Genomic DNA, 49,264 nt, shown 5'->3' on the forward strand with positions numbered 1-49,264 from the left:
GGACTTTCATCATGAACAAGACTGCACGTTTCCTCTCCATCGCCGCTGTGTCCGCTTTCGCTGCCTTCGGTGCCCACGCTGACGAAGCCGATGCTTCGCAATTCGCCGCCAAGTACGACACCAGCCGCACCCGCGCCGAAGTGATGGCCGAAGCCTCCACCGTGGCTGCCACCAGCAGCACCATTCCTTCCGGTTCGCGCGTCCTGTCCTTCACCTCCACGGCCGACCGCGCTGCCGTGCAGGCCCAGGCAGCAGAAGCCCTGCGCACCGGCCGCATCTCTTCGGGCGAAATCGGTTCGCTGTAATTTGCTGATATTGCGGCAGCATTAGCTGCTGTAGCCAAACTAAAAGTCAAAAGGCTGGGGCTCCTTTCGGAGCCCCAGCCTTTTTTGCGTTGGCGGCAGCAAAGCTTGCCAGCGCTATGACGCAGTGGTCGAAATAGGCAAAGCTGCCGCAAAAATCCTCAAATCAGCATAAACGAACATCCAAAACGCTCATGGAAATTCATTCAATCAAATACGTTTTCTGACCATTGTTTGAGGTGTTGCGAGCCCAGTCCAACAATAAGATGCGCGCCGAAGAATTGATACCTTTAATCTCCGCCAGCAAGCCATTCCCATGATCAAGGCCGCCGCGCTCTATGCAGCCCACTCAATCATCACCGACTTCGAAAATTCATCCCAATTCGCAGCACACGTAGCCTGGGGAGTGAACAGAAATCAGTTGATTCAACAACTTTTACATCGAATCAGTCACGGCCAATATTCCTGGCCTGACCAGGGCGATACCAGCCTTTGCGGGCCTGCAGCCTTCATGTTTTGTCTTATCCATGATAGACCCGACCTGTATGTAGGGCACATCATTGACTTGTGGACTGGCCGCCCTGCGACGCTGGGCCAACGCAGCATAAAGCCCAGCGCACAAGTTCGAACCACCGCAGAGACCCGGACGGAGACCGTCAACCCCAGGACTGGCGCCAAAGAAATGCAGACCGTCCCTCAAGCCGCTCGCATCAATGCCGTCGACTGGATCAGCATGGCAAGCCTGCGCAACGATAGCCCCAGTCTGATTCCGTTTTCCAGTTACGATCATCCGTCGGCCATGGCTTCAGCAATAACGAGGCCCGCATATTTGAAAGCCTGGTTCAATGAGGTGGACTCTACAACGCTGCTTGACAACACCAACGAAATTTTCCCAATGGCGGATTGGAAGGAACTGCTGGAATTGGCCCCTTACCAGCCTAGCGCCTGGGTAGTAATGCTGGTTTCCGCTGCCATGTTTGGCGGTTCTGGCAGCACCTACAAGAATCATTGGGTAGTATTGAACGGCCCTATCACGGTGAATGGAAGACCCATTAGCGGCTACTCGGCCAATCAGAAACCGGACCTTGCCACTGCCTCCGTCCAGGCTCGGATATTTACGTGGGGAGACGAAGCCAAGGGGTTGGCAAGCACTACTGCCTTGCCACACCTGTCACACTTTCTCAAGTGCTTTCACGGCGGCATCGCTTTCTCGTCCATCCCTTAGTACATCCAGCGATCTTCCAATGTTCTCGCCCCACTTGATATCGAACCGTTTTCCTTGGCGCGCGGCCTGGATTCGCACTGGCACCTCCATCGTGGCGACGCTGCTGGCCACCACAAGTCTGGTGCTGCACGCTGCTGGCGCACCGTCAATTCCCACCCCAACTTCCGATCCCGCTCCATCTTCGGGCAGCCGCATGCTGAACACACGCTCTCAGCCTGTGCCACTTCAGTCATTGGGCATGCTCGGCACTACCAGCGAAAGCGTACAGGCCGATTTTTCGCCCACCGGCGAAAGGTTTGCGCGCAGAAATGACAAAGAAATTGAGCTGTGGCAAACCTCGCCGCTCAAACGGCTCGTCCGCGTCGGAGCGAGCAACTGGACCGCCATCCATCAGATGCTGTTCAGCGCCAACGGTCAGCTGCACTACATTGACTACGACAGGCATCACTGGATCACGCCGGATCTGCAGCAAGGAACGGGTATCAAGATGAGCCTCTTGAGTGCAGATGGTCGGCACGCGCTGCGCATAGCACCGCAGGATGGTGAAGATGGTTTCGAGCCTATCTACTACGGTGCGACCAGCGATGTGTACGACCTGCAGGAAAAACGCAGCGTGTGCCAATTCCCGCACATTGATTTGTTGTCGGGCCCTGTTTTTGCCAATGGCTGGTTCGCGGTCCAACTGGCCTCTGTCGGGCCAAGGTCACCGCAACCACTGGCTGTGTGTGAGTTGGCCACGGGACGTGCAGTGCTCATGCCTTTTGGCGGGGCCAGCCGCTTGTACCCAACCTTGGATCCACAAGGTCGCTGGCTGATGGTCCACGCCAGCGGTACGCGCTTCCTGGGCTTGTCCAACTGGTCGGAACGCAAAGTCTTCGCCCTGCCTCTGGCACAGCACGCGTTCTCGCACAACCCTGACAACCAGCCCTACGCTTGTGTCCATTTGCCGTGTGGAAATCCCGACCCCTCGCCGATGGCAAACCAGCTACCCCAGTTCGCCCCATTCATGTCGCCCGATGGCTCCTGGCTCGTATTTCGCGGCAGCGAATCGCTGCAGATCTTCAGGAACCCCCATATGGCGCAAGTGGCCAAGCTGCCACATGCGGCCTTCAAAGACCCGTCCGCTGACGCAAAGACCGGGCACTACCGCATTGTGTTTTCAGCCAACAGCCGGTTCATGGGACTACAGGTGAACAACCACCTGTACCGCCTCGATCTGCAGGGTCAACCGTTGCAACTGCAAGAAATGGCGCCCCCGGTGGCCGACTTCAATCTGCAGGCCATCTCCAGCGACGGCCTGCATTGGCTGGTTCAGCACAAGACAGGGCCCCAGCAAACTTTTCAAGGCGCTCTGTGGCGTGGCAATCCTTGACCGGATTGCGAACACGAAACGCCTCAGACATGAAGTTGAAACAGGCCAACACGCGGCATTGACGCGGTCGGCCAACCCTCAGACTGCCGTCACTTCCCACCGCGCGCCGCAGCCACCGCGCCCTGCACTTCCTTCCACAGGTCTTCGCCGACATTGGCTGCAATGCTGGCGTTCACCGCGCCCAGCTTCTCGCGCATGCGGCTGGCTTCGGCGGATGACAGTTCGTTGACCTGCATGCCCTTGGCCTTGAGGTCGGCCAACGCCTTGGCGGCTTCGTCACGCGTGTCCTGGCGCTCGAAGTCGCGGCTCTTCCTGGCAGCGTCCAGCAGCACCTTTTGCTCGGCCTTGGAGAGGCCATCCCAGTACTTCTTGCTGACCAGCACGATCCAGGGGCTGTAGACGTGGTTGGTCACCGTAAGGTACTTCTGCACCTCGTAGAACTTGCTCGACAGGATGGTGTTGTACGGGTTCTCCTGGCCGTCGACCGTGTTGGTTTCCAGGGCGGTGAAGAGCTCCGAGAACGGCAGAGGCACGGCGTTGGCGCCGAGGGTCTTGAAGCTGTCGAGGAACACGTTGTTCTGCATCACGCGCAGCTTGATGCCGTTCATGTCCTCCAGCTTGGCCACGGGGCGCTTGCTGTTGGTCAGGTTGCGAAAGCCGTTCTCCCAGTACACCAGGCCCACCAGGCCTTTTTCCTGCAGCTTGTCCATCACCTTCTGGCCCACGGGGCCGTCGAGCACCACGTCGGCTTCCTTGGCGTTGTTGAACAGGAAGGGCGTGTCCCAGATGGCCATTTCCTTGGTGATACCCACCAAGGTGGCGGTGGAGCCCACCATCATCTCCTGCGCGCCGCCGACCAGCGCCTGCTGCATCTGCAGGTCCGAGCCCAGTGCGGCAGCACCGATGGCGCGCACCTTCATCTTGCCGCCCGACGCCTTTTCGACCTCCTGCGCAAACAGCTTGGTGGCGCGGCCCTGGTTGGACACTTCGTTGAGGCCATAGCCGAAGCGGATGATGCGCGGCTTGAAGTCCTGGGCGGCGGCCTGGAACGAGGCGGCAAAGGCAGCCACCGATAGGGCGGTCAGCAAGGTACGGCGGAAAGTCTTCATGGTTGTCTCCATTGGCAAAGAATTGAAAGGCACGAAAAAGAAAGCACCGCGGACATCACCGCATCCACGTGACGGGCAAGGTCACGATCTGGGGGAAAGCCACCAGTAGCGCCAGGATGAACACGTAGGTGATGAGGAACGGGTTGACGCCCTTGATGACGCTGTGCATCGAGATGCGGCCCACGCCGGCCACCACGTTGAGCACGGTGCCCACGGGCGGGGTGATGAGGCCGATGGCACCGTTGAGCACGAACATCAGGCCGAAGTAGACCGGGTCGATACCCGCCTTCACGGCAATCGGCAGCATCACGGGCGCGAAGATCAGGATGGTGGGCGTGAGGTCGAGCGCCGTACCGATGAGCACCAGCACGATCATCATCACCGCCATCAGGACGCGGGGGTTCTCCACCAGCGGGCCGAGCCAGCCGGTCAGCACGGTGGGCAGGTCGGCCAGCGTGATCATGTAGCTGGCCACCTGGGCGCCAGCGCACAGGAACATCACGATGGCGGTGGTCTTGGCGGCGCGCACCAGCACGCTGTAGATCTCGGACACCTTCATCTCGCGGTGCACGAACAGCGCGACCACCAGGGCATAGAAGGCTGCGACGACCGCCGCCTCGGTGGGCGTGAACACGCCGGACTTCATGCCGCCGATGATGATCAACGGCATCAGCATGGCCCAGAAGGCCTTGAGCGTGGCGCGCAGGCGCTCGCGCAGGGGCAAGGCAGGCCGGCTGTCGGGCAGGTCGATGCCGCGCAGCACCCAGCGCCACGCGAAGATCAGGCCCACGCCCATCATCAACCCGGGCACGATGCCCGAGACGAACAGCGCCGAGATCGATGTGTTGGTCGTCACGCCGTAGATCACGAAGGGCATGGACGGCGGAATGATGGGGGCGATGATCCCGCCCGAGGCGATCAGCCCGGCCGATGTGTTCATCGGGTAGCCCTGCTGGCGCATCATGGGCAGCAGGATGGTGGCCAGCGCCGCCGTGTCGGCCAGGGCCGATCCGCTCATGCTGGCCATGAGGACCGCCGCGCCGATGGCCACGTAGCCCAGCCCGCCGCGGATGTGGCCCACCCAGGCCTGCGCCATGTCGATGATGCGCCGGCTGATGCCGCCGGAATTCATGAGCTCGCCGGCCAGGATGAAGAAGGGCACGGCGAGCAGCGGGAAGCTGTCGACCCCGGCCACGAGGTTCTGGGCCAGCAGCTGGGTGTCGAAGAAGTCGAGCACCCAGGCCATGCCGGCGCCGGTGAGCACCAGGGCCAGGCCCATGTTCATGCCGGTGCCCATGAACACCAGCATGCCCAGCGAAAAGACGATGAAAGCCTGAGCTTCGGGACCCATGTGCATCACTCCACTTCTGCGCCGTGACCCAGGTCCAGCGGCTTGCGTTGAATCAGTTCGATGAAGGCCATCACACCGATGGCCATCGCGCACAGGAAGGCAGGCAGCGGCAGCAGCGCGGCCGAGTAGCCCAGCACCACCGAGTGGCTGCCCAGACCCACCACCACCTGCTGCCATGCTCCCCAGGCCAGCATGGCGCAGGCGGCGATCACCAGCAGCCGGATCAGCGCGCTGAGCGCTGCAAAAGCCAGCGGCCGCCGGGCCAGCAAGCCGGCCAGGCTGGTAAAGGCCATGTGTTCACCCGCGGGGTAGGCGGCCGCCGCGCCGATGAACACCATCCACACGAACAGCAGGCGCGACAGCTCTTCGCTGGCCACCACGCCGCTGCCAAAGCCATAGCGCAGCACCACGTTGACGAAGACCGCCACGGCCATCACGCCCAGGCAGGCGGCCATCAGGGCCTCGGCCGTCCGGGTGAAGCGGCCCGCCGGCCGGGGTGTGGGGGAATCGGGCGGGAGGGGTGTGTTGCTCATGCTGCCTCCGTGGCGGCAATCCAGGCGGACGCCTGTTGTTGAAGGGTTGCCAGGTCCACCGTGGCATCGAGCCGCAGCACGCCGGCCTCACCGACGGGCGACTCCAGCGTGGCGAACTGGCTGTCGACCAGGGCGGTGGAAAAGAAGTGGGTCCCCGCCCGCGCCGCCACGCGCTGGCCGGCACTGGCGCGGTCGATCTCCAGGAACACGAAGCGCAGCCCGGGGCAGGCATTGCGCAGGCGGTCGCGGTACGCCTTCTTGAGCGCCGAGCAGGTCAGCACCACGCCCTGCGGGTGCGCCTGCAGCAGTTGGCCCAGCGTGGCGAGCCAGCCCTCGCGGTCGGCGTCGGTGAGCGCGATGCCCTGGCGCATCTTTTCCCGGCTGGCGGGGCTGTGGTGGTCGTCCCCTTCGATCAGGGGCAGGCGCTCGGCCTGGGCCAGGGCGGAACCCAGGCTGGACTTGCCGCAACCTGCCACACCCATGACCACCAGAAACACCGATGACGGTACAAAATTCATATTGGTAGCGCTATCCAACGAACTTTTGAAAAAGCATCCTTGCCGGATGCTCAAAATACAGAGGAAATTTCCGCCTCTTCGGATAAAAATCAGGCATTCGCCTTGTCCAAGCCAATGGACAGCGCTATCCTAACCAGATCCCAGCCCATACCCATCCGGGTTAACCCTTTGAACAAACCAGAGTCCCGCCGCCGCTCCAGCGGCCGCATCACGCTCAGCGACGTGGCCAAAACCGCCGGGGTGAGCCCCATCACCGCGTCGCGCGCACTGCGCGGCGAGCGGGGTGTGGCCCAGGAGCTGGTGCAGCGTGTGAAGGATGCCGCGCAGCAAATGGGCTACGTGCCCGACCCCGCAGCCCGCGCACTCGCCTCGCAACGCAGCGTGCAGGTGCCGGTGCTGGTGCCGCTGCTGTCCAACGCACTGTTCGTCGACGTGCTGGACGCCGTGCACCGCACCCTCTTCCCGCACGGCTACCAGGCGCTGATCGGCGTGACGCACTACGACCCGCAGGAAGAAGAGCAGTTGCTGCGCACCTACCTGGCCCACCGCCCGGCGGGCCTGCTGGTGACGGGCTTTGACCGCACCGAGGCATCGCGCCAGATGATCGCCACCAGCGGCGTGCCCTGCGTGCACCTGATGGAGATGACGTCGGCGCACGGCGTGTACTGCGTGGGCTTTTCGCAGCAGGATGCAGGCCACGCCATGACGGCGCATTTGCTCGCGCAGGGCCGCAAGCACGTCGCGTTCGTCGCGGCGCAGCTGGACCCGCGCACCCTGCAGCGCGCCGAAGGCTACCGCCGCTGCCTGCGCGAGGCGGGCCTCTACGACCCGCGGCTGGAGCTGCTCAGCGCCCAGCCGTCCTCCATCCGCCTGGGCGCCGAGCTCCTGGAAGAAGTGCTGCGCACCCGCCCCGGCGTGGATGCCGTCTTCTTCTGCAACGACGATCTGGCGCAGGGCGGCGTGCTGGCGGCGCACCGGCTGGGGCTGTCCGTTCCGGGCCAGGTGGCGATTGCAGGGTTCAACGACCTGGCGGGCAGCGACCAGATGCTGCCGCCGCTGACCACCGTGCGCACACCGCGTTCGGCGATTGGCGAGGCCAGTGCGCAGATGCTGCTGGCGCTGATGCGGGGCGAACTGCCGGATCAGAACTCGGTGGACCTGGGCTTCGAGCTGACGGTGCGCGGGAGCACGTAGCCCCAGGCACGGCCGCTTCGCGGCGTCCTCCGGAGGAGGCTACCGGTGGCACGCGCAGCCGCATTCCGGGCATTGCTGGTCGTGGCAGCGCCCATTGCGAACGCGCTGCAGCCTGGCCAAGCTGGGGCAGGCTGTGCCGGCGAGGTTGGGGCCTTACACCGGGGCCAGCTCGCGGCTCGAAGACGACGCCCCCTTGCCCTTCATCTCCTTGCGCAACGCCACCGCATCCCGCGCCTGGTTTGGCGCCGACGCGTCGATGCGGAACACCTGCACCGTCTCGGTCATGGTCTGCGCCTGGCCGTTGAGCTGCATGGCCGAGGCGGCGTTTTCCTCCACCAGCGCGGCGTTCTGCTGCGTGATGGTGTCCAGCTGCGCGACGGCCGAATTGACCTGCGAGATGCCGCTGAGCTGCTCGTTGGAAGCGCTGTGGATCTCGCCGATCAGCGTGTTCACGCGGCGCACCAGCTCCAGCGACTCGGTCATGGTCTTCTGGGCGGCGTCGGTCTTCGCGTGGCCTTCGCTCACCTTGTTGGCCGAGTCGTCGATGAGCTGGCGGATCTCCTTGGCGGCCGATTGCGTGCGGTGCGACAGGCTGCGCACCTCCGATGCCACCACCGCAAAGCCCCGGCCCTGCTCGCCCGCGCGTGCGGCCTCGACCGCCGCATTCAGCGCCAGGATGTTGGTCTGGAACGCGATGGAGTCGATGAGCTGCGTGATCTCGCTGATGCGGCCGGATGCGGCCTGGATCTGCTTCATGGTGCTGGCCACGCCATCGACCGCCTCGCTGCTGCGCTCGGCCACCTGGGTGGCCTGCGTGGCCAGCACGGTGGCCTGGCGCGCGGACTCGGCGGTCTGCTTGACGGTGCCGGTGATCTCTTCCATGGATGCGGCCGTCTGCTGCAGGTTGCTGGCCTGGGCCTCGGTGCGCGACGACAGGTCCTGGTTGCCCTGCGCGATCTCGCGCGTGGAGACCTGCATGTGCTCGCTTTCCTGCCGGGCGTCGCGCACGATGGACAGCAGGTTCACGTTGAGCTGCGCCAGCGCCTTTTGCAGGTCGCCCACGGTGTCGCTGCGCGACGCGGTGATCTTTTGCGTGAGGTCGCCGGCGGCCATGCGGTTGGCCCAGCGCAGCATCTGCGCCAGCGGAGCGACGGTGGCCTTGTGCAGGTACGACGCCATGCCCAGCGCCAGCAGCACCACCGCCACCCAGGCCACGCCGGATGCGACCGTCATCTGGTGCCCGCCCAGCCAGGCGGCGCCGAAGGAGACGATCACCAGCAGCAAGGTGCACAGCATCATCTTGCCCATGGGCCCCAGGCGCACCGCGTTGGCCAGACGCCCCCACGAGGTGTTCTTCACCACCTGGCCGGCGCGCAGCACGTGCACCTGCGCGCCCGCCTGTTTCTCGGCCTGCATCTGTCGGTATAGCTGGTCGGACGCGTTGATCTGCTCGCGCGTGGCCTCGGTGCGCACCGACATGTAGCCGGTGGGCTGGTCGCCCTGCATCAGCGGGGTGACGTTGGCCATGACCCAGTAGAAGGAGCCGTCCTTGCGGCGGTTCTTGACCGCTGCCGACCAGGGCGCCCCGCTGGCGATGGTCTCCCACATATCGCGGAAGGCCTCCTCGGGCATGTCCGGGTGCCGGATCATGTTGTGGGGCTGGCCCAGAAGCTCTTCCTTTTCGTACCCGCTGACCTCGATGAACATCGGGTTGCAGTAGAGGATGCGGCCCTTGAGGTCGGTGGTCGAGACCAGGGTCTCACCCTTGGGGAAGGCATATTCTTGCGTGCTGACCGGGAGATTGACGCGCATGGAAAACCCTTTCGTGGAGATGCCTCGCACCCCAGCGGGAGAACTCGGCTGTTCTGAAAGCCGATCACATGCTAAGACCCGAATCGGTTTTTTTGAAACAACTAAATGTCCACCGGGCAGATTCTCCATCGTGGTGCAGTGCACCAACTCCAGGCCCAGCTGCCGCGCGGCGCCGCACCATAACGGAGGACGCTGCAGACACGATATTCAAATTAATAGCAGTAACCCCTTATGGAGCAAGCGTCAGGCGGCCAAAAGGCTTGAGATGGTGCAGCACCAACCGCTGGCATAGCCATTGCTTCGTGGAGGCTGCAGCCAAAGCTGGCTGCATGGCAGCCCGGTGCAACGGCGGATTGGGCGAACAGGACGTCGGCGTCTTCACGGAATGCGTACAGGCTCTGCAGTAGCAGCAGCCTGCGCGGTCCGTGCAGGCGCCTTTTTGTTTTTCTGGCCCGGTTGCAGATGGAGCTCCCTCCCGCCATCGCAGCCTTTCAGCGCTTCGCACACGACAGCCATGCTTCAATTTCGAGAGTTCCTCAAATCCGGCCACGCCCCCACGCTGTGGTCGTCGTTCCTGTACTTCGGGTTTTCGTGCGCCATCTGGGTGATCAACGGCGCGATGGCGCCCTTCATCCGCGAAAGCTTCAACCTCACGCCCACGCAGATGGGCATGATGCTGTCGATCCCCATCTTCGCGGGCGCGCTGATGCGCTTTCCGCTGGGCATCCTCGCGCAGTACATCGGCCGCAAGCGCGCCACGCTGGTCGAGATGGCGGGCATCTTCTTCGCCATGGGCTATGGCTTCCTGTTCGTGCACACCTACAACGACCTGCTGGCCATGGGCGTGCTGCTGGGCGTGGCGGGCGCGAGCTTCGGCGTGGCGCTGTCGCTGGGTTCGGGCTCCTTCCCCCCGCGCTACAAGGGCCTGGCCATGGGCATCGTGGGCGCGGGCAACGTGGGCACGGCGGTGGCAGCCCTGCTCGCACCCGCACTGGCGCAGAAGTTCGGCTGGCAGGCGGTGTACGGCTTTGCGGCGGTGAGCGTGGCCATCCCTGCGCTGGTGATGGCGGTGTACGCCAAGGAGCCGCCAGACTTGGCGCCCCATTCGAGCTTTCGCGACCACATCGCCTGCCTGTTCGAGAAGGACGGCTGGGCCTTCAGCCTGATCTACGCCGTGACGTTTGGCGGCTTCATCGGCCTGACCACGTTTTTGCCCAGCTACTTCAACGACCAGTTCGGCGTGAGCAAGGTGCAGGCGGGGCAACTGACGATGATGGCGGCCTTTCTGGGCGCGGCGCTGCGCATCTTCGGCGGCTGGCTGTCGGACCACTGGGGCGGCGTGAACACGCTGACTGGCGTGCTGGCCATCACCGCAGTGAGCATGGTGCTGTGCGGCCTGGCGGAGAACTCCCTGCCCGTCACCATGCTGCTGTTCCTGCTGTGCTTTGCCGCACTGGGCGCAGGCAACGGTGCACTGTTCCAGCTGGTGCCCCTGCGCTGGCCGCTGACCACGGCGGTGGCCGGATCGATGATCGGCGAGATCGGCGCACTGGGCGGCGGCCTGATCCCCAATGGCATGGGCATCTCGCGCCAGTACACGGGCACGTACCTGTGGGGCTTCGTCGGGATCGCCGTGTGTGCGCTGGCCATGCTGGTGCTGCTGCGGGTGATGCAGCAGCGCTGGACGCGGACCTGGGCAGAAAAGGGCGGCCGTGCGCGCAGCGCATGACGTGCGTGAGCACGTGAGCGCGAAGCGCTTGCCGACCTTTCGCTAAAAGGGCGGCCGTGCGCGCAGCGTATGACGGGTGCCAGCACTTGCGACCTTTAGTTAAAAGGCGGACACACATAAGGCTTGGGGGTGCCCGACCCTCTACGTCCACACGCTCCATGCTGAGCGCTTAAAACCCCCTCTCCCCTCGCGGGAGAGGGTTGGGGAGAGGGGGCAGAACAGGCAGTGCGCCCAGTTGTACAAACCCCCTCCCCCGCCCTCTCCCACAAGGGGAGAGGGAGTCAATACCGCGCCGCGCTGGGTGGTGAAGCTCTGGCGCCAAATCAAGGCGCAGAAAAGCGCTGCACTTCAAATAAAAACCGCCCCTACCGCTTTCTGGAAAAGCGCTAACAGCTACACTTTTGATAGCAAAACAATCCCCACCCTACCTCGGCAAAAACACCAGCCAATACACCAGCAGCACATTCACCAGCACGCTCACCACCAGCGCGATCTTCCACAGCGCCATAGCGTCGCGCTGCATCAAAGGCTGGGGCCTGGCAGGCGCCAGCGGGCGCGAGGCACCGCGCTCCAGCGCCAGCAGAAGTTCCTCGGCCGTCTCGAATCGCTGCGCACGCTGCCGTGCCACGGCCTTCAACGCAATGTGATCGAGCCAGATCGGCACGCCCGGGTGGTGGCGGCTGGGAGCCACGGGGTCACGGTGGTAGCGGCCCAGCTGGTAGGGCACGACGTCGCCATACGGCAGACGGCCCTGGCTGAGCAGTTGGTACAGCGTCACCCCGAGGGCAAACAGGTCGCTGCCGGCATCGGGCAGTTGCCCCTCGGTGTCTGCGCTGCGCTCGTAACCCGGCCACTGCTCGGGGTTCATGTAGGTAGGGGTGCCCGCGTGCAGGCGGCGCGTGGCGGTGGGTTCGCGGCCGGACAAGGCCACGCCCAGGTCCAGCACGCGCAGCACGCCGTCGTCGCCCAGGTGCAGGTTGTCGGGCTTGATGTCCCGGTGCACCACGCCCTGGCGGTGCAGCCAGCCCAGCACCCGCGCGGCCTGCACGGTGACCGCCAGGGTCTGGGCCACGCTCAGGTGCTCGCGGCGGCGCAGGCGCTGGCCCAGCGTGGCGCCTGCATGCCAGTCGTACAGCAGGTAGAAGGCGCTGGGGCCGGGGAGCGCGGCCTCGTCCGCGGTGGCGCTGGCACTGGTTCCCGCACCGTGGGGCGGCCAGTCGTTCAGCCGCGCCAGGTGCGTGGCCGCCTGGCCGGACTGCATGCGCCGCGCCACCCAGGCTTCGTGGGCCAGCGTGGCGCGTTCTTCGGTGTCATGGGCGCGCGACGGCAGCAGGGTCTTGAGGGCGTACAGCCGCTGCGTGGCGCCCTCGCGCCCGGCATCGCGGACCTGGTAGATGCGGTGGATGCCGCTGTCGGCCACCAGCGCCGTCACCGTGAGGCCGTCGACCTGGTCGCCCACCTTGAGCAGCGGCAGCACGGGCAGGTCCTGGGCGCGGCGGGACTCGTCCTGCAGCGTGGCCTCCTGCACGCCCTGCACGCGCACCACCAGCGCGGTCACGTTGTCGTTGCTGCCGCGGCGCAGTGCGGCTTCGGTCAGCGCATCGCTCAAGGCCTGCGCGGTGCCGCCCTCGCGCAGCAGGTGGCGCAGCTCGCGCTCGGGCACGCGGCCATGCACGCCGTCGGACAGCAGCACGAACAGGTCGCCGCTGTGCAGCTCGCCCTGGCTGTAGTCGACCACCACGTGGTCGTCCAGCCCCATGGCGCGGGTGATCTGGTGCGCGAAGTCGCGCTGCGCCATCACGTGGTCGGTGGTCAGCAACTGCAGGCGGCCGCCGCGCAGCAGATAAGCCCGCGTGTCGCCCACGTGGGCCAGCGTGTACGACTGCCCCCGCAGCACCAGGGCTGTGAGGGTGGTCAGCCCCACCGCGGGCTGGCGGCGCCGGTTCATGGACGCCAGCCAGCCGTTGTGCGCACTCAAGATGCGGTCCAGCGCCACCGTGGTGTCCCAGGTGTCGGGCGTGGCGAAGTAGTCGTTCACCAGCGTGTTCACGGTGGTCTGCGCGGCCTCGCGGCCATTGCCGCCGGTGCTCACGCCATCAGCAATGGCGGCAATGGCGCCCCGCTCGCGGTCGCGCCCTTGCCCTTCCACCAGCGCGGCAAAGTCCTCGTTCAGCGGCTTGCGCCCCGCCTCGGAGGTGAACCCAAAGTCCAGTTCAAAACTCATGCACCAGCTCCATGCAGGTTTCATGCCCAAGGTGGTGCATGCCGCGCCAGGCCAGGGCGCCCGCACCCAGCGCCTGCGCAGCCCTGGGGCCGATGCGCACCACCACCCAGCCGTCCCGCCGCGTGCCGCCCCACATCAGTGCGCAGCGACTGGCACAGGCATTGCTTTACACCACCAACGACCCTTCGGGGTCTCGCGGCTCCCCCTTGCAATGGCGCACGGAAGAGCTGCCCGGACAAAGGCGTCCCCACATGCCGTTTCGAGATGGATCGAGGCAGCATCGTGAGGGACGCCTTTTTTGTTTTTCGCACTGGCCCCGCAGTGGCGCAGAAGGAGTCATGAATGAAAAAGCTCAAACTGGTGATGGTAGGCAACGGCATGGCCGGCGTGCGCACCCTGGAAGAGCTGCTCAAGATTGCCCCCGACCTGTACGACATCACGGTCTTCGGCGCCGAGCCCCACCCCAACTACAACCGCATCATGCTGTCGCCCGTGCTGGCGGGCGAGCAGACCCTCGACGAGATCATCCTGAACGACTGGTCCTGGTACACCGATCACCACATCGCGCTGCACACCGGCTTCACGGTGAACGAGGTGGACCGCGTGCGCCGCGTGGTCAGCGCCACCAACAGCGCAGGCGATGTGGTCACGGCCGAGTACGACCGGCTGATCCTCGCCACCGGCTCCAACCCCTTCATCCTGCCCGTGCCCGGCAAGGACCTGGCGGGTGTGCTCGCCTACCGCGACATTGCCGACACGCAGGCCATGATCGACGCTGCCGCCACCTACCAGCACGCCGTGGTCATCGGCGGCGGCCTGCTGGGCCTGGAGGCCGCCAACGGCCTCATGAAGCGCGGCATGACGGTGAGCGTGGTGCACGTGGGCAACACGCTCATGGAACGCCAGCTCGACGACGTGGCCGGCCGCATGCTGCAGCAGACGCTGCAGGAGCGCGGCATGAATTTCCTCCTCAACGCCCAGACGCAAGAGCTGGTGGGCGGCGCCGACGGCCGCGTCACGGCCGTGAAGTTCAAGGACGGCCGCACGGTGCCCGCCGACCTCGTGGTGATGACCGTGGGCGTGCGCCCCAACACCGCGCTGGCCGAAAAGATGCGCCTGCACGTGAACCGCGGCATCGTGGTCAGCGACACGCTGCAGACCATCACCGACGCCCGCATCTACGCGGTGGGCGAATGCGCCGCGCACCGGGGCGTCGCGTACGGCCTGGTGGCCCCGCTGTTCGAGCAGGGCAAGGTGCTGGCCAACCACCTGGCAGAGATGGGCATCGACCGCTACCAGGGCTCGCAGACGTCCACCAAGCTCAAGGTCACGGGCATCGACCTGTTCTCGGCGGGGGACTTCCAGGGTGACGAACACACCGAGGAGATCGTGATGAGCGACCCCATGACCGGCATGTACAAAAAGCTCGTCATCAAGGACAACAAACTGGTGGGCGCCTGCCTGTACGGCGACACGGTGGACGGCAGCTGGTACTTCGAGCTGCTGCGCGAGGGCCGCGCGGTCGAAGAGATCCGCGACCAGCTGATGTTCGGCCCGTCGAGCGCGGACTGACCGCCTCCATCCACAACCCACTTGCGCAACGCTACCCCAAGGCCACCACGATGAAGACTGCCGCCGCCCGCCTGCCCGCCGACCTGCACCGCAGAACCCTGCTGACCACCGCAGGCGCTGCAGCGGTGGCCTGCGCCCTGGCCGGGATGGCCCGGCCAGCACACGCACAGGTCGCCAACCTCAACGACGCCATCAACAAGGCCGGCCGCCAGCGCATGCTCAGCCAGCGCATGGGCAAGGCCTGGCTGGCCCTGGCGCACAAGGTGCAGGAGAACGCCGCACGCCAGGTGCTGGAGCAGTCCGTGGCGCTGTTCGAGCGCCAGCTGGCCGAACTCAAGGCCTACGCGCCCACCCCGGTGATCCGCGAGACCTACGGCCAGCTCGACACCGCCTGGGCCGCCCACAAGGCCACGCTGATGGCCGGCACGCCCGCACTGGCCGGCGCCGCCCCCATGCTGCAGGCCGACGCCAAGGTGCTGGCCCTGGCCCACCTGGGCACCGTGCAGTACGAGGCCGCTTCGGGCAAACCTGTGGGCCACCTGGTCAACGTGGCGGGGCGCCAGCGCATGCTGAGCCAGCGCATGGCCAAGTTCTACCTGGCGGCGCTGCTGCCAGTGGACGCCGCAGCGGCTGCGTCCGAAATCGCCAAGGCGCGCACCGAGTTCGTGGCGGCCAACGAGGTGCTGCGCAAGGCACCAGAAGCCAATGACCGCATCCGCCAGGAGCTGCAGCTGGCCGACGGGCAATGGGTGTTCTTCGACGCGGCCCTGCAGCGCATGCAGGCCGGCAATGCCACGGGCAACACGGCGAGGCTGGTGTCCGATGTGTTCGTCGCCAGCGAGAACCTGCTGTCCAGCATGGACAAGGTGACAGGCCTCTATGCGGCCCTGGCCAACTGACAGGCCGCCATCGCCCACCGCCCCACACCATCACCACAAGACCACGGCATGACAGAGACCCGATCCACCTGCCCCTACTGCGGCGTAGGCTGCGGCGTGATCATCGAGAGCGACGGCCCGCAGATCATCGGTGTGCGCGGCGACCCGCACCATCCCGCCAACTTCGGCCGCCTGTGCACCAAGGGCTCCACCCTGCACCTCACGGCCAGCAGCCCCGTCACCCTGCAGACGCGCCTGCTGCAACCGCAGCAGCGCCTGCAGCGCACCGATACGCCCCAGCCGCTATCCTGGGACGCGGCCCTGGGCCTGGCGGCCGGCCAATTCGCCGACATCATCCAGCAGCACGGCCCCGACGCGGTGGGCTTCTACGTCAGCGGCCAGTTGCTCACCGAGGACTACTACGTCTTCAACAAGCTGGCCAAGGGCCTGATCGGCACCAACAACATCGACACCAACTCGCGCCTGTGCATGAGCAGCGCCGTGGCGGGCTACAAGCAGACCCTGGGTGCCGATGCACCACCCGCCTGCTACGACGACGTGAAGCACGCGCAGTGCCTCTTCATCGTTGGCAGCAACGCGGCCTGGGCGCACCCCATATTGTTCCGCCGCATCGAAGATGCGCGCGCCGCCAACCCCGGCATGAAGGTCATCGTGGCCGACCCGCGCCGCACCGACACCGCGGGCATGGCCGACCTGTTCCTGCCGCTGCAACCGGGCAGCGACGTGATGCTGTTCAACGGCATGCTGCACCTGATGCTGCGCGAGGGCTGGACCGATGCGAAGTACATCGCCGCGCACACCAACGGCTTTGCCGAACTGCAGGCGCTGGTGCGCGAAGCCACACCCGAGCGCGTGGCCGAGGTGTGCGGCATTTCGGTCGCTGACCTGACCACCGCCGCAAAGTGGTTTGCCACCTCGGCATCGACCCTGAGCCTGTACTGCCAGGGCCTGAACCAGAGCAGCAGCGGCACGGCCAAGAACGCCACGCTCATCAACCTGCACCTGGCCACCGCGCAGATCGGCAAGCCCGGCGCGGGCCCCTTCAGCCTGACCGGCCAGCCCAACGCCATGGGCGGGCGCGAGGTGGGAGGCCTGGCCAACCTGCTCAGCGCGCACCGCGACCTGGCCAACCCCCAGCACCGCGCCGAAGTCGCCGCGCTGTGGGGTGTGGCCGACGTGCCCGCCACACCGGGTAAGACAGCCGTGGAGATGTTCCAGGCCGCCGCCGACGGCGAGATCAAAGCGCTGTGGATCGCCTGCACCAACCCCGCGCAAAGCATGCCCGACCAGGCCACCGTGCGCCGCGCCCTGCAGCGCGCCGAGTTCGTGGTGGTGCAGGAAGCCTTTGCCACCGCCGCCACCTGCGCGTACGCCGACCTGCTGCTGCCCGCCACCACCTGGGGCGAGAAGACCGGCACGGTGACCAACAGCGAGCGCCGCATCTCGCGCGTGCGAAGCGCCGTGCCTGCGCCGGGCGAGGCAAGGCACGACTGGGCGATAGCCGTGCAGTTCGCGCAGCAACTCGAGGCGCGGCTGCGCCCCGGTGCGGCCACCCTCTTCCCCTACACCACCGACCACGCCGACGCAGGCGCTGAACGGGTATGGCAGGAGCACCGCGAGAGCACGCGCGGACGCGACCTGGACATCACCGGCCTGTCGTGGAGCCTGCTCGAATCGCAAGGCCCCCAGCAGTGGCCGCTGCCGGAGGGCACCACCACCGGCAAGGCCCGCCTGTACGAAGACGGCATCTACCCCACCGCCGACGGCCGGGCCCGCTTTGCCGCCCACGCCTGGAAGCCCGTGGCCGAGCCGCGCGAGTCGCGCTACCCCTTCAGCCTGACCACCGGCCGCCTGCGCGACCAGTGGCACGGCATGACGCGCACCGGCACCCTGGGCCGCCTGTTCGGCCACGTGGCCGAGCCCAGCGTGCAGCTGAACCCGCAGGACATGGAACAGCGCGCCCTGAAGAACGGCGACCTGGTCTACGTGACGAGCAAGCGCGGCACCATCGTCGTGCCCGTGCAGGGCGACACAACCGTGGGCGTGTCGCAGGCCTTCATGGCCATGCACTGGGGCAGCGAGTTCCTGAGCGGCTGCTCATCGACCGGCGAACGGCTGGCAGGCGTCAATGCGCTGACCACCTCGGCCTACTGCCCCACGTCCAAACAGCCCGAGCTCAAGCACGCAGCCGTCAAGATCCTGAAGGCCGAGCTGCCCTGGACGCTGCTGGCCATGGCCTGGCTGCCTGCCGACACGGCGCAGGCCACGCGCGAGGCGCTGTCCGCGCTGATGGCGCAGTTTCCGTTTGCCAGCTGCGTGCCCTTCAGCAACAACACGCCGTTGAACGAACCGGGCCGCGAGCGCGTGGGCGTGCTGCTGCGCGCCGCCGCGCACGAAGCCCCGCCGGACGCGACCATCGAGCACATCGAATCGCTGATGGGCCTGGCCGCCAACGACACACAGCGCTACGCCGACAAAAAGCGCGGCCAGCGCCGCGCGGCGCGCCTGGTGCGCCGGCCTGATGCCATGACGCTCGAAGGCATCGTGCTGGCCGGCGACACCAGCGCCGAAGGCTGGCTCAAGACCCTGCTGCAGGAAGAACTCCCCGCCCAAAGCTACGGCCGCCTGCTGCTGGTCCCCGGCGCCAAGGCCCCGGTGGCGGTGCAGTCGCGCGGCAAGACGGTGTGCACCTGCTTCAACGTGACTGACGCCGCCATCACCACCGAACTGGCCCGCTGCCACGGCACCGACGCCGACCGCCTGGCCCAGCTGCAAGGCGCACTGCGCTGCGGCACCAATTGCGGCTCCTGTCTGCCCGAACTCAAGCGCATGGTCCGCGCCACCGGCCCCCTGGCCCCGAAACCTTTGGCGCAGGCCACCATATAACCAAAAGTTGTCTGGCTTAAAGGAAAATAGCGGCTCAGTTCCCTTCGAACCCCCACAAGGACTTGTGCAACAGGGCTCCAGCTAGGCATTTTCGGCGCAGACAGTACTTGCGTACGGCAAGCCGAAATAACGACGCTGGAGCCCTGTTTCACAAGTCCCGCTAAAAAAATACCATGGGCATAAGCCAGTACATCAAGGAAATTGGGCGCGGCGCGCGCGGCGCCAAGCCGCTTACGCGCGAGCAGGCCACCGACCTGTTCGGCCAGGTGCTGGACGGCCACGCGAGCGACCTGGAGGTCGGCGCCTTCTGCCTGGCCATGCGCATCAAGGGCGAGACGGCCGAGGAGATGTGCGGCTTTCTCGACGCCACGCACCAGCGCCTGTCCCTGCTGCCTGCCACCGACCGCCCGCTCATCGTGCTGCCCAGCTACAACGGCGCGCGCAAGCTGCCGGTGCTCACCCCACTGCTGGCCCTGCTGCTGGCCCGCAAAGGCTTACCCGTGCTGCTGCACGGCATGCGCACCGAGGCGCGCCGCATCCTGGCGTCGGATGTGCTGCTCGCGCTCGACATACCTGCGCTGACAGCTCCTGAAAAGATAGCAAACGGAACCGTGCGCCACATCCACACCCAGCACCTGCATGCGGGCCTGGCCCGCCTGCTGGCCGTGCGCGAGGTGGTGGGCCTGCGCAACCCGGGGCACAGCGTGGTCAAGCTGATGAGCCCGTGCGCTGGGCCGTCGGTGGTGGTCACCGCGTACACCCACCCAGAGTACTTCGAGATGCTGCAGACCACCTTCCGCACGCTGGGCATGACCGCCCTGCTCTCGCGCGGGCTCGAAGGCGAAGTCGCCACCGACCCGCGCCGCACCCCGCGCTACGACGGCTTCGTCCACGGCACACATGAGTTGCTTGAGGCCCAGCAGCCCGGCACCGCCAGCGAGGTGCCCGGCCTGCCCGCCGAGATCGACGTGGCCACCACCGCCGCCTACACCCGCCGCGTGCTGGCGGGCGAGCTGCCCAGTCCGCCTGCCATCGAAAAACAGGTGGAACACATCTTGCACCTAGCGGATCAAACAGTCCCGGAGACATCGCCATGAGCCGCCCCACGCCACCCGCCAGTCCCTCCACACCTGCCGCCGCAGTCACCTTGACGCCCCACCTGGGCACCGGCGGCCGCTGCACCCTGGTCGGCGCCGGCCCGGGAGACCCGGAGCTGCTGACCATCAAGGCCCTGAAGGCCATCCAGGCGGCCACGGTGCTGCTGGTGGACGACCTGGTCAGCGATGCCATCGTGGCGCACGCCCCACCCACCGCCCGCGTGGTCTACGTGGGCAAGCGCGGCGGCTGCAAGAGCACGCCGCAGGCCTTCATCGAAAAGCTGATGCTCATGGCCGTGAACGAGGGCGAGAACGTGGTGCGCCTGAAGGGCGGCGACCCCTTCATCTTCGGCCGCGGTGGCGAAGAGGTGGAGCACCTGCGTGCCGCGGGCGTGCAGGTCGAGGTCATCAACGGCATCACCTCGGGCCTGGCAGGGCTGACCTCGCTGGGCGTGCCGCTGACCCACCGCGAGCATGCGCATGGCGTGGTGTTCGTCACCGGGCATGCGAAGCCTGGCGATGCGGGCACCGACTGGCGCCAGCTGGCGGCGACGGCCCGCGACGCCAAGCTCACGCTCGTGATCTACATGGGCGTGAGCGGCGCGGCCACCATCGAGCAGGAGCTGCTCACCGGCCTGCCCGCCCATACCCCCGTGGCCATCATCCAGCACGCCAGCCTGCCCCAACAGCGCCACGCCATCACCACGTTGGGCGCCTTGCACGCCACCATCACCCGCGAGGGGCTGGCCAGCCCCTCGGTGATCGTGGTGGGCGATGTGGTGCGCGGCGTGGCGCTGGCATCGCAGGACCTGCCGATGGCACGCCGCGCGGGCTAGCGCCTCAGGTACGGCACGGACTGGCGGCCAGGGCGGGCCGCCGTGCACTGCCGCGGCGCCAATGCCGACCCACGACCCCCTGTAGGGCCGCGGTGCGTGCGCGGCTTTGCGCCCACGGCTGCGCAGCGTAGCGGGCGGTCAGCGGCGCCTTGGCTGATGGCCGTTGCGACCCCGCTGCACGCTGGCCCGTCGAATGAACACTGGCCCGGCTATTGCTTGTTGCGGGTATCTGAATGCAACAAGCACAAGGACCACCATGGCAGCCTACCCCGTCCCCTCTCGCACCGGCATGCCTGCATCGCCCTCCACCCTGCCGGCACCGTCGCCCGCCGCCTCGCGCGACACCGACATGTCGCTGGTCAACCTGGCCGCACGCCAGCGCATGCTGTCGCAGCGCATGGTGCTGCAGACCGTGCTGGCCGCCGGTGGCAGCGAGCTGCACTTGAAGGCGGCGCGCACCACGCTGACCCTGTTCACCGCCAGCCAGGCCCGCCTGGTCGACACGCCGCGGCACCTGGACGGGGCAGATGCTGAGCGTGTGCGCAAGGTCTACGGTGCTCCTGGCGGCGTCGGCGCCACCATCGATGCCTTTGCCCGCCAGGTCGGCACCGCGCTGGACCTGACCGAAGCGCGCAGCCCCCGCGTGGAGGACGCACTGGCCCGGCTGGTGGAAAACACCGATGCCGCACTCGAAGCGCTGAACACCGCCACCACGGTGTTCGACCAGGTGGGCAAGGCCAAGGCCGAGGTCCTCATGAAAGAGCTGGCCGGCATCGTGGCCTCCATCCAGACGGTGGCGCGGGAGGCCAAGGTGGTGAGCTTCAACGCCCAGGTGATGGCCGCCCGCGCGGGCCAGCATGGGCGGGAGTTTGCGGTGGTCGCCAATGTGCTGTCGGGCATCACCAACGAAATCGACGGCCTTTCGCTCCAGGCCGTGTCGCTGGCGGGGCGCAGCCGCAGCGCCGCCTGACCGGGGCTCGCTCTGGCCACTCGCCGCAGCGTGGTCCGCTGGCTCGTCGACACGCAAAACGTCGGACGGCGTTGCGTTGCGTTGCGTTGCGTTGCGTGGTGTGGTGTGGTGTGGTGCGGCGCTGAACACCGCTGCATGGCGAACCCTCGCCCTTGGCTCGGTGCCGTTGCATCGTGATCGACATAGCGTCTGTGGGACGCGGCCAACACCCAGACGCGTCCCTAACAGGCGCTTACAAGGCGGGCCCGATACCTCGGCATTTGCGTGCTCTGCGGACCTATGATTTCCGTAGAAATTGCCTGCCCGGCCACCCGCTGGACTCCCTGATCCGGAGACGCACGGCACCCAACACCCAGCCAGAGAGGATTCCATGCAGCTCACCACACTTTGCCAACGCCTGGCGCTCGCCGGCTGTCTGCTCGCCACCTGCAGCGGCGCCTGGAGCTACTCCATCAACGCCGGCAAGGTCACCGACAGCGCCGGAAATGCGGTGCAGCTGCGCGGCGTCAACTGGTTCGGCTTCGAAACCCAGACGAACGTGGTGCACGGCCTGTGGGCCCGCAACTGGAAGGACATGATCACCCAGATGCAGCAAAGCGGATTCAACGCCGTGCGGCTGCCGTTTTGCCCCGCCACGCTGCGCGGCAATGCCCCCAACAGCATCGACTACAGCCGCAACGCCGACCTGCAGGGCCTGTCGGCCATCCAGGTGATGGACACCATCGTGCAGGAGCTCAGCCGCCGGGGCATGTATGTGCTGCTGGACCACCACACGCCGGATTGCCAGTCCATCAGCGAGCTCTGGTACACGCCGAACTACAGCGAGCAGCAGTGGATCGCGGACCTGACCTTCCTCGCGCAGCGCTACGGGGGCGTGGCCGGCGTCATCGGCATCGACATCAAGAACGAACCCCACGGCGCAGCCACCTGGGGCACGGGCAACCAGGCCACCGACTGGAACCGCGCGGCCGAACGCGCTTCCGCCGCAGTGCTGCAGGTGGCGCCGCACTGGCTGATTGCGGTGGAAGGTATTGGCGAAAACCCCGTGTGCTCCAGCAACACGGGCCACTTCTGGGGCGGCAACCTGGAGCCGCTGGAATGCACGCCGCTGAACATCCCCGCCAACCGCCTGCTGCTGGCACCGCACGTCTACGGCCCCGACGTGTATGTGCAGCAGTATTTCAATGCGGCGGATTTCCCGGCCAACATGCCGGCCATCTGGGACCGGCACTTCGGCCGGTTTGCGCAGGCCGGCTATGCGGTGATGCTGGGCGAGTTCGGCGGCAAGTATGGCCGGGGCGATGCACGCGACGTGCTGTGGCAGAACGCGCTGGTGGACTACCTCGTGGCCAAGGGCATGCGCAGCGGCTTTTACTGGTCTTGGAACCCCAACAGCGGCGACACCGGCGGCATTCTGAACGACGACTGGGGCACCCTGCGCGCGGACAAGGTGCAGTTGCTGCAACGGCTGTGGGGCAGCGTGGCACCCGCGCCTGCTCCCGCACCGACACCAGCACCTGCGCCTACTCCAGCACCTGCGCCCACGCCTGCACCCTCCCCCACTCCGGCACCGGCACCCACACCTGCGCCCGCTCCAACGCCCGCTCCGGCACCCGCACCCAATTTCTCGGTCGTGCAGATCATGGACAGCGACTGGAGCGCCGGCTATTGCCAGCGCGTCCGAGTCATCAACATGGGTTCGGCGTCCGGCAACTGGGCCGTCAACATCCCCATCAGCGGCACCATCAACAATCTGTGGAACGCCACCTGGACGCAATCCGCAGGCCGCTTGAGCGCTTCGGGTGTGGCCTGGAACAAAACCCTGGCCCCGGGCGCCACGGCCGAGTTCGGATTTTGCGCGGCGCGCTGAACGGCGGCTTGCTCACACCAGCCGACGGCTTCATGGCTGGCCACAGTGACCACGGCAAGCCACGCTGTCAAGGCGCGGCGCTTGCCCGGGCCGCAGGCTAGGTGCCCGCCGTCTCCCGCACCTGCGTGAACCGCTCGGCCAACTCCTTGCGCAAGGCCTTGCGCAGCAGGGCCGCCTCCCAGCGGCGCTTCTCGTCCGCCGTGCTGGGCGACAAGGGCGGCACCTTCACCGGCTTGCGCGATTCGTCCACCGCCACCATGGTGAAGAAGCAGCTGTTCACATGCCGCACCACCTGCGTGCGGATGTCTTCGGCCACCACCTTGATGCCGATCTCCATCGACGAAGAGCCGGTGTAGTTCACGCTCGCCAGAAACGTCACCAGCTCACCCACATGGATGGGCTGCAGGAACATCACCTGGTCCACGCTCAGCGTGACCACGTAGCAGGCCGAATAGCGGCTGGCGCACGAATACGCCACCTGGTCCAGCAGCTTCAAGATGGCCCCGCCGTGCACATTGCCCGAAAAATTGGCCATGTCGGGGGACATCAGCACGGTCATGCTGAGTTGGTGTGAGGGGATGTTCATGCTGGAATTTTAGGTGGGGGTGGGATGGGGTGCGTCGCGCCCTCGCAACGCCGCGGCCGCTAAACTTGGGCGCAGCACAACCCATGCCACGGCGCCAACGGCCGGTCGCCCCAGACCATGGCCCTAAGCGCCGCAGGCCGCCCGAATGCGGCGCATACCGATACCAGGCACACGATGCCGGAGGGAACAGCAACATGCTCGACATCGACAAGCTCAATGAATTCACCGAAAGCCACGGTGCGCTGCGGCGCGGGCGTGGCCTCGTCTCGGGGGTCATCGCCCTCACCCTGGCCATCCTGTGCTTTCTGGGGGTGCTGGCGTTCCACTTCCCCGAATACCTGACCACGCCGCAGTTGCGCAAGAGCTACGACGTCTCGGTCATCCGCTACATCATGCTCGGGGCCATGGCGGTTGCAGGCGGCATCTCGCTGGTCAACATCCTGTTCAACCGCTCGCGCTGGCTCTCGACCTTCGCCTTCGCCATCGTGGCCCTGGCCGCCTTCCTGGGCGGCCACAAGGTCGAAGTGGACCCCAACTTCCCGGACAACACGCCCTACATCGGCCTGGACTGGTTCATCCTCGACCTGCTGGGCAGCTCGCTGATCTTCATCTTCATCGAGAAGCTGTTCGCGCTGCGCAAGGACCAGCCCATCTTCCGCGAGGAGTGGCAGACCGACTTTCACCACTTCATCGTGAACCACATGGTCGTGGGCTTCGTGCTGCTGGCCACCAACCTCATCGTGCACAGGTTCTTCGGCTGGGCGGCCAGCGACGGCATCCGCGGCTGGGTGCAGGGCCTGAACTTCTGGGTGGCCCTGTTCCTGATCGTGCTGGTGGCCGACCTCGTGCAGTACTGGACGCACCGCGCCTACCACGAGGTGCCGGTGCTGTGGCGCCTGCATGCCGTGCACCACAGCGTCAAGAGCATGGACTGGATGGCCGGCTCGCGCCAGCACATCCTGGAGCTGCTGATCACGCGCACGCTGGTGCTGGCGCCGATCTACGTGCTGGGGTTTTCCAAGGAGGTCATCGACGCGTACATCGTCGTCGTGGGCTTCCAGGCGGTCTTCAACCACGCCAACGTGAGCGTGCGCCTGGGCCCGCTGCGCTACGTGCTGGTCACGCCCAATTTCCACCACTGGCACCACAGCCAGGACCAGGAGGCGCTGGACAAGAACTATTCGGCGCACTTCGCGTTTCTGGACTACCTGTTCGGCACGGCCGTGAAAAGCGACAAGCTCTGGCCCGAGAAGTACGGCGTGCTGGGCGACTATGTGCCCAATGGGTTCGTGAAGCAGTTCAAGTTTCCGTTCACCTGGAAGGGGTGAGGCGACGCGGGCCGCACGATTAAAAAACGCGCGGTCAGAGCGTGCCGAGTTCCTTCTCGAGCGCCCTCAACTGCTCGCGCAGCTCCTCCGTGCGGGCCTCGCACGCGGTCTTTTCCTTGGCCGCCGCTGCCGCCAGTTCCTGCGCGAACTGATTGCCGGACGCAATGGACTTGCGCAACGGCCCCGCAGTGGCCACGGCCTCTGCCGGTGCTGCGGCGCATTCCCGCTGGTTGCGATCCACCGCCGCGCGAGCCTGTGGCACTCCCTGGTTCTGCAGGTAGTTCTTGCGTTGCCACGATGGGCCGAATGCGCCTTCTTTCCCGGTGGACTGCGCGGGTGCTATGGGCGTGGCGCCCTCCATCGCGGGCCGCGCCTCGATCTTCTCGCTCTGCCCAACCACGCACGGAGCATCCTGGAACGCCACCTTGCCATCGGCGCCGGTGCATTTGTTGATGGCCCAGGCCGGGGCCAGAAAGCCCAGGGCCAGGGCGCAGGCGGCGTAGCGGATGGTGGGGTGCATGGATCGGTCCTCGAAAAATGGCGGCGCGTGCCGACAGCCATCCTACAGCGCCACACGGCCGGTGGTCCAATGGCGACCACTACAATCCGCCGCTCCCATGACCACCCCATTCTTTGACGCCATCATCATCGGCGCCGGCGCTGCCGGCCTGTTCTGCGCGGGCCAGGCGGGCCAGCGGGGCCTGAAGGTTCTGCTCATCGACCATGCCGAGAAAGTGGCGGAGAAGATCCGCATCTCGGGCGGCGGGCGCTGCAACTTCACCAACCGCGACCTGGACCCCGCCGCGCCGCACAAGCACTTTGTCGGCCAGAACCCGCAGTTCTGCCGCTCGGCCCTGTCGCGCTACACGCCGGCGGACTTCATCGCGCTGGTGCAAAAGCACGGCATCGCCTTTCACGAAAAGCACAAGGGCCAGCTGTTTGCCGACCGCTCGGCCGAGGACATCATCGCCATGCTGCTGGCCGAATGCGCGGCCGGCGGTGTGACGCACTGGCAGCCGTGTGGTGTCAAAAAATTGGTCTTTTTGCCCTCTTCCGCTGATCCGACAAGCGCCGGCAGCTATCAAATTGATACTGACCGGGGTCCAGTGCAGGCACGCTCGGTCGTCATCGCGACCGGTGGCCTGTCGATCCCCAAGATCGGCGCGACCGACTTTGGCTACCGGATGGCGCAGCAATTCAACCTGCCCCTCGTCGAGCGCCGGCCCGGCCTGGTGCCGCTGACGTTCGACGGCGATGCCTGGGCACCGTTTGTGCAGCTGGCGGGCCTGGCGCTGCCGGTGGACATCAGTACCGGCGCCAAGAAGGACCGCATGGCCTTCCACGAAGACCTGCTGTTCACCCACCGCGGCCTGTCGGGGCCGGCGGTGCTGCAGATCTCGAGCTACTGGCGCGAGGGCACGCCGCTGGCCGTCAACCTCGCGCCCACCGTGGACCTGCCCGCGGCACTGGCGCAGGCCAAGTCCCGCTCGCGCAAGCTGATCGCCAACGAACTGGCCACGCTGGTCCCGAGCCGCCTGGCCGATGCCTGGGCGGGCCGCGAGGCCGACTGGCAGCGCCCGGTGAACGAGGCCTCCGACAAGGCCCTGGCGCGGCTGGCCGAGCAGTTGGCCCGCTGGGAGCTGACCCCCACCGGCACCGAGGGCTACAAGAAGGCGGAAGTGACCCTGGGCGGCGTGGACACCAAGGCGTTGTCGCAGCAGACCATGGAGTGCAAGGCACAACCCGGCCTGTACTTCATCGGCGAGGTGGTGGACGTGACCGGCTGGCTGGGCGGCTACAACTTCCAATGGGCCTGGGCCAGCGGCCATGCGTGCGCACAGGCGTTGAAGGCGACACCCCCCTGAGGCCCTGCGGGCCTTCCCCCCGCTCTCGCAGCGCCAGAGCGCTGCGGGCAGGGGGACGACGCCCTCGCTGCGGGGCGGCCCTTGCTCGGCGTCCCTCGCCTGCGCAGCGCATGTTCGGCCGCTACGCCGTCGCAACCGCCCTCACTTGCAGCGCCCGCTGCTGCAACGCCCAGTCTTCCAGCTGCGCCACCGCCAGCGGCCGGCTGAAGTGGTAGCCCTGCAGCTCCTCGCAGTCGAGCACGCCCAGCACCTGCGCGGTGGCCAGGTCTTCCACGCCCTCGGCCACGATCTTGAGCCCCAGCGTGTGGCCCAGCGCGATGATGGCGCGCGTGATGGCCATGTCGGCGGGGTTGTTCAGCATGTCGCGCACAAAGGATTTGTCGACCTTCAGGCGGTCGATGTCAAAGCGCTTGAGGTAGGCCAGGCTCGAATAGCCCGTGCCGAAATCGTCGATGGACAGTTGCACCCCCAGCGACTTGAGCGCCGCCAGTTGCTGCTCGGCCGCGTGGGCGTTGTCCATCAGTTGCGACTCGGTGATCTCCAGCTCCAGCCGGTGGGCGGGCATGCCGGTGCGGGCCAGCAGCGCCTCGATGTCGGGCACGAGCAGCGGGTCGGCCATCTGCGCGGCCGACAGGTTGACGGACACCGAGATGTCCGCCAGCGGGTGCCGGGCGCCACCAGTACCGCCACCACTGCCACCGCCGCCATCCCCCGCTGAGCGCGGCAGCGCCTGCCAGCGCGCCCACTGCTCGCAGGCCTGCTGCAGCACCCAGCTGCCGATGGCGCGGATCATGCCGGTCTCTTCGGCGATGGGGATGAACTCGCTGGGCGGTATGGCGCCGATGGACGGGTTGTTCCAGCGCAGCAGCGCTTCCACCCCCAGCAGGCGCCCGCCCTTGGCCGCCAGGCGCGGCTGGTAGTGCAGGCTCAGCTCGTGGCGCTCCAGCGCGCGGCGCAGGTGCTGCTCCATGGTCTGGCGCGCCAGGGCGCGCTGGTCGGTCTCCACCGAATAGAAGCGCGCCGCGTCACGGCCGGTGGTCTTGGCCTCGTACATGGCGGCGTCGGCGCGGCGCATGAGCTCGTCGATGTCGCCGCCATCCTCGGGGTACACGGCGATGCCCACGCTGCACGACACGTTCAGCTCGTGCCCCTCCACCGGGTGGCTCTGGCGGATGAGCGGGATCAGCCGCCGCTCCACCAGCTGCTGCACGTCGTCGTGCCCGGCCACGTCGCGCATCACCACCACGAACTCGTCGCCGCCCAGGCGGCTCACGGTGTCGCGGCTGCGCACGGCCTGCGTGAGGCGTCCGGCCACCGAGCGCAGCAGCCCGTCGCCGATGTGGTGGCCCAGCGTGTCGTTGATGGCCTTGAAGCGGTCCAGGTCGATGAACAGCACGGCCACCTTCTCGCCGGTGATCGGCGCCTGCGCCAGCGCCAGCTGCAGGCGCTGCACGCACAGCGACCGGTTGGGCAGCTCGGTCAGCACGTCGTGGTGCGCCAGGAACTGGATGCGCTCTTCATTGAGCTTGCGGTCGGTGATGTCGATGGCGATGCCGATGTGGTTGGCCACGGCCCCGCCCTTGCTCTCGCGCACGGCCGACACCATGAGCCAGGCCGGGTAGGTCTCGCCGGAGCGGCGGCGAAACCTCACCTCGCCCTGCCAGGATTCCTTGTCGAGCATGGTGCGGCTGATCTGCGCCGACAGCGGCTCGCCGCTCGCCTCTTCCAGCAAGAAGCCCAGGTCCTCGCCGATGACCTCGTAGAAGTCGTAGTGCGTGCTGCGGCAGAACGCCTTGTTCACGCTGATGATCTGCTGCTCGGCGTTCATGATGATGATGCCCTCGGACGAGGCCTCGAACACCTTGGCCCACAGCTCCAGCCGCTGCTCCATGACCTTGAGCACGTTGATCGGCGTGAACGCCGTGAGCACCGCGTCGCGGCCCTGAAACTGCAGGCGCCGCGCCGACAGCACGGCCCACGAAGGCTCGGTGCTGCCCTTCCAGCGCACCTCGAACTCATCGACCGAGCCCTGGTCCGCCAGGCGCTGGAAGAACCGCGCCCGCACGCCGGGCTCCAGCCCGACGGCCCAGGGGTCGGTCTTGCGCCCGCCCAGCCAGTGGCCGGCCGGCGCGTTCGAATGCAGCACCTCGTGCTCGGGCACCGAGGTGACGACCATCGGGATCGGGAACGCCTCCACCAGCTCGCGCTGCGCCTCGGCCGCGCGGGCGCTGGCGGCCAGCTCCTGCTGCAGCACGCGGTCGCGGTCGAGCTGCGAGAGCATCTCGTTGAACGCGGTGACCAGGCGGCCGATCTCGTCGCGGCTCGACCAGTGCGCGCGCAGCGTGTGGTCGCCGCTCTTGCGCACCTCGTCGGCCACGCGCGCCAGCTGCTGCAGCGGCTTGGCGATCTGCCGGGCCACCAGCGTCACCAGGCTCAGGATGCAGCCCAGCAGCACCAGCGCCGTGCCCAGGTGCAGCCACATGCGGGCATAGAGCCCGTCCACGCGGCGGTTCAGCAGCCGCTCCAGGTCGGTGATGCCCACGCCCCAGGCATCGCGCAGCGCGCCCAGCACCTGCGCCTGCTGCGCGCCCACCTGGGCCAGCGTCAGGCGCGACTCCCCCGCCGCCATGCCCTGCAGCAGCGCCTGAAAGCTCTCCAGCGAGGCCTTCAATGCCTCGCGCTGCGCCATGAGGGCGGTGCGCATCTCAGGCGATCCGGCGATGAACGCCTGGTTGTAGTCGGACTCGATGCCCAGCATCACCGCGTCGAGCCGGCCCACCAGCGTGAGCAGCTCGGACGACCACTGCGGCCCGCGCCCCGTGGGCGCCGCGTGCAGGAACACCACGGTGTCGTGCACCGCCTGCAGCAACTCGGGAAACCGCAGCACCACCAGCGACATGCCGTAGTAGCTGTCCAGGTCCGGGTCCAGGATCAGGTTGGACTGGTTGCCCACGGTGGTGAGCAGCTCGCGCCCCTCGCGCAGCAGCTGGCTGCGCAGCCGGGTCAGCGCGATGGGGTCGGTGGCGGGCGGCGGGCTTTGCACCAGCTGCTGCAGCACTGAACTGAAGCGCTCGCCTACCTCGTGCGTGTGCAACTGGTCGTCGTAGGCCTGGCGCACACCCGCCAGCCGCGTGAGCACGTCGGCCACCAGGGGCGGCTGCTGCTGCGGGGCTGCGAGGAACTGGCCCATCAGCCCATCGCGCAGGACCGCCGCGTAGGTGGTGCCCACGATCTCCTTGCGCGTGAAGTCGATGGCCACGTACTTCTCGTGGATCAGGATGCTGGAAACGTAGATCACCGCCGACAGGTCGAGCAGGTAGATGAGCATGAGCTTGCGGCCCACACTGAGGCGGCCCAGCCAGCCCGAAACGCGGTGCATGAATGCCATGGTCTTGGTGTCTGCGCGTAGCGGGCCCCGGTCAAGAGGGCCCGCCGTTCGCGGTGAATGTTGCTGTTACAACATGAAGCAACTTCCACGCCACTCGGGATCTTGGCGCGGGCGCAGACCCGATTCCGTGCGGGTTTTGCTTTCCGACTCGCCGCTGCGGGCGACTTCCGGCCCGGTGGCGAGCAGGGGTGCACAAGGACCGCTTGCACAATGCGGCGGGACAAGGGCTATAATCTCCGGCTTTGCTGGCAATGCCCCGTCGGCCAAATACTAGTTACAGACGGGGAACCCGCCACACACGGCCTTCAGGCTCGATCTCCTGGAGTCCCTCTGTGGGCACATTTTGGAAACCATTTAGCTAATGACTACGATCCGCGTAAAAGAAAACGAACCCTTTGACGTCGCACTGCGCCGCTTCAAGCGCACCATTGAAAAGCTCGGCCTGCTGACCGACCTGCGCGCCCGTGAGTTCTACGAAAAGCCCACCGCCGAGCGCAAGCGCAAGAAGGCAGCCGCCGTGAAGCGTCACTACAAGCGCGTTCGCAGCATGCAACTGCCCAAGAAGCTGTACTAAGTACAACTTCGGCTTTGTCCCTCACCGGGCAGCCGCCAAACCCGCGCTAGGGACGCCAAGCGCGGGTTTTTGTTTTTTCGGGTCTGCCAAAAGGCTTTCTGGCGTCGTTGCAACGCCTTGCCGTAGCGGGACTACTGTCTGCGGCGTTGACGCCTAGCCAGAAAGCCTTTTGGCAAACCCTGTGTCCCCTGTCCCTGCCTGAAACCCCAAGAAGGATGCCGCCATGAGCCTCAAGGAAAAGATCACCGAAGACATGAAGACCGCCATGCGCGCCAAGGACAGCGAGCGCCTGGGCACCATCCGCCTGCTGCAGGCCGCGATGAAGCAAAAGGAAGTGGACGAACGCATCGAGCTGGACGACGTGGCGGTCGTGGCCATCGTGGACAAGCTGATCAAGCAGCGCAAGGACTCCATCACCGCCTTTGAAGGCGCGGGCCGCCAGGACCTGGCCGACAAGGAAAAGTCGGAAATGGCCGTGCTGCAGGCCTACCTGCCCGAGCGCATGTCGGCCGACGAGACGCTGGCCGCCGTCAAGGCCATCGTGGCCGAGCTGGGCGCTGCAGGCCCCGGCGACATGGGCAAGGTCATGGGCGTGGTCAAGACCCGCCTGGCCGGCAAGGCCGACATGGGCCAGGTCTCTGCCGCCGTGAAGGCTGCGCTGGCGGGCTGATCGCCCCGCGGTGGCACAGCGCCATGGAGCCACAGCGCCACGGCGCTGCGGGTGGCCCAGGCCATCCACTATCAAAACAATAGCTGCTGGCGCTTGTTGGACAAGCGGTAGCGGCTATTTTTTCATCAAGGGCTGAGCGACCGCCGGGCCTGCGCCTGCAGACCCTGCCCCCTGTGCGTCCAAGACCTGCCCGCCTTGCGACCGCACCTTGCCCCACCCCGTGCGGAAGTACTCCTCCAGAAACTCCACACACACCCGCACCTTGGCCGAGCGGTCCAGCCGCGTGGGGTACACGGCCCACACATTGGCCTCCTGGTACCAGTCGGGCAGCACCTGCACCAGCCGCCCGGCCCGCAAGTGCACGCCCACGTCCCACAGCGAGCGCAGCGCGATGCCGCGCCCATCCACGGCCCACTGCACCACCATCTCGCCGTTGTTGGCCGAGAGCGGGCCGCGCACCTTCACCGTCTCGTCCACCGCGCCGCTGCGCAGCCGCCACACACCGAAGGGGTGGTCGCGCTCCTTGATCACCAGGCAGTCGTGGCTGGGCAGCTCGGCCAGCGTGCGCGGCGTGCCGTGGCGCGCGAGATACGCGGGGGCGGCGCACAGCACCCGGTGGTTGTCGGCCAGGCGGCGGGCGATCAGGTGCGGCGCGATCTCGTCGCCCACGCGCACGTCCAGGTCAAACCCCTCGCCCGCCACATCCACCAGCCGGTCGAAGACCTCCAGCCGCACCTGCAGGCCCGGGTGCTGCTCCACCAGGCGCGACAGCGCAGGCGCCACGATCTGGCGGCCAAAGCCGAAGCTGCTGCTCACCCGCAGCTGCCCGCGCGGCTCGCGCCGGGTGATGGCCACCTCCTGCAGCAGCTGGTCCATGTCGTCCAGGATGCGCTGCGCCCAGTGGAAGACGCGCTCCCCCTCCTCAGTCACCGCCACGCGCCGGGTGGTGCGGTGCAGCAGCTTCACGGCCAGCTCCTGCTCCAGCATTCGGATGCGCTTGCTCACGTACGCGGGCGAGACGCCCAGCTCCGTGGCCGCATCGCCAAAGCTGGCTTTGCGCACGACCACGGTGAACACGCGCAGGTCGTCGGTGGCCGGGTTTTTATGCACGATGTGTGAAGAATAAGAGCACAGTTGCCGGATTGTATTTTTTGGTGGCCTGCCGAACAATCCTGCTACACCCTGATTTTTTCTTCCTCTCTCCAGACCCAAAGGAACCCGCATGAGCACCAGCCCCACCTACAAGATCGCCGTCATCCCTGGCGACGGCATCGGCAAGGAAGTCATGCCCGAAGGCCTGCGCGCGGTGCAGGCCGCCGCCCAGCGCTTCGGCATCCAGCTCGAAACCACCACCATCGACTGGGCCAGCTGCGACTACTACGCCGCCCACGGAAAAATGATGCCCGACGACTGGAAGGCGCAGCTGTCGGGCATGGACGCGATCTTCTTCGGCGCCGTCGGCTGGCCCGCCACCGTGCCGGACCATGTGTCGCTGTGGGGCTCGCTGCTCAAGTTCCGCCGCGAGTTCGACCAGTACATCAACCTGCGCCCCGTGCGCCTGTTCGAAGGCGTGCCCTGCCCCCTGGCCGGCCGCAAGCCTGGCGACATCGACTATTACGTGGTGCGCGAGAACACCGAGGGCGAGTACACGTCGCTCGGCGGCATCATGTACGAGGGCACCGACCGCGAGATCGTGATCCAGGAGTCGGTCTACTCGCGCCACGGCGCCAACCGCCTGCTCAAGTTCGCGTTCGACCTGGCCCAGAGCCGCGCCAAGAAGCACGTGACCCTGGCCACCAAGAGCAACGGCATCGCCATCAGCATGCCCTGGTGGGACCAGCGCGCCGACGACGTCGCCAAGGCCTACCCCGACGTCAAGCTGGACAAGCAGCACATCGACATCCTCACCGCCCGCTTCGTGCTGCAGCCCGGCCGCTTCGACGTGGTGGCCGCCACCAACCTGTTCGGCGACATCCTGAGCGACCTGGGCCCCGCCACCACCGGCACCATCGGCCTGGCGCCCTCGGCCAACCTGAACCCCGAGCGCAATTTCCCCAGCCTGTTCGAGCCCGTGCACGGCTCGGCGCCCGACATCTACGGCCAGAACATCGCCAACCCCATCGCCATGATCTGGTCCGGCGCGCTGATGCTGGACTTCCTCACCCAGGGCCAGGGCGCGGGCCGCGCCGCGCACGATGCCATCGTGGGCGCGATCGAAGAAGTGCTCAAGAACGGTCCGCGCACGCCGGACCTGGGCGGCAGCGCCAACACCACGCAGATCGGCGAGGCCATTGCAGCATTGATTGCGCAGGGCTGAAATCGATCAGACTCAGGCCACCACCGCTTGCGCACCCTGGTGCTCGGGCAGGTAAGGCCCCAGGTACCTCAGCGCGTTGGCCACATAGGCCTCCTTCTCGCCCACCGGGGCCACGTAGTGCAGCGCGGCCGTGGCGGCCTCCAGGCCCTCCGAGCGGGCGATGATCCAGGCGGCCAGGTAGGGCGATGCCAGGCAGCCGCCCGCAGTCGCCACGTTGCCCTCCGCGTAGAACGGCTGGTTCAGCACGTTCACGCCCGCGGCTTGCACCCAGGGCCTGGTGGTGAGGTCGGTGCACGCGGGTACCGCCCCCAGCAGCCCCAGCCGGGCCAGCACCAGCGTGCCCGAGCACTGCGCCGCGATCAGCTGGCGCGCAGGGTCCAGCGACAGCTGGGCCATCAGCGCTGCGTCTTCCACCACCTCGCGCGTGCGCACGCCGCTGCCCACGATGACGGCATCGGCCGTGCGGGCCTCCGCCAGCTGGGACTGCGCGCGCACCGTCACGCCGTTCATCGACGTGACCTCCGGCGTGGGGCAGCACAGGCTCACGCGCCAGCCCGGGCGCTTGATGCGGTGCAGGATGCCCAGCGCGATGAGCGAGTCGAGTTCGTTGAAACCGTCGAAGGTCAGGATGGCAATGTGCATGGCAGGTGCGCCGCAGCGGGCGTGTGGGGTGGGGTTGAAGAACAGAGTTCATCGTAGGCAAGCTGCCCCATACAATCAAAAAATTGTCCTGAGTACATCCCGCAGCCATCGTTCGGGCCCATCTCATTCGCCCTGCACCACACCCCCGCGCAACATGACCCTGCCCCTGTTCCAACCCGTCGTGGACGACCTCGCTGCACAGATTCGCGCAGGTCATCTGCCGCCCGGCACCCGCCTGCCCACGCACCGCCAGCTGGCACGCCAGCACGGCATCGCGCTGACCACGGCCACGCGGGTCTATGCCGAGCTGCAGGCCCTGGGCCTGGCCAGCGGCGAAGTGGGCCGCGGCACCTTTGTGCGCGAGGCCCCCGTCTCCGCGGGCCAGGCCGTGGACCAGCAGGCCGTCGCCGCCGGGGTGATGGACCTGAACTTCAACTACCCATCACTGCCCGGACAGGCCCGTCTGCTGGCCAGCGGCCTGCGCCGGCTGGCGGCGGGCGGCGACCTGGAGGCGCTGCTGCGCTACGCCCCGCACGGCGGCCGCCAGCACGAGCGCGCGTGCGTGGCCCAGCACCTGGCCAGCGCACGCGGCCTGGTGGTGGACCCCGCCCAGGTGCTGATCGTGGACGGCGCCCAGCACGGCCTGGCCGTGGCCTGCATGGCGCTGCTGCAGCCGGGCGACGTGGTGGCGGTGGACGCGCTCACCTACCCTGGGTTCAAGGCGCTGGCCGGCATGCTGCACCTCACGCTGGCGCCGCTGCCCGCCGCGGCAAACGGCACCGAGGGCCCCGACCTGGACGCGCTGCGGCGCCTGTGCGCCCGCCGGCGTGTGAAGGCCATCTACACCATGCCCACCCTGCACAACCCGCTGGGCTGGGTCTGCAGCGCGCAGTGGCGGCAGGACCTGGCGGCCATCGTGCGCCAGCATGGCCTGGTGGCCATCGAGGATGCGGCGTACGCCTTTCTGGCCAAGGATGCGCCCGCGCCCCTGGCCACCGTCGCCCCCGAATCCACGGTGTACGTGTCCGGCCTGTCCAAGAGCGTGGCCACCGGGCTGCGCTTCGGGTTCACGGCCGCACCGCCGCAGTGGGCACCGCTGCTGCAGCGCGCCATCCGCACCACCACGTGGAACACGGCCGGCGTGGTCACCGCCCTGGCCTGCGGCTGGCTGCAGGACGGCACCGTGCGCCGGCTGGAGGCAGAAAAGCGCCGCGACGCCACGGTGCGGCAAACCATCGCGCGCAAGGTGCTGGCCGGGCTGCCGCTGGTGGGCCACCCTGCGTCGTACTTCAGCTGGCTGCCCCTGCCCGAGGGCGTGCGCGCCGACCGCGTGGCGGTGGCGCTGCTGAAGAGCGGCGTTTCCGTTTCCACCGCCGAGCCGTTCGCCACCTCGCGCCAGGTGCCCCACGCGATACGGCTGGCACTCGGCTCGGTAGCGCACGAGCAACTGCGCAGTGCGTTGCAAACGGTGCGCAGCGTAGTGCAGGACCTCACGGATCGCTGACACGTGGGCGGTCGGCGCACATCGCCATCGCCGCCCATCGCCCCTCCTCCCACCACGCAAAAAACTCCAGCGTTTGCGGGAGTCTCTGGTGCGAGGGCGCAATCCTATGCAGATCAGCGCCCGCACTTGGCTGTCAGTGCGCGAAGCGGCGGCGTCGATCAGTGATCTATTTCGTCGGCCAATCTCCCAGCACATCCTCAGTCACGTCATTGCAAAGCGATTGCAAAACGCGCTCGCGCCGCCGGGGTTCCCTAAACCCCGGGTTTGCCACCAGCAACATGGCGAGTCCATGGGCCATATCGTTGATTTGCACCGGGGTAAGCGGTCCGTCCACCGCGTCATAGGCGAGTGTGGCATCGAACCCAGCCATGATGCGCTGGACGTCAGTGCTCGGCACAGACCCAATATCCAAGCCCGGTGCAATCAGCCCCACCAGTTCTTTGGCCTCAAGGGCGTAGAAATCTTGGTCCGACTGACTCAGCGCGGGATACAGGTGGGCAGCCCGGTAATACCCGCATGCCCATGCCCGAGTCCAAGTCCCCGCGTGCTGCGCGAACCGTGTTTGCAGCGACTCGATGGCCGGCTCATCCAGAGTCAGAAAGGCCACTACCGCCGCGTGAAAGGTGCTGAGGAACGATTCGTGCTGAGACATGCCAATGCCTTCGGTAGTGTCAGCTGCCCGCCACCTTCATCCGGTTCACCAGCACCGAGCCCACGGACTTGGCGCCGTAGTTGTACACATCCGCCCCCACGGCTTCGATGCCCTTGAGCATGTCCTTGAGGTTGCCCGCGATGGTGATCTCGTGCACGGGGAAGGCGATGCGGCCGTTTTCCACCCAGAAACCGCTCGCGCCGCGCGAATAGTCGCCCGTCACGTAGTTCACGCCCTGGCCCATGAGCTCGACCACGAACAGGCCGGTGCCCAGCTTCTGCAGCATGGCATCGAGGTCGTCGCCCGGTTGCGTCAGGCGCGACGTCAGCGTCAGGTTGTGCGAGCCACCGGCGTTGCCCGTGGTCTTCATGCCCAGCTTGCGCGCCGAGTAGCTCGACAGGAAGTAGCCCTGCACGCGCCCGCCCTGCACCACCTTGCGCGGCGCCACGCGCACGCCCTCTTCGTCGAACGGCGAGCTGCCCTTGCCGCGCAGCACGAACGGGTCTTCGGCGATGTCGATGTGCTTGGGGAACACCATCTTGCCCAGCGAGTCGAGCAGAAAGCTGCTCTTGCGGTACAGCGAGCCGCCGCTCACGGCCTGCACGAAGCCGCCCAGCAGGCCCGCGGCCAGCGTGGATTCGAACAGCACCGGGCACTGCGTGGTGGGGATCTTGCGGCTGCCCAGGCGGCTCAGCGCGCGCTGCGCGGCGTAGCGGCCCACGGCCTCGGGCGAGGCCAGCTTGGCCGCGTCGCGCATGGAGCTGTACCAGGCGTCGCGCTGCATCTCGGCATTGCGGCCGGGCAGCGATGCGATGGGTGCCACCGAGAAGCTGTGGCGCGAGCTGGCATAGCCGCCCCGAAAGCCGCGCGTGTGGGCGCTGAAGAAATGGCTTTGCTGCGCCGACACGCCCGCACCTTCGCTGTTGGTGATGCGCCGGTGGGTCTTGAGCGCCGCGGCCTCGCATTCCATGGCCATCTGGGCCGCCTGCTCGCTGTCGACGGCCCAGGGGTGGAACAGGTCCAGGTCGCGGTGGGTGTCGGTGGGCGCGATGTCATCGGCATCGGGTAGGCCCGCCACCGGGTCTTCGGCCGTGAAGCGGGCGATGTCGTACGCCGCCTGCACGGTCTGCTCGATGGCCTTCGTGGAGAAGTCGGAGGTGCTGGCGTTGCCGCGGCGGTTGCCGAGGTAGACGGTCACGCCCAGCGACTTGTCGCGGTTGCGCTCGACATTTTCAAGTTCGCCCTTGCGCACGCTGACCGACAGGCCGCAGCCTTCGGACGCTTCGGCGCCAGCATCGGTGGCGCCCAGCTTCTTGGCGTGCGCCAGGGCGCGGTCCACCAGCTCTTCAAAGAAGGGGCGGCTGTAGCTGAAGCCCGAGTCGGGAGTGCGGGGTGCGGTGGCTGCGGCAGCAGCGCCAGGCGCGCGCGCGGCGCTTTGGGAGGGTTTGTTCATAGCGACGGCTATGATACTTGCCGCTGTGGCGCGCGCTGCGCCACCTCCCATTTGCCCCCACCCCATGTCACGCAAACCCAAAAAAGGCTACTTTGTGAGAGGCCAGTTCGTTGCCGAAGGCAGCGAACTGGACATTCAACTCAAGGCCGAACTCAAAGGCACGCCGGATGCCAGCCGCACGGATATGAAGCGCGAGAGCGATGAACTTCAGGATCTGGGCAAGGAACTGCTGGGCCTGCGCGCCGACCTGTTCAACAACGTGGGGCTGCCCGACAAGCTGGTGGATGCCATCAACGAAGCCAAGCGCATCACCAACTTCGAGGGCAAGCGCCGCCAGATGCAGTTTGTGGGCAAGCTCATGCGCAAGCTCGAGCCCCAGCTGGTGGATGCCGCCCGCCAGGCGCTGGAAGTGCAGCGCACCGGCTCGGCCTCCGACAAGCTGGCCCTGCACCTGGCCGAGCAGTGGCGCGACCGCCTGATCGCCGACGACGACGCCCTGCCCCAGTGGATGGACGAGCACCCCGGCACCGACACGCAGCAGCTGCGCGCCCTGATCCGTCAGGCGCGCAAGGATGCCCAGCCCGCAGGCAAGGAGGCCAATGTCCAGGTCTCCCAAGGCCTGGCGCCGCGCAAGGGCCGCGCGTACCGCGAGCTGTTCCAGCTGGTGCGCGAGCACCTGGGCGGCGGTGCCAGCGACGCCGATGACCACGGCGACCTGGACGAAGACGGCGACGAGGACGGCAATGACTGACACCCCCACAGGCACGGGCGGCGTGCCGCACGATGCCGTGCGCATCGGCATCGTCTCGGTCAGCGACCGCGCCAGCACCGGTGTGTATGAAGACAAGGGCCTGCCGGCCCTGCAGGACTGGCTGACCCGCGCGCTGCACAACCCCATCACCTTCGAGCCGCGCCTGATCCCCGACGAGCAGGATCGCATCAGCGCCACGCTGATCGAGCTGGTGGACACGGCGGGCTGCCACCTGGTGCTCACCACCGGCGGCACTGGCCCCGCACTGCGCGACGTGACGCCCGAGGCCACGCTGGCCGTGGCGCACAAGGAGATGCCGGGCTTTGGCGAGCAGATGCGCCAGATCAGCCTGAAGTTCGTCCCCACGGCCATCCTCTCGCGCCAGGTGGCGGTGATCCGCGGCCAGAGCCTGATCATCAACCTGCCCGGCCAGCCCAAGGCGATCGCCGAGACGCTGGAAGGCCTGAAGGACGCCGAGGGCGGACAGATCGTGCCCGGCATCTTCGCGGCCGTGCCCTACTGCATCGACCTGATCGGCGGGCCGTACCTGGAAACGCACGATGCGGTGTGCAAGGCGTTCCGACCCAAGAGCGCGGTGCGGGCGCCGCGCCAGGCCTGAGTTTCGGCACATTGATGTGTCGGCATTTTTGAACTAAGCCCACCGTTCGGGCTGAGCTTGTCGAAGCCCTGCGCTGCGCTTCGACAAGCTCAGCGTGAACGGCTCAGTGGGTTGTTGCAGGCCAGATCATTCGAAGAAAAATAGCTGCCACCGCTTGATAAGAAAGCGCTGGCAGCTATATTTTCAATAGCAAACCGTGCCAATGCGTCGCGATGGTTTGGCCGCGCCTACTTGCCCACCAGCTCGTTGAACTTGCCGGCCTCGAACTGCTCCTTGATCGCCGCATCGCACGGTACGCAGTCCTTGGCCTGCTGCGATGAAGCCGACAGCTTCTCGATGGCCTGCCACAGCAGCGCGATCTGGTGCTCCTGCGACGAGGCGTTGTCGATCAGGCCGCGCATGGCCTGCGAGAGCGGGTCGTCTTCCTGCGTGATGCCGTAGGCCGTGAACTTGCGGGCCTGCTGGGGTTCGGTGACGTCGGCGCTCTCGCCCGCCTTGGACGGGATGATGCGGGCCGGAATGCCCACGGCCGTGGCGCCCGGCGGCACGGGCTTGATCACCACGGCGTTGCTGCCGATCTTGGCGCCGTCGCCCACCTCGAAGCCGCCCAGCACCTTGGCGCCCGCGCTCACCACCACGTCGCGACCGAGCGTGGGGTGGCGCTTGGCGCCCTTGTACAGCGAGGTGCCGCCCAGCGTCACGCCCTGGTAGATGGTGCAGCCGTCGCCGATCTCGGCGGTCTCGCCCACCACCACGCCCATGGCATGGTCGAAGAACACCCGCTCGCCGATCTTGGCGCCGGGGTGGATCTCGATACCCGTGGACCAGCGCGCGAAGTGCGAGATGAAACGCCCCGGCCACTTGAGGCCGTTGTTCCAGCACCAGTGCGCGGGCCGGTGCAGCCAGATCGCGTGCAAGCCCGGATAACAGGTGATCACCTCCCACGTGCTGCGCGCGGCAGGATCGCGGTCGAGGATGCACTGGATATCGGAGCGCAGTCGGGCGAGCATCGGTTCTTCTGGTTATGAGTTTATGGCCACACAGTCTATCGTTTTGGCCCGCCGGCCTCGATCATGGCTTTGGCGACACCTCGCAGGATGTGGATTTCTTCGGGGCTGAGCTGCGCGCGATTGAAAAGCTGGTTAAGGCGGGGCATGAGCTTCTTGGGTGCGGCCGGGTCCAGGAAGCCGATGGCCGTGAGCGCCTGCTCCCAGTGGCCCAGCATGCCGGCCACCTGGGCGGCGTCGGCCAGGCTGCGCTCGGTGGTGGCGTCCTGCACCGCAAAGCCGCCCAGCGCCAGGCGCCATTCGTAGGCGATCACCTGGATGGCCGCGCCCAGGTTGAGCGAGCCGAAGCCGGGGTTGGTCGGGATGGAGAGCGCCACATGGCAGCGGTAGACGTCCTCGTTGGCCATGCCGAAGCGCTCGGAGCCAAAGAGAAAGGCCACGCCAGCCTGTCCGCCGGCGGTGGACACCAGATCGGCATCTGGCGCTTGTCCAGACTGCGTCGCCAGCTCACTTTTCAGGAGCATCTCGAAGTGATCCCGGGGCGCCGCCGTGGGCGGGCCGAAGTCGCGCGGGGTCATGGCGGTGGCGCACAGGTGGCTGATGCCGTCGAGCGCCTCGTCCAGCGTGGCGACGATGCGCGCGTTGTTCAGCACGTCCAGGGCGCCGCTGGCGCGCTGGATGGTTTCCTCGCGCCGCAGCACGTTGGCCCAGCGTGGCGCCACCAGCACCAGATCGTCGAAGCCCATGGTCTTCATGGCGCGGGCGGCGGCGCCCACATTGCCGGCGTGGCTGGTGTTGATCAGGACAAAACGGGTCTTCATGGCGCAGGAACGGGTAGGAGCGCAACGGCGCAGAAAAGCCGTGCGTTAGGCAAAAAAAGGCTGTCCGGGTAAAATCCCGCCCTCATTGTCGCCGCCCGCATCGCCGGGACGGACCGACCCGCTCATGATTCGCAGGCCGCCACGCCCTTTTTGTGCCGGGCGCCCTGCTCACCACCACAATTTATGTCGTCCAATCTGCACCCCATGCTCAACGTGGCCATCAAGGCTGCACGCGCCGCCGGCGCCATCATCAACCGCGCGGCCCTGGACGTGGAATCGGTGCGGATCTCGCAAAAGCAGATCAACGACTTCGTGACCGAAGTGGACCATGCGTCCGAGAAGATCATCATCGAGACGCTGCTCACGGCCTACCCCGGCCACGGCATCCTGGCCGAAGAATCGGGCACGGAATACGGCGCCAAGGATTCGGAATTCGTATGGATCATCGACCCGCTGGACGGCACCACCAACTTCATCCACGGCTTTCCCGTCTACTGCGTCAGCATCGCGCTCGCCGTGAAGGGCAAGGTCGAGCAGGCCGTCGTGTACGACCCGAGCCGCAACGACCTGTTCACCGCCACCAAGGGCCGCGGCGCCTACCTGAACGAGCGCCGCATTCGCGTGAGCAAGCGCACCCAGCTCAAGGACTGCCTGATCTCCACCGGCTTCCCCTTCCGCCCGGGCGACAACTTCAAGAGCTACCTGAACATGATGGCCGACGTGATGCAGCGCACCGCCGGCCTGCGCCGCCCCGGTGCCGCCGCGCTGGACCTGGCCTATGTGGCCGCGGGCTTTACCGATGGCTTCTTCGAGACCGGCCTGTCGATCTGGGACGTGGCCGCGGGCTCGCTGCTGGTGACCGAGGCGGGTGGCTTGGTGGGCAACTTCACGGGTGAAGCGGACTTTCTGGAGCAGCGCGAGTGCCTGGCCGGCAACCCCCGCATCTACGGCCAGCTGGTGCCCATCCTGGGCAAGTACAGCAAGTTCGCCGGCGCTGGCGACAAGGCCGCAGTGCGCCAGGCCGCGTTGGCGGACGGCGGCAGCGGTGCCGATCCGGTCGATGCGCAAGAGCCCGCCGCAGCGGACGATGCGGATGAAGGCCACGAGGACAGCACCGCAGGCAAGGACCGCAGCGCCAAGGGCGACGACGCGCCGTTCTGATGCCGGTGTTGTGAGCCGGGAGGCCTGAGGACGCTGGTCGGGCGCCAGCGCCCGGGGCCCACCGCCCCGGTGGCGCTCCGCAGCCCGCAGCGGTCAGCCGTCGAAGGTCTAACGCCTAACGCCTAACGTCAGCCTTCAGCCCGGGTCCGGATACTTCTGGGCGATGTTGCGGAAGTCCTCCGCGATGTCCAAGAACGCATCCACCATGTCCGGGTCGAAATGCGTGCCCTTGCCCCGCACGATGGTGTTGCAGGCCTGGTCGTGGGAGAACGCGGGCTTGTAGACACGCTTGCTGATCAGTGCGTCGTACACGTCCGCCACGGCCATGAGGCGGGCCGACACCGGAATCTCTTCGCCCTTGAGGCCCTCGGGGTAGCCCGAGCCGTCCCACTTCTCCTGGTGGCTGTAAGCGATTTCCTTGGACACGCTGAGAAACGCCACGCGCATGCCCAGGCGGCGCTCGGCCTCCTGGATGGCGTTGCGGCCCAGCGTGGTGTGGGTCTTCATGATCTCGAACTCTTCGACCGTGAGCTTGCCCGGCTTGAGCAGGATGGCGTCCGGGATGCCGATCTTGCCGATGTCGTGCAGCGGCGCCGACTTGTACAGCAGCTCGATCATGCGGTCGGTCAGCGCATGCTCGAAGCGCGGGTGGTTGCGCAGCCGCTCCGCCAGCGTCTTCACATACAGCTGCGTGCGGCGGATGTGGTTGCCGGTCTCGTTGTCGCGCGTCTCGGCCAGCGAGGTCATGGCCATGATGGTCACGTCCTGGATGGCCTGCACCTCCAGCGTGCGCATGGCCACCTCGCGCTCCAGGTACGAGCTCTTGTCGCGCAGGAAGTCGGCCGTGGCCTTCAAGGCCAGGTGCGTGTTCACCCGCGCCAGCAGGATGGGCGGGCTGATGGGCTTGGTGATGTAGTCCACCGCCCCCAGCGCCAGTCCCATGCGCTCGTCGTTGGGGTCCGAGCGCGCGGTCAGGAAGATCACCGGGATGTCGCGCGTGGCGGGCGCGGCCTTCAGGCGGCGGCAGACCTCGTAGCCGTCGATCTCCGGCATCATGATGTCCAGCAGGATCAGATCGGGCGGCGTGCTCGACTGCGCGATCTTCAGCGCCTTCTCGCCATGGTTGGCCACCTTCACCAGATAGTGCTCGCGCAGCAGGCTGCCCATCAGGGTGAGGTTGTCGGGCGTGTCGTCCACCACCAGCACCGTCGCGATCGGCTTGTCGACGAGTGCGGATTGCTGGGGGGCAAAAGGCGCGTGGTCCATGGAGTCGGGTCCTGCGTAGTGCTCTGCCCGGTGTCAAAGGGCAGCGGGGTGTTCGGGGCGCGGCACCGTCGCCATCGCCCCCAAGGCCTGCTCGAAGTCGAAGTTGAGGGTGTGAACCTCCACGTGCGCGAAGGCCGGTCCCAACACGGACTTCAGCACAGAGACATTGTGTTGCAAAAACTCGGTCGCTGCAGGGTCATCCTGCTCCAGCAGCGTGCGAAATCGCTGTAGGGCATCTCCCGCAGACAGCGCAGGAACGCCCCCAACCGCTGCCGGCGTGCTGGCCGCAGGGCGTGGCGCCACCGCCTGCTGCGCCCAGGCCTGCAGCGCCTGCAGCAGCGGCTGCAGGGCCGTGGCCAGTGGCACCAGCAAGCCGGTCACGCCGTCGCCCCGCTGGCCGCTGCGCAGCGCCTGCTCCAGCAGCTGGGCCTGGTCGGCCACCCCCTGCGCACCGATGTTGGCCGCCACCGAGCGCAGGGTGTGGGCCAGCCGCTCGGCCAGCACCACGTCGCCCACGGCCAGGGCCTGCTGCACGTCCTCCAGCACCGTGGCCTGCCCCTGCGCGAAGCGGCGCAGCATCTCGGCGTAGAGCCCAGGCTTGCCCAGGGCGCGCTGCAGGCCCAGGGCCGTGTCCAGCCCGGGCACCGCGGGCGGCGGTACGGGTGCGGCGTCGGCGGGCAAGGCGGCCGCCGGGTCCTGCAGGCCGTCGGCCACCGCCTCCGGTGACGGCGCCTGGCCCAGGCCGGGGCGCGGCCGTATCCAGCGGGTCAGCGCCGCCCACAGCGCGGCCGGTTCGATGGGCTTGGCCACATGGTCGTTCATGCCCGCGGCAAAGCAGCGCTGGCGGTCGGCCTCCATGGCGTTGGCGGTCATGGCCACGATGGGCAGGCGGGCAAAGCGCGGGTTGCTGCGCAGCTGGCGCGTGGCGGTCTCGCCGTCCATGATGGGCATCTGCATGTCCATCAGCACCACGTCGTAGGCCTTGCGTTCGATGCACTGGATGGCGGCCTGGCCGTTCTCCGCCACATCCACCGCAAAGCCCGCCTCCTGCAGCAGCTCGACCGCCACCATCTGGTTGAGTTCGTTGTCCTCCACCAGCAGCACCCAGGCGCCGCGGATCGCCAGCGGCAGCTCTTCGGCGGCGGGCGCCGGGGTGACCAGGCGGCGCGCACTGAAGGTGGAATGCTCCTGGGGCTGCATCAGCGTGTCGAACAGCAGCGATGCGTTGACCGGCTTGATGAGCACCGTCTCGATGCCCTGGGAGCGCGCTGCGCGCATCACGTCCTCGCGGCCGTAGGCGGTGATCATCAGCATCTTGGGCACCTCGGCCATGCCCAGGCCGCGGATGTGGCCCGCCAGCTCCACGCCGTCCATGCCCGGCATGTGCCAGTCGAGCAGCAGCAGGCCGAACGGGCGGCGCTGCGCCATCGACTCGCGCAGGCGCTCCAGCGCCTCCAGCCCGGAATGGGCCTGGTCCACCTCGAACCCCATGGCCAGCAGCATGTCGGACAACACGGTGGCCGCGGTCTGGTTGTCGTCCACCACCAGCACGCGGCGCCCGCGCAGGTCGGGCGGCGGCAGCAGCACGCGGGCCGGCGCCCCCCGCTCCAGCGGCAGCGACACCCAGAACGTGGAGCCTTTGCCGAACGTGCTCTCGGCCCCGACCTCGCCGCCCATCAGCTCGGCCAGGCTCTTGCAGATCGCCAGGCCCAGGCCCGTGCCGCCGTAGCGGCGGGTGGTGGAGGTGTCGGCCTGCTGAAAGCTCTGGAACAGCCGGCCCATCTGCTCGGGCGTGAGCCCGATGCCGGTGTCGCGCACTTCAAAGCGCAGCATGACGCGGTGGCCCGCCGCCTCCAGCAGCCGCACGGCAATGCTGATCTCGCCGGCGTCGGTGAACTTGATGGCGTTGTTGGCGAAGTTGATGAGGATCTGCCCCAGCCGCAGCGAATCGCCCACCAGGTTGGGCGGCACGTCGCAGGCCACGTCGCACACCAGCTCCAGCCCCTTGGCGCCCGCCTTGTAGCCCACCACGTCCGAGACGCTCTCGAGCATGCGGTCGAGCACGAAGGGCTGCTTTTCGACCGTGAGCTTGCCCGCCTCGATCTTGGAAAAGTCGAGGATGTCGTTGATCACGCCCAAGAGGTGCTGGCCGGCCTGCTGGATCTTGCTCACGTAGTCGTGCTGGCGGGGTGACAGGCCCGACTTGAGCGCCAGGTGCGACATGCCGATGATCGCGTTCATGGGCGTGCGGATCTCGTGGCTCATGTTGGCCAGGAAGTTCGACTTGAGCGCGGTGGACTCCTCGGCCAGCTCCTTGGCGCGGCGCAGGTCCTCCTCGGCGCGCTGGCGGTCGGTGATGTCGACGAAGGTGCCGATGGCGCCGCCCGGCGAGCCGTCCGGGCGCGAGAAGCCATGCAGCCAGAACAGCGTGTGGTGGATCTTGCCGTCGGCATACGGCATGTCCACCTCCTTGTGCACCGACTGCACGCCGTGCAGCGCCTCCTGTGCGTCATCGTCGAACTGCGCGCGCTCGCTCTGGGGCAGGAAGGTCAGGTCCATCACCGTCTTGCCGATCAGGGTCTCGCGCTGCACGCCGAACGACTGCTCGTAGGCGCGGTTGAAGCCGATGTAGCGGCCGTCCGCCCCCTTGTAGAACAGCGGCACCGGGATCGCGTCGATGAGCGCCTGCTGGAAGTCGAGCTGCTCGGCCACCTGGGCCTCCAGCAGCTTCTGGTCGTGGATGTCCACGTTGACGCCCACCACCCGCACGGCCTGGCCGGCCGTATCGCGGAAGATGCGCGCGGCCGACAGGAACCAGCGCACCTCGCCGTCGGGCCGCACGATGCGCCACGAGTCGCGCAGGTCCGTGTTGCCGCTGGCCAGGCACTGCGCAAAGTACGCCAGGGCGCGGTCGCGGTCCTCGGGGTGCAGGCGCTCCGTCCAGTCGTGCCGGCTGCGCAACTGGTCGCCCGGCGGCAGGCCCAGCATGGACACCAGCTTTTCGCTCCACAGCACCTGGTCGGTCATCAGGTCGATGTCGAACACGCCGATCTTGCCGGCCTCCTGCGCCATCTCCAGGCGGTCGCGGGCCTGCTGCACGGCCAGCTCGGCGCGCCGCTGCTCGCTCACGTCCTCGATCACCCAGATCGACGCGGCCTTGAAGCCTTCCATCTGCAGGCTGCGTCCCGCCAGGCGTGCCTCGAAGCTGCTGCCGTCCAGGCGGCTCAAGGTGGCCGTCTCGCGCAGCGCCTCGCCCGCGGCCAGGCCCGGCCCCACGCGCGCGAAGAACTGCTCGGCACCCGCGGGCGTGCCGAACAGCCGCGACATGCCCATGCCCAGCAGCTCCGACGCCTCGCCGCCCATCAGCTCCACGAAGGACGGGTTGAACTGCCGGAAGTGCCCGTCGCACACCAGCAGGATGGGCGGGGCGTTGTCGAAGATGGCGGTCTGCTGCTCCAGCAGCTCGTTGAGCAGGCGTTCGCGCCGCTCCAGTTCCTTGTGCGACTGGATGCGCTCGGAGACGTCTTCATGCAGGCCCACGATGCCGATGCGCTTGCCGTTCTCGTCGAGCACCGGCGACAGCGTGGCCTCGTCGTGGTAGGTGCTGCCGTCCCGGCGGCGGTTCACGAAATGCCCCTGCCACGAGCGGCCTGACAGCAGCGTCGACCACATCGCCTGGTAGGTCTGCGCGGGCGTCTGGCCGCTGGCCACAATGGACGGTTTCTTGCCCCGAACCTCGGCCAGCGAATAGCCCGTGTTGCGCTCGTACTGAGTGTTGACCCAGTCGATGCGCCCGTCCCCGTCGGTGATCACCACCGACACCGGGCTGCTCTGCAGCGCCGCGCCCAGCAGCCGAAAGCGTTCGAGCGCCGCCGCCACCCGCGCGCGGCTGCGCAGAAGATCGAGCAGCAGCAGGCCCAGCAGGAACAGCAGAACGAACGTGGCGCCCCCGACCTGGATGCGCTGCGTAGGCGACATCAGCGCGCTGATGTCGTCCAGCACCACCAGCTGCCAGGGGCCGCCCGGGTCCTTCCAGTCGATGCTGCTGCGGCTGAGCGCATAGGTCACGCCGTTGAGCTGCACCTCCTTCGCGTCGGTGGAGAACGGCAGCGCGGACGCCACGCCGTTCTCGAAAAGATGGCCGAACTGGCGCGTGGCCCGGATCGCATCGATGCGCGCCTGCGTGAGCGGCGGCGCCACCGCAAACTGCCACTCGGGCCGGGTGGACGCAAACGCCACGCCTTGTGGAGACAGCAGCACCGAAGGCAGCTCGGAGCGCCTGAGCAACTCATCCACCGCCTCGAAGCCCACCTTGAACATCACCACCCCGATGATGGAGCTGGCCGGCGTATCGCGGTCGTACAGGGGGGCGGCGTAATACAGGCCGCGCTCCTGCGAGTTGCTGCCGATGGCGGCGTAGACGCTGACCGCACCCTCCACCGCCTGCTGGAAATACGGCCTGAAACCCAGGTTGATGCCGGTGGAGCGGGCGCCGGCCGTCTCGTGGGCCACCACCGTCCCGTCGACCGACATCACGTACACGCCATGCACCAGGAACCTTCCGCGCGCAACGCCCAGCCTGGCCAGCGCTTCCGGGTGGTCAGGCGGGAGCTTGCCGGTGGCCATGTCCTTGAGCAGCGGCTCGCTCAGGCCCAGCAGCGACACGGCCCCGAGCATGCTGCCGCCGGTGGTCTGGCTGATCAGCAGGTCGGAGGTCTGCTGCAGCTGGCGGGAGCGGTCGTCGTCGCGCTCGCCCGCGCGCCAGTGCACCACGCCCTGCACCACCAGCCACGCGCCGAACATGGCCAGCACGGCCACCAGGGCCAGGCCCCGCTTGCCGGGGGCATTGCTATCGAGCACCTTGTCCAGGAACATGCCGACACCTCCGCCCGCGCGCTTCACACCGGGCCCCTGGCCGCTGGTGGATGCGCACCACGGCGGGGCGATCCCCAGCCGCCGTGCGATTCGGCGCCGGGCGCACAAGCCCGCCATCGCCCTGGTGTGCGCTGCGCAGTCTCAGCGTGTGGCAAACAAAAAGGCATCGATGTCCTCCACCGGCCCGGGCCGCCCGAACAAATACCCCTGGAACCCCTCGCACCCGTGCAGCCGCAGGAAGCCCAGCTGCCCCGTCGTCTCCACCCCCTCGGCCACCACCTCCAGG

39 protein-coding genes and 1 pseudogene are annotated in these 49,264 nt (G+C 67.2%); 21 read left to right on the forward strand and 19 right to left on the reverse strand.

Translation table 11 applies throughout. From position 1 onward, the window contains the following. Positions 1-11: 11 nt before the first annotated feature. The 3 genes from ASG27_RS08245 to ASG27_RS08255 all read left to right on the forward strand — a co-directional run bounded on the left by ASG27_RS08245 (position 12) and on the right by ASG27_RS08255 (position 2,899). The gene (locus ASG27_RS08245; protein ID WP_056416233.1) at positions 12-305 is read left to right on the forward strand and encodes a hypothetical protein; all 294 of its coding nucleotides are present in this window, start codon (positions 12-14) and stop codon (positions 303-305) included. 313 nt (positions 306-618) lie between these two features. Continuing rightward, entirely contained in the window at positions 619-1,527 is a 909-nt protein-coding gene (locus ASG27_RS08250; RefSeq protein ID WP_156370656.1) for a hypothetical protein, read from the forward strand. Between the two features lie 19 nt (positions 1,528-1,546). Further along, positions 1,547-2,899, forward strand: coding sequence for a hypothetical protein (locus tag ASG27_RS08255; RefSeq protein ID WP_156370658.1), 1,353 nt, complete (start codon positions 1,547-1,549; stop codon positions 2,897-2,899). An 89-nt stretch (positions 2,900-2,988) separates the two neighbouring features. Here ASG27_RS08255 and ASG27_RS08260 read toward each other — a convergent pair whose 3' ends face one another. From ASG27_RS08260 to ASG27_RS08275, 4 genes are read right to left on the reverse strand one after another with little or no spacing between them, the layout of a single operon-like run. After that, on the reverse strand, positions 2,989-4,008 hold the full coding sequence (locus ASG27_RS08260) for a TRAP transporter substrate-binding protein (RefSeq protein ID WP_056414992.1): 1,020 nt from the start codon (positions 4,006-4,008) through the stop codon (positions 2,989-2,991). 55 nt (positions 4,009-4,063) lie between these two features. Beyond that, positions 4,064-5,359 (reverse strand): TRAP transporter large permease, encoded by a 1,296-nt coding sequence (locus ASG27_RS08265; RefSeq protein WP_056416231.1) that lies wholly within the window; start codon positions 5,357-5,359, stop codon positions 4,064-4,066. Between the two features lie 5 nt (positions 5,360-5,364). After that, positions 5,365-5,892 carry a TRAP transporter small permease gene (locus ASG27_RS08270; RefSeq protein ID WP_056414989.1) on the reverse strand — a complete coding sequence of 176 codons (528 nt, stop codon included), beginning with the start codon at positions 5,890-5,892 and terminating at the stop codon, positions 5,365-5,367. Beyond that, positions 5,889-6,374, reverse strand: coding sequence for a gluconokinase (locus tag ASG27_RS08275; protein WP_056416228.1), 486 nt, complete (start codon positions 6,372-6,374; stop codon positions 5,889-5,891). The genes ASG27_RS08270 and ASG27_RS08275 overlap by 4 nt, the downstream gene beginning before the upstream one ends. 204 nt (positions 6,375-6,578) lie before the next feature. Between ASG27_RS08275 and ASG27_RS08280 the strand changes: the two genes are divergently transcribed. Beyond that, on the forward strand, positions 6,579-7,604 hold the full coding sequence (locus ASG27_RS08280; RefSeq protein WP_056414986.1) for a LacI family DNA-binding transcriptional regulator: 1,026 nt from the start codon (positions 6,579-6,581) through the stop codon (positions 7,602-7,604). 153 nt (positions 7,605-7,757) lie between these two features. Here ASG27_RS08280 and ASG27_RS08285 read toward each other — a convergent pair whose 3' ends face one another. Further along, a complete protein-coding gene (locus tag ASG27_RS08285) occupies positions 7,758-9,416 on the reverse strand; it encodes a methyl-accepting chemotaxis protein (protein ID WP_056414983.1) in 1,659 nt (552 codons plus the stop codon). Positions 9,417-9,930: 514 nt separating this feature from the next. On the opposite strand from ASG27_RS08285, the gene ASG27_RS08290 reads away from it, so the two are divergent. Next, positions 9,931-11,145, forward strand: coding sequence for an MFS transporter (locus tag ASG27_RS08290; protein WP_056414980.1), 1,215 nt, complete (start codon positions 9,931-9,933; stop codon positions 11,143-11,145). A gap of 424 nt (positions 11,146-11,569) precedes the next feature. Here the strand turns inward: ASG27_RS08290 and ASG27_RS08295 are convergent, their stop codons facing one another. Together ASG27_RS08295 and ASG27_RS27145 are read right to left on the reverse strand one after the other, a co-directional pair. Beyond that, a complete protein-coding gene (locus ASG27_RS08295; RefSeq protein ID WP_056414977.1) occupies positions 11,570-13,369 on the reverse strand; it encodes a bifunctional protein-serine/threonine kinase/phosphatase in 1,800 nt (599 codons plus the stop codon). After that, on the reverse strand, positions 13,359-13,505 hold the full coding sequence (locus ASG27_RS27145; RefSeq protein WP_156371514.1) for a hypothetical protein: 147 nt from the start codon (positions 13,503-13,505) through the stop codon (positions 13,359-13,361). Before ASG27_RS27145 ends, ASG27_RS08295 begins: the two co-directional genes overlap by 11 nt. A gap of 206 nt (positions 13,506-13,711) precedes the next feature. Between ASG27_RS27145 and ASG27_RS08300 the strand changes: the two are divergent. The 7 genes and pseudogenes from ASG27_RS08300 to ASG27_RS08330 all read left to right on the forward strand — a co-directional run. Further along, positions 13,712-14,932 (forward strand): annotated as a pseudogene (locus ASG27_RS08300) (NAD(P)/FAD-dependent oxidoreductase); the annotation flags it as partial. A gap of 59 nt (positions 14,933-14,991) precedes the next feature. Next, positions 14,992-15,840: a type IV pili methyl-accepting chemotaxis transducer N-terminal domain-containing protein gene (locus ASG27_RS08305; RefSeq protein ID WP_082485941.1), complete on the forward strand. Its 849-nt coding sequence runs from the start codon at positions 14,992-14,994 to the stop codon at positions 15,838-15,840. A gap of 48 nt (positions 15,841-15,888) precedes the next feature. After that, positions 15,889-18,726: a nitrate reductase gene (locus ASG27_RS08310; protein WP_056414974.1), complete on the forward strand. Its 2,838-nt coding sequence runs from the start codon at positions 15,889-15,891 to the stop codon at positions 18,724-18,726. A gap of 173 nt (positions 18,727-18,899) precedes the next feature. Beyond that, positions 18,900-19,823 carry a DNA-binding protein YbiB gene (ybiB, locus tag ASG27_RS08315; protein WP_056414972.1) on the forward strand — a complete coding sequence of 308 codons (924 nt, stop codon included), beginning with the start codon at positions 18,900-18,902 and terminating at the stop codon, positions 19,821-19,823. Beyond that, complete coding sequence (gene cobA / locus ASG27_RS08320) at positions 19,820-20,659, forward strand: uroporphyrinogen-III C-methyltransferase (RefSeq protein WP_082485942.1); 840 nt, start codon at positions 19,820-19,822, stop codon at positions 20,657-20,659. The genes ybiB and cobA overlap by 4 nt, the downstream gene beginning before the upstream one ends. A gap of 256 nt (positions 20,660-20,915) precedes the next feature. Next, positions 20,916-21,629 carry a type IV pili methyl-accepting chemotaxis transducer N-terminal domain-containing protein gene (locus ASG27_RS08325; protein ID WP_056414966.1) on the forward strand — a complete coding sequence of 238 codons (714 nt, stop codon included), beginning with the start codon at positions 20,916-20,918 and terminating at the stop codon, positions 21,627-21,629. Positions 21,630-21,999: 370 nt separating this feature from the next. Then, complete coding sequence (locus ASG27_RS08330) at positions 22,000-23,499, forward strand: cellulase family glycosylhydrolase (RefSeq protein WP_056414964.1); 1,500 nt, start codon at positions 22,000-22,002, stop codon at positions 23,497-23,499. 97 nt (positions 23,500-23,596) lie between these two features. Here the strand turns inward: ASG27_RS08330 and ASG27_RS08335 are convergent, their stop codons facing one another. After that, positions 23,597-24,085 (reverse strand): acyl-CoA thioesterase, encoded by a 489-nt coding sequence (locus ASG27_RS08335; RefSeq protein WP_056414960.1) that lies wholly within the window; start codon positions 24,083-24,085, stop codon positions 23,597-23,599. 194 nt (positions 24,086-24,279) lie between these two features. On the opposite strand from ASG27_RS08335, the gene ASG27_RS08340 reads away from it, so the two are divergent. Further along, complete coding sequence (locus ASG27_RS08340; RefSeq protein WP_056414957.1) at positions 24,280-25,413, forward strand: sterol desaturase family protein; 1,134 nt, start codon at positions 24,280-24,282, stop codon at positions 25,411-25,413. Positions 25,414-25,447: 34 nt separating this feature from the next. Here ASG27_RS08340 and ASG27_RS08345 read toward each other — a convergent pair whose 3' ends face one another. Continuing rightward, on the reverse strand, positions 25,448-25,933 hold the full coding sequence (locus ASG27_RS08345; RefSeq protein WP_056414951.1) for a DUF4124 domain-containing protein: 486 nt from the start codon (positions 25,931-25,933) through the stop codon (positions 25,448-25,450). A gap of 97 nt (positions 25,934-26,030) precedes the next feature. Between ASG27_RS08345 and ASG27_RS08350 the strand changes: the two genes are divergently transcribed. Beyond that, the gene (locus ASG27_RS08350) at positions 26,031-27,278 is read left to right on the forward strand and encodes an NAD(P)/FAD-dependent oxidoreductase (protein WP_056414948.1); all 1,248 of its coding nucleotides are present in this window, start codon (positions 26,031-26,033) and stop codon (positions 27,276-27,278) included. Between the two features lie 121 nt (positions 27,279-27,399). On the opposite strand, the gene ASG27_RS08355 is transcribed toward ASG27_RS08350, so the two are convergent. After that, on the reverse strand, positions 27,400-30,666 hold the full coding sequence (locus tag ASG27_RS08355; RefSeq protein WP_056414944.1) for an EAL domain-containing protein: 3,267 nt from the start codon (positions 30,664-30,666) through the stop codon (positions 27,400-27,402). Positions 30,667-31,027: 361 nt separating this feature from the next. On the opposite strand from ASG27_RS08355, the gene rpsU reads away from it, so the two are divergent. Both rpsU and ASG27_RS08365 read left to right on the forward strand, forming a co-directional pair. Beyond that, positions 31,028-31,240, forward strand: coding sequence for a 30S ribosomal protein S21 (gene rpsU, locus ASG27_RS08360; protein WP_007833691.1), 213 nt, complete (start codon positions 31,028-31,030; stop codon positions 31,238-31,240). A gap of 223 nt (positions 31,241-31,463) precedes the next feature. Continuing rightward, positions 31,464-31,910, forward strand: a complete 447-nt coding sequence (locus ASG27_RS08365) for a GatB/YqeY domain-containing protein (protein WP_056414940.1) — start codon at positions 31,464-31,466, stop codon at positions 31,908-31,910. A gap of 114 nt (positions 31,911-32,024) precedes the next feature. On the opposite strand, the gene ASG27_RS08370 is transcribed toward ASG27_RS08365, so the two are convergent. Then, a complete protein-coding gene (locus ASG27_RS08370; RefSeq protein ID WP_056414937.1) occupies positions 32,025-33,020 on the reverse strand; it encodes a LysR substrate-binding domain-containing protein in 996 nt (331 codons plus the stop codon). A gap of 112 nt (positions 33,021-33,132) precedes the next feature. On the opposite strand from ASG27_RS08370, the gene ASG27_RS08375 reads away from it, so the two are divergent. Continuing rightward, entirely contained in the window at positions 33,133-34,227 is a 1,095-nt protein-coding gene (locus ASG27_RS08375; RefSeq protein ID WP_056414934.1) for a tartrate dehydrogenase, read from the forward strand. A gap of 12 nt (positions 34,228-34,239) precedes the next feature. On the opposite strand, the gene ASG27_RS08380 is transcribed toward ASG27_RS08375, so the two are convergent. Beyond that, complete coding sequence (locus ASG27_RS08380) at positions 34,240-34,869, reverse strand: DJ-1/PfpI family protein (RefSeq protein ID WP_056414928.1); 630 nt, start codon at positions 34,867-34,869, stop codon at positions 34,240-34,242. A gap of 154 nt (positions 34,870-35,023) precedes the next feature. On the opposite strand from ASG27_RS08380, the gene ASG27_RS08385 reads away from it, so the two are divergent. Further along, entirely contained in the window at positions 35,024-36,373 is a 1,350-nt protein-coding gene (locus tag ASG27_RS08385; RefSeq protein ID WP_056414924.1) for an aminotransferase-like domain-containing protein, read from the forward strand. A 166-nt stretch (positions 36,374-36,539) separates the two neighbouring features. Here ASG27_RS08385 and ASG27_RS08390 read toward each other — a convergent pair whose 3' ends face one another. Continuing rightward, positions 36,540-37,025 (reverse strand): hypothetical protein, encoded by a 486-nt coding sequence (locus ASG27_RS08390; protein WP_056414921.1) that lies wholly within the window; start codon positions 37,023-37,025, stop codon positions 36,540-36,542. Positions 37,026-37,044: 19 nt separating this feature from the next. Further along, positions 37,045-38,478: a metalloprotease PmbA gene (gene pmbA / locus ASG27_RS08395; RefSeq protein ID WP_056414918.1), complete on the reverse strand. Its 1,434-nt coding sequence runs from the start codon at positions 38,476-38,478 to the stop codon at positions 37,045-37,047. Positions 38,479-38,542: 64 nt separating this feature from the next. On the opposite strand from pmbA, the gene yjgA reads away from it, so the two are divergent. Together yjgA and mog are read left to right on the forward strand one after the other, a co-directional pair. Continuing rightward, positions 38,543-39,229, forward strand: coding sequence for a ribosome biogenesis factor YjgA (gene yjgA, locus ASG27_RS08400; RefSeq protein WP_056414915.1), 687 nt, complete (start codon positions 38,543-38,545; stop codon positions 39,227-39,229). Then, positions 39,222-39,848, forward strand: coding sequence for a molybdopterin adenylyltransferase (gene mog, locus ASG27_RS08405; RefSeq protein ID WP_056414913.1), 627 nt, complete (start codon positions 39,222-39,224; stop codon positions 39,846-39,848). Before yjgA ends, mog begins: the two co-directional genes overlap by 8 nt. A gap of 227 nt (positions 39,849-40,075) precedes the next feature. On the opposite strand, the gene cysE is transcribed toward mog, so the two are convergent. Next, complete coding sequence (cysE, locus tag ASG27_RS08410; RefSeq protein WP_056414910.1) at positions 40,076-40,858, reverse strand: serine O-acetyltransferase; 783 nt, start codon at positions 40,856-40,858, stop codon at positions 40,076-40,078. A gap of 35 nt (positions 40,859-40,893) precedes the next feature. Further along, on the reverse strand, positions 40,894-41,676 hold the full coding sequence (locus ASG27_RS08415; protein WP_056414908.1) for an RNA methyltransferase: 783 nt from the start codon (positions 41,674-41,676) through the stop codon (positions 40,894-40,896). A gap of 183 nt (positions 41,677-41,859) precedes the next feature. On the opposite strand from ASG27_RS08415, the gene ASG27_RS08420 reads away from it, so the two are divergent. Further along, positions 41,860-42,837, forward strand: coding sequence for an inositol monophosphatase family protein (locus ASG27_RS08420; protein ID WP_056414907.1), 978 nt, complete (start codon positions 41,860-41,862; stop codon positions 42,835-42,837). Between the two features lie 135 nt (positions 42,838-42,972). On the opposite strand, the gene ASG27_RS08425 is transcribed toward ASG27_RS08420, so the two are convergent. From ASG27_RS08425 to ASG27_RS27855, 3 genes are all read right to left on the reverse strand, one after another. After that, positions 42,973-44,103, reverse strand: a complete 1,131-nt coding sequence (locus tag ASG27_RS08425; RefSeq protein ID WP_056414901.1) for a response regulator — start codon at positions 44,101-44,103, stop codon at positions 42,973-42,975. Positions 44,104-44,136: 33 nt separating this feature from the next. Further along, positions 44,137-48,978, reverse strand: coding sequence for a PAS domain S-box protein (locus tag ASG27_RS08430; protein ID WP_056416224.1), 4,842 nt, complete (start codon positions 48,976-48,978; stop codon positions 44,137-44,139). Between the two features lie 141 nt (positions 48,979-49,119). Further along, on the reverse strand, positions 49,120-49,264 hold a 145-nt coding region (locus tag ASG27_RS27855; RefSeq protein ID WP_156388135.1), incomplete at its 5' end, for an EAL domain-containing protein.

Origin of the sequence: Acidovorax sp. Leaf191, assembly GCF_001424425.1 — a bacterium.
In the GTDB taxonomy this organism is placed as follows: domain Bacteria; phylum Pseudomonadota; class Gammaproteobacteria; order Burkholderiales; family Burkholderiaceae_C; genus Acidovorax.

Coding starts and splice junctions, on each gene's coding strand:
- cysE (WP_056414910.1), bottom strand. CDS start 40,858: ATGCTCGCCCGACTGCGCTCCGATATCCAGTGCATCCTCGACCGCGAT.
- ASG27_RS08330 (WP_056414964.1), top strand. CDS start 22,000: ATGCAGCTCACCACACTTTGCCAACGCCTGGCGCTCGCCGGCTGTCTG.
- ASG27_RS27145 (WP_156371514.1), bottom strand. CDS start 13,505: ATGTGGGGCGGCACGCGGCGGGACGGCTGGGTGGTGGTGCGCATCGGC.
- ASG27_RS08350 (WP_056414948.1), top strand. CDS start 26,031: ATGACCACCCCATTCTTTGACGCCATCATCATCGGCGCCGGCGCTGCC.
- mog (WP_056414913.1), top strand. CDS start 39,222: ATGACTGACACCCCCACAGGCACGGGCGGCGTGCCGCACGATGCCGTG.
- yjgA (WP_056414915.1), top strand. CDS start 38,543: ATGTCACGCAAACCCAAAAAAGGCTACTTTGTGAGAGGCCAGTTCGTT.
- ASG27_RS08270 (WP_056414989.1), bottom strand. CDS start 5,892: ATGAGCAACACACCCCTCCCGCCCGATTCCCCCACACCCCGGCCGGCG.
- ASG27_RS08305 (WP_082485941.1), top strand. CDS start 14,992: ATGAAGACTGCCGCCGCCCGCCTGCCCGCCGACCTGCACCGCAGAACC.
- ASG27_RS08365 (WP_056414940.1), top strand. CDS start 31,464: ATGAGCCTCAAGGAAAAGATCACCGAAGACATGAAGACCGCCATGCGC.
- ASG27_RS08285 (WP_056414983.1), bottom strand. CDS start 9,416: ATGCGCGTCAATCTCCCGGTCAGCACGCAAGAATATGCCTTCCCCAAG.
- ASG27_RS08420 (WP_056414907.1), top strand. CDS start 41,860: ATGTCGTCCAATCTGCACCCCATGCTCAACGTGGCCATCAAGGCTGCA.
- ASG27_RS08310 (WP_056414974.1), top strand. CDS start 15,889: ATGACAGAGACCCGATCCACCTGCCCCTACTGCGGCGTAGGCTGCGGC.
- cobA (WP_082485942.1), top strand. CDS start 19,820: ATGAGCCGCCCCACGCCACCCGCCAGTCCCTCCACACCTGCCGCCGCA.
- rpsU (WP_007833691.1), top strand. CDS start 31,028: ATGACTACGATCCGCGTAAAAGAAAACGAACCCTTTGACGTCGCACTG.
- ASG27_RS08340 (WP_056414957.1), top strand. CDS start 24,280: ATGCTCGACATCGACAAGCTCAATGAATTCACCGAAAGCCACGGTGCG.
- ASG27_RS08295 (WP_056414977.1), bottom strand. CDS start 13,369: ATGAGTTTTGAACTGGACTTTGGGTTCACCTCCGAGGCGGGGCGCAAG.
- ASG27_RS08335 (WP_056414960.1), bottom strand. CDS start 24,085: ATGAACATCCCCTCACACCAACTCAGCATGACCGTGCTGATGTCCCCC.
- ASG27_RS08380 (WP_056414928.1), bottom strand. CDS start 34,869: ATGCACATTGCCATCCTGACCTTCGACGGTTTCAACGAACTCGACTCG.
- ASG27_RS08345 (WP_056414951.1), bottom strand. CDS start 25,933: ATGCACCCCACCATCCGCTACGCCGCCTGCGCCCTGGCCCTGGGCTTT.
- ASG27_RS08325 (WP_056414966.1), top strand. CDS start 20,916: ATGGCAGCCTACCCCGTCCCCTCTCGCACCGGCATGCCTGCATCGCCC.
- ASG27_RS08385 (WP_056414924.1), top strand. CDS start 35,024: ATGACCCTGCCCCTGTTCCAACCCGTCGTGGACGACCTCGCTGCACAG.
- ASG27_RS08425 (WP_056414901.1), bottom strand. CDS start 44,103: ATGGACCACGCGCCTTTTGCCCCCCAGCAATCCGCACTCGTCGACAAG.
- ASG27_RS08375 (WP_056414934.1), top strand. CDS start 33,133: ATGAGCACCAGCCCCACCTACAAGATCGCCGTCATCCCTGGCGACGGC.
- ASG27_RS08275 (WP_056416228.1), bottom strand. CDS start 6,374: ATGGGTGTGGCAGGTTGCGGCAAGTCCAGCCTGGGTTCCGCCCTGGCC.
- ybiB (WP_056414972.1), top strand. CDS start 18,900: ATGGGCATAAGCCAGTACATCAAGGAAATTGGGCGCGGCGCGCGCGGC.
- ASG27_RS08390 (WP_056414921.1), bottom strand. CDS start 37,025: ATGTCTCAGCACGAATCGTTCCTCAGCACCTTTCACGCGGCGGTAGTG.
- ASG27_RS08355 (WP_056414944.1), bottom strand. CDS start 30,666: ATGGCATTCATGCACCGCGTTTCGGGCTGGCTGGGCCGCCTCAGTGTG.
- ASG27_RS08265 (WP_056416231.1), bottom strand. CDS start 5,359: ATGGGTCCCGAAGCTCAGGCTTTCATCGTCTTTTCGCTGGGCATGCTG.
- ASG27_RS08250 (WP_156370656.1), top strand. CDS start 619: ATGATCAAGGCCGCCGCGCTCTATGCAGCCCACTCAATCATCACCGAC.
- ASG27_RS08255 (WP_156370658.1), top strand. CDS start 1,547: ATGTTCTCGCCCCACTTGATATCGAACCGTTTTCCTTGGCGCGCGGCC.
- ASG27_RS08260 (WP_056414992.1), bottom strand. CDS start 4,008: ATGAAGACTTTCCGCCGTACCTTGCTGACCGCCCTATCGGTGGCTGCC.
- ASG27_RS08290 (WP_056414980.1), top strand. CDS start 9,931: ATGCTTCAATTTCGAGAGTTCCTCAAATCCGGCCACGCCCCCACGCTG.
- pmbA (WP_056414918.1), bottom strand. CDS start 38,478: ATGAACAAACCCTCCCAAAGCGCCGCGCGCGCGCCTGGCGCTGCTGCC.
- ASG27_RS08415 (WP_056414908.1), bottom strand. CDS start 41,676: ATGAAGACCCGTTTTGTCCTGATCAACACCAGCCACGCCGGCAATGTG.
- ASG27_RS08245 (WP_056416233.1), top strand. CDS start 12: ATGAACAAGACTGCACGTTTCCTCTCCATCGCCGCTGTGTCCGCTTTC.
- ASG27_RS08430 (WP_056416224.1), bottom strand. CDS start 48,978: ATGTTCCTGGACAAGGTGCTCGATAGCAATGCCCCCGGCAAGCGGGGC.